Annotated in this window: 49 protein-coding genes and 1 tRNA gene (2 of these 50 cut by a window edge); 27 read left to right on the top strand and 23 right to left on the bottom strand. The window is 54.7% G+C overall.

What is annotated here, in order from left to right:
• Positions 1–933: the 3' portion of a CehA/McbA family metallohydrolase gene (locus OGM59_06840; GenBank protein ID UYI90418.1), read on the top strand. The gene continues 12 nt to the left of window position 1, outside the view; 933 of the gene's 945 nt are visible here — the last part of the coding sequence; its start codon lies off the left edge, out of view; it ends in the stop codon at positions 931–933.
• A gap of 41 nt (positions 934–974) precedes the next feature.
• On the opposite strand, the gene OGM59_06835 is transcribed toward OGM59_06840, so the two are convergent.
• The 3 genes from OGM59_06835 to OGM59_06825 all read right to left on the bottom strand — a co-directional run bounded on the left by OGM59_06835 (position 975) and on the right by OGM59_06825 (position 4,101).
• Positions 975–1,502, bottom strand: coding sequence for a M48 family metallopeptidase (locus tag OGM59_06835; protein UYI90417.1), 528 nt, complete (start codon positions 1,500–1,502; stop codon positions 975–977).
• Positions 1,490–2,473, bottom strand: coding sequence for a CehA/McbA family metallohydrolase (locus OGM59_06830; GenBank protein ID UYI90416.1), 984 nt, complete (start codon positions 2,471–2,473; stop codon positions 1,490–1,492). The genes OGM59_06835 and OGM59_06830 overlap by 13 nt, the downstream gene beginning before the upstream one ends.
• 62 nt (positions 2,474–2,535) lie before the next feature.
• A complete protein-coding gene (locus OGM59_06825) occupies positions 2,536–4,101 on the bottom strand; it encodes a ClC family H(+)/Cl(-) exchange transporter (GenBank protein ID UYI90415.1) in 1,566 nt (521 codons plus the stop codon).
• 180 nt (positions 4,102–4,281) lie between these two features.
• Here OGM59_06825 and OGM59_06820 point away from each other — a divergent pair, with 180 nt between their 5' ends.
• The 9 genes from OGM59_06820 to OGM59_06780 all read left to right on the top strand — a co-directional run bounded on the left by OGM59_06820 (position 4,282) and on the right by OGM59_06780 (position 13,599).
• On the top strand, positions 4,282–4,860 hold the full coding sequence (locus tag OGM59_06820) for a xanthine phosphoribosyltransferase (GenBank protein UYI90414.1): 579 nt from the start codon (positions 4,282–4,284) through the stop codon (positions 4,858–4,860).
• 56 nt (positions 4,861–4,916) lie between these two features.
• Positions 4,917–6,158: a BMP family ABC transporter substrate-binding protein gene (locus OGM59_06815; GenBank protein ID UYI90413.1), complete on the top strand. Its 1,242-nt coding sequence runs from the start codon at positions 4,917–4,919 to the stop codon at positions 6,156–6,158.
• Positions 6,159–6,251: 93 nt separating this feature from the next.
• Positions 6,252–7,793, top strand: coding sequence for an ABC transporter ATP-binding protein (locus tag OGM59_06810; protein ID UYI90412.1), 1,542 nt, complete (start codon positions 6,252–6,254; stop codon positions 7,791–7,793).
• Positions 7,786–8,889: an ABC transporter permease gene (locus tag OGM59_06805; protein ID UYI90411.1), complete on the top strand. Its 1,104-nt coding sequence runs from the start codon at positions 7,786–7,788 to the stop codon at positions 8,887–8,889. The genes OGM59_06810 and OGM59_06805 overlap by 8 nt, the downstream gene beginning before the upstream one ends.
• The gene (locus OGM59_06800; GenBank protein ID UYI90410.1) at positions 8,889–9,881 is read left to right on the top strand and encodes an ABC transporter permease; all 993 of its coding nucleotides are present in this window, start codon (positions 8,889–8,891) and stop codon (positions 9,879–9,881) included. The genes OGM59_06805 and OGM59_06800 overlap by 1 nt, the downstream gene beginning before the upstream one ends.
• A complete protein-coding gene (hpt, locus tag OGM59_06795; protein UYI90409.1) occupies positions 9,881–10,420 on the top strand; it encodes a hypoxanthine phosphoribosyltransferase in 540 nt (179 codons plus the stop codon). The genes OGM59_06800 and hpt overlap by 1 nt, the downstream gene beginning before the upstream one ends.
• Before the next feature lie 27 nt (positions 10,421–10,447).
• The gene (upp, locus tag OGM59_06790; GenBank protein UYI90408.1) at positions 10,448–11,080 is read left to right on the top strand and encodes a uracil phosphoribosyltransferase; all 633 of its coding nucleotides are present in this window, start codon (positions 10,448–10,450) and stop codon (positions 11,078–11,080) included.
• Positions 11,081–11,116: 36 nt separating this feature from the next.
• Positions 11,117–12,514, top strand: a complete 1,398-nt coding sequence (locus OGM59_06785) for a uracil-xanthine permease family protein (GenBank protein UYI90407.1) — start codon at positions 11,117–11,119, stop codon at positions 12,512–12,514.
• 188 nt (positions 12,515–12,702) lie between these two features.
• Positions 12,703–13,599 carry a carbohydrate kinase family protein gene (locus OGM59_06780; protein ID UYI90406.1) on the top strand — a complete coding sequence of 299 codons (897 nt, stop codon included), beginning with the start codon at positions 12,703–12,705 and terminating at the stop codon, positions 13,597–13,599.
• Positions 13,600–13,763: 164 nt separating this feature from the next.
• On the opposite strand, the gene OGM59_06775 is transcribed toward OGM59_06780, so the two are convergent.
• The 3 genes from OGM59_06775 to OGM59_06765 form a co-directional block, all read right to left on the bottom strand.
• Positions 13,764–14,129, bottom strand: a complete 366-nt coding sequence (locus OGM59_06775; GenBank protein ID UYI90405.1) for a hypothetical protein — start codon at positions 14,127–14,129, stop codon at positions 13,764–13,766.
• Positions 14,105–14,248, bottom strand: coding sequence for a hypothetical protein (locus OGM59_06770; GenBank protein UYI90404.1), 144 nt, complete (start codon positions 14,246–14,248; stop codon positions 14,105–14,107). The genes OGM59_06775 and OGM59_06770 overlap by 25 nt, the downstream gene beginning before the upstream one ends.
• 257 nt (positions 14,249–14,505) lie before the next feature.
• Positions 14,506–14,596, bottom strand: a tRNA-Ser gene (locus OGM59_06765).
• Positions 14,597–14,788: 192 nt separating this feature from the next.
• Between OGM59_06765 and hisH the strand changes: the two genes are divergently transcribed.
• The 5 genes from hisH (at position 14,789) to OGM59_06740 (ending at position 20,100) form a co-directional block, all read left to right on the top strand.
• Complete coding sequence (gene hisH / locus OGM59_06760; GenBank protein UYI90403.1) at positions 14,789–15,403, top strand: imidazole glycerol phosphate synthase subunit HisH; 615 nt, start codon at positions 14,789–14,791, stop codon at positions 15,401–15,403.
• A gap of 1 nt (position 15,404) precedes the next feature.
• The gene (hisF, locus tag OGM59_06755; GenBank protein UYI90402.1) at positions 15,405–16,160 is read left to right on the top strand and encodes an imidazole glycerol phosphate synthase subunit HisF; all 756 of its coding nucleotides are present in this window, start codon (positions 15,405–15,407) and stop codon (positions 16,158–16,160) included.
• Between the two features lie 124 nt (positions 16,161–16,284).
• Positions 16,285–17,046: a 23S rRNA (guanosine(2251)-2'-O)-methyltransferase RlmB gene (gene rlmB, locus OGM59_06750; GenBank protein ID UYI91766.1), complete on the top strand. Its 762-nt coding sequence runs from the start codon at positions 16,285–16,287 to the stop codon at positions 17,044–17,046.
• A gap of 4 nt (positions 17,047–17,050) precedes the next feature.
• Entirely contained in the window at positions 17,051–19,537 is a 2,487-nt protein-coding gene (locus OGM59_06745; protein ID UYI90401.1) for a hypothetical protein, read from the top strand.
• A gap of 23 nt (positions 19,538–19,560) precedes the next feature.
• Positions 19,561–20,100 (top strand): rubrerythrin family protein, encoded by a 540-nt coding sequence (locus OGM59_06740; protein ID UYI90400.1) that lies wholly within the window; start codon positions 19,561–19,563, stop codon positions 20,098–20,100.
• Positions 20,101–20,229: 129 nt separating this feature from the next.
• On the opposite strand, the gene nadC is transcribed toward OGM59_06740, so the two are convergent.
• Together nadC and OGM59_06730 are read right to left on the bottom strand one after the other, a co-directional pair.
• A complete protein-coding gene (nadC, locus tag OGM59_06735) occupies positions 20,230–21,087 on the bottom strand; it encodes a carboxylating nicotinate-nucleotide diphosphorylase (protein UYI90399.1) in 858 nt (285 codons plus the stop codon).
• Complete coding sequence (locus OGM59_06730; protein UYI90398.1) at positions 21,050–22,384, bottom strand: L-aspartate oxidase; 1,335 nt, start codon at positions 22,382–22,384, stop codon at positions 21,050–21,052. The genes nadC and OGM59_06730 overlap by 38 nt, the downstream gene beginning before the upstream one ends.
• A 236-nt stretch (positions 22,385–22,620) precedes the next feature.
• Here OGM59_06730 and OGM59_06725 point away from each other — a divergent pair, with 236 nt between their 5' ends.
• The 6 genes from OGM59_06725 to rlmH all read left to right on the top strand — a co-directional run bounded on the left by OGM59_06725 (position 22,621) and on the right by rlmH (position 29,155).
• Entirely contained in the window at positions 22,621–23,187 is a 567-nt protein-coding gene (locus OGM59_06725) for a haloacid dehalogenase-like hydrolase (protein ID UYI90397.1), read from the top strand.
• 60 nt (positions 23,188–23,247) lie between these two features.
• A complete protein-coding gene (locus OGM59_06720) occupies positions 23,248–24,765 on the top strand; it encodes an MFS transporter (GenBank protein ID UYI90396.1) in 1,518 nt (505 codons plus the stop codon).
• A 17-nt stretch (positions 24,766–24,782) separates the two neighbouring features.
• Positions 24,783–26,153 carry a metallophosphoesterase gene (locus tag OGM59_06715; protein UYI90395.1) on the top strand — a complete coding sequence of 457 codons (1,371 nt, stop codon included), beginning with the start codon at positions 24,783–24,785 and terminating at the stop codon, positions 26,151–26,153.
• A 368-nt stretch (positions 26,154–26,521) separates the two neighbouring features.
• On the top strand, positions 26,522–27,817 hold the full coding sequence (locus tag OGM59_06710) for a UDP-N-acetylglucosamine 1-carboxyvinyltransferase (GenBank protein UYI90394.1): 1,296 nt from the start codon (positions 26,522–26,524) through the stop codon (positions 27,815–27,817).
• Positions 27,818–27,890: 73 nt separating this feature from the next.
• The gene (locus OGM59_06705; protein ID UYI90393.1) at positions 27,891–28,679 is read left to right on the top strand and encodes an MBL fold metallo-hydrolase; all 789 of its coding nucleotides are present in this window, start codon (positions 27,891–27,893) and stop codon (positions 28,677–28,679) included.
• Positions 28,676–29,155: a 23S rRNA (pseudouridine(1915)-N(3))-methyltransferase RlmH gene (rlmH, locus tag OGM59_06700; GenBank protein ID UYI90392.1), complete on the top strand. Its 480-nt coding sequence runs from the start codon at positions 28,676–28,678 to the stop codon at positions 29,153–29,155. The genes OGM59_06705 and rlmH overlap by 4 nt, the downstream gene beginning before the upstream one ends.
• Before the next feature lie 187 nt (positions 29,156–29,342).
• Here rlmH and OGM59_06695 read toward each other — a convergent pair whose 3' ends face one another.
• From OGM59_06695 to OGM59_06680, 4 genes are all read right to left on the bottom strand, one after another.
• Positions 29,343–30,176 (bottom strand): DUF6198 family protein, encoded by an 834-nt coding sequence (locus OGM59_06695; protein UYI90391.1) that lies wholly within the window; start codon positions 30,174–30,176, stop codon positions 29,343–29,345.
• Between the two features lie 147 nt (positions 30,177–30,323).
• Positions 30,324–30,860 carry an AbrB/MazE/SpoVT family DNA-binding domain-containing protein gene (locus OGM59_06690; protein ID UYI90390.1) on the bottom strand — a complete coding sequence of 179 codons (537 nt, stop codon included), beginning with the start codon at positions 30,858–30,860 and terminating at the stop codon, positions 30,324–30,326.
• 145 nt (positions 30,861–31,005) lie between these two features.
• Positions 31,006–32,922 carry a CDP-glycerol glycerophosphotransferase family protein gene (locus tag OGM59_06685; protein UYI90389.1) on the bottom strand — a complete coding sequence of 639 codons (1,917 nt, stop codon included), beginning with the start codon at positions 32,920–32,922 and terminating at the stop codon, positions 31,006–31,008.
• A gap of 23 nt (positions 32,923–32,945) precedes the next feature.
• Complete coding sequence (locus OGM59_06680) at positions 32,946–34,460, bottom strand: CDP-glycerol glycerophosphotransferase family protein (protein ID UYI90388.1); 1,515 nt, start codon at positions 34,458–34,460, stop codon at positions 32,946–32,948.
• Positions 34,461–34,637: 177 nt separating this feature from the next.
• Between OGM59_06680 and OGM59_06675 the strand changes: the two genes are divergently transcribed.
• From OGM59_06675 to OGM59_06665, 3 genes are all read left to right on the top strand, one after another.
• Positions 34,638–35,981 carry a CDP-glycerol glycerophosphotransferase family protein gene (locus OGM59_06675; GenBank protein UYI90387.1) on the top strand — a complete coding sequence of 448 codons (1,344 nt, stop codon included), beginning with the start codon at positions 34,638–34,640 and terminating at the stop codon, positions 35,979–35,981.
• A gap of 42 nt (positions 35,982–36,023) precedes the next feature.
• A complete protein-coding gene (gene tagD, locus OGM59_06670; protein UYI90386.1) occupies positions 36,024–36,488 on the top strand; it encodes a glycerol-3-phosphate cytidylyltransferase in 465 nt (154 codons plus the stop codon).
• 76 nt (positions 36,489–36,564) lie between these two features.
• Positions 36,565–40,317: a CDP-glycerol glycerophosphotransferase family protein gene (locus OGM59_06665; GenBank protein ID UYI90385.1), complete on the top strand. Its 3,753-nt coding sequence runs from the start codon at positions 36,565–36,567 to the stop codon at positions 40,315–40,317.
• Between the two features lie 54 nt (positions 40,318–40,371).
• On the opposite strand, the gene OGM59_06660 is transcribed toward OGM59_06665, so the two are convergent.
• Positions 40,372–43,089, bottom strand: a complete 2,718-nt coding sequence (locus OGM59_06660; GenBank protein UYI90384.1) for a bifunctional glycosyltransferase family 2 protein/CDP-glycerol:glycerophosphate glycerophosphotransferase — start codon at positions 43,087–43,089, stop codon at positions 40,372–40,374.
• A 134-nt stretch (positions 43,090–43,223) separates the two neighbouring features.
• On the opposite strand from OGM59_06660, the gene OGM59_06655 reads away from it, so the two are divergent.
• The 3 genes from OGM59_06655 to gltA all read left to right on the top strand — a co-directional run bounded on the left by OGM59_06655 (position 43,224) and on the right by gltA (position 46,195).
• On the top strand, positions 43,224–43,892 hold the full coding sequence (locus tag OGM59_06655; protein UYI90383.1) for a PHP domain-containing protein: 669 nt from the start codon (positions 43,224–43,226) through the stop codon (positions 43,890–43,892).
• Between the two features lie 87 nt (positions 43,893–43,979).
• On the top strand, positions 43,980–44,816 hold the full coding sequence (locus tag OGM59_06650) for a sulfide/dihydroorotate dehydrogenase-like FAD/NAD-binding protein (protein ID UYI90382.1): 837 nt from the start codon (positions 43,980–43,982) through the stop codon (positions 44,814–44,816).
• The gene (gltA, locus tag OGM59_06645) at positions 44,816–46,195 is read left to right on the top strand and encodes an NADPH-dependent glutamate synthase (GenBank protein ID UYI90381.1); all 1,380 of its coding nucleotides are present in this window, start codon (positions 44,816–44,818) and stop codon (positions 46,193–46,195) included. The genes OGM59_06650 and gltA overlap by 1 nt, the downstream gene beginning before the upstream one ends.
• A 308-nt stretch (positions 46,196–46,503) precedes the next feature.
• Here the strand turns inward: gltA and OGM59_06640 are convergent, their stop codons facing one another.
• The 10 genes in view from OGM59_06640 to OGM59_06595 are tightly spaced (at most 5 nt apart) and all read right to left on the bottom strand, a layout consistent with a single transcriptional unit that may run on beyond the window.
• Positions 46,504–48,054 carry an MATE family efflux transporter gene (locus tag OGM59_06640; protein ID UYI90380.1) on the bottom strand — a complete coding sequence of 517 codons (1,551 nt, stop codon included), beginning with the start codon at positions 48,052–48,054 and terminating at the stop codon, positions 46,504–46,506.
• Positions 48,051–49,340, bottom strand: coding sequence for an O-antigen ligase family protein (locus OGM59_06635; protein UYI90379.1), 1,290 nt, complete (start codon positions 49,338–49,340; stop codon positions 48,051–48,053). The genes OGM59_06640 and OGM59_06635 overlap by 4 nt, the downstream gene beginning before the upstream one ends.
• Entirely contained in the window at positions 49,330–50,247 is a 918-nt protein-coding gene (locus OGM59_06630; protein ID UYI90378.1) for a glycosyltransferase family 2 protein, read from the bottom strand. The genes OGM59_06635 and OGM59_06630 overlap by 11 nt, the downstream gene beginning before the upstream one ends.
• The gene (locus OGM59_06625; GenBank protein ID UYI90377.1) at positions 50,244–51,422 is read right to left on the bottom strand and encodes a Coenzyme F420 hydrogenase/dehydrogenase, beta subunit C-terminal domain; all 1,179 of its coding nucleotides are present in this window, start codon (positions 51,420–51,422) and stop codon (positions 50,244–50,246) included. Before OGM59_06625 ends, OGM59_06630 begins: the two co-directional genes overlap by 4 nt.
• Positions 51,419–52,522 (bottom strand): polysaccharide pyruvyl transferase family protein, encoded by a 1,104-nt coding sequence (locus OGM59_06620; protein ID UYI90376.1) that lies wholly within the window; start codon positions 52,520–52,522, stop codon positions 51,419–51,421. The genes OGM59_06625 and OGM59_06620 overlap by 4 nt, the downstream gene beginning before the upstream one ends.
• A 4-nt stretch (positions 52,523–52,526) precedes the next feature.
• On the bottom strand, positions 52,527–53,624 hold the full coding sequence (locus OGM59_06615; GenBank protein ID UYI90375.1) for a glycosyltransferase family 4 protein: 1,098 nt from the start codon (positions 53,622–53,624) through the stop codon (positions 52,527–52,529).
• Positions 53,621–54,589, bottom strand: a complete 969-nt coding sequence (locus tag OGM59_06610; protein ID UYI90374.1) for a hypothetical protein — start codon at positions 54,587–54,589, stop codon at positions 53,621–53,623. The genes OGM59_06615 and OGM59_06610 overlap by 4 nt, the downstream gene beginning before the upstream one ends.
• Positions 54,586–55,428: a LicD family protein gene (locus tag OGM59_06605; GenBank protein UYI90373.1), complete on the bottom strand. Its 843-nt coding sequence runs from the start codon at positions 55,426–55,428 to the stop codon at positions 54,586–54,588. The genes OGM59_06610 and OGM59_06605 overlap by 4 nt, the downstream gene beginning before the upstream one ends.
• Positions 55,425–56,999, bottom strand: coding sequence for a 2-C-methyl-D-erythritol 4-phosphate cytidylyltransferase (locus OGM59_06600; protein ID UYI90372.1), 1,575 nt, complete (start codon positions 56,997–56,999; stop codon positions 55,425–55,427). The genes OGM59_06605 and OGM59_06600 overlap by 4 nt, the downstream gene beginning before the upstream one ends.
• A gap of 5 nt (positions 57,000–57,004) precedes the next feature.
• On the bottom strand, positions 57,005–57,671 hold the 3' portion of the coding sequence (locus OGM59_06595; GenBank protein ID UYI90371.1) for a radical SAM protein. 353 nt of this gene lie beyond the right edge of the window; only the last 667 of its 1,020 coding nucleotides appear in the window; its start codon lies off the right edge, out of view — the gene reads right to left on this strand; it ends in the stop codon at positions 57,005–57,007.

Here is a 57,671-nt window from a genome sequence, read left to right as displayed (position 1 = left end):
CCTTGCGAACTTCATTGCCACAGCGTCCATTCCGATGGGAGCTTTTCTGTGGCGGAACTGCTGCGCCGTGCGTATGATGACCACCTGGCGTTGATCGCTTTGACCGACCACAACACTGTCTCCGGCCACAGGGAGCTGGATGACAGCATTACCCCCGCTGTGCCGGGCATTGAGTGGACCACCTTTTTTGGCCACATGCTGGTGCTGGGCGCCAGGGACTTTGTGGACTGGCGGGACGCAGTGCCTGCCAATATAGACGATAAGATCGATCAGGTGCACGCAGCCGGCGGCCTGTGCGGCGTGGCTCATCCGTTTCAGTTGGGCTCGCCTATCTGTACCGGTGGGCGCTGGGCCTTTGATGTGCAGGACTGGAACCGGGTGGATTACCTGGAGGTATGGCACGATGCTTTTGGCCCGGACAACGGCGAAAACGTCCCGGCCACGGAGCTGTGGAAGTCCTTGCTGGACAAGGGCTATCATCTGCCCATCACCTACGGTCGGGACTGGCACCGCCAGTCGGATCGGCACTTTGGGGTTACCTATTTGAATATGGAAGAACCGACGGCAGCCTGTGCGTTGGAGGCCATCCGCGCCGGGCGCACGGTGGTTAGCTTCGGCGCCAAATTCTTCTTTCGGGTGCACCGTTGGGGCGAAACTTACGGCATTGGCGACACCCTCAAGCGGGGGCGGGTAATCTTCAGCTTTTTTACGGATCTGCACGCCCGGCGTAAGGACGAGAGTGACGAGCCGATAAGCTACGACACCATTCGCATTATTACCAATGGCAACAAGTGTGTGCTGGAGACGGCGGTCACCGAGCGCCACGCCCGGCTGACCCTGGAGCCGGGACACTGGTACATTTGCGAGTTGTGGGGGACCGTTGGGGGCGAAAAGCAGGCTCTGGCCATCACTTCTCCCATTTATACAGAATAAAAAGGCACCGTAACGGCTTTCGTTACGGTGCTTCTTTGCTTTTAGCGGCGCAGCAGGCGCTCCCGCTCTTTGTAGTCCGGCAGCACGCTTTCCACCAGCCGGTAAAAGGCAGGGGAGTGGTCGTGGTGGCGAATGTGACACAACTCGTGCACCACCACATAGTCTATGGCTGCCTGTGGGTACTGCATCAGGTAGAGGGAAAAGCAGATGCTGTTCTTCCCGTTGCAGGAGCCAAAGCGCTTTTTGGCACTTGTTATCTTGATCCCGGTGGGGGTTACGCCCAGAATTTGGCTGTAATAGGACACCCGAGGCGGCAGTTCCGCCTTGGCCCGGCGGCGCAGCGCTTCCACTTCTGCTTCCGTTAAGGGCGGATGTGCCTGTAAGTAGGCAGCCTTGGCGGCTTTTTGTCGGCTGATCCAGTCCGCCTTTTGGGCGATAAAGTGATCAATGGCTCGATCGGTGACCCACAGGGGCGCTTTGACGGCGATTTGCAGATCATCGTCAATGGACAGCTCTATGCTTTTGCGCCGGGAGCGGGTAATATGCACGCCCTCCATCAGCGAATCCAAATGGGGTTGGTGAACGCCCAGAAAAATGGCGGCAGATCGGCCACATCCGCGTGGAGATATTTTTCCTCCACCGTGTGGTACAGAGCCCGCATGACCGGGCGGAAGGTGTAGTCGATTTCTGCCCGAATAAAGCCCGGCTGCCGAATTTCAAAATCCAGTTCCATCCGGTCGCTGCTTTGTGCGGCGGTGTGTTCCAGGATCACATCGTTGTTGTTAAACACCTTGATGGTGTGGCCTTTTTTGAACTTTGTCACCGCCACCTTGCCGGTTAGGCCGGGCGCGTAGGATACCGTGTCGCCCACATTGGCGTCCCCTACGGTCAGGTAGATCATACTGGTGCCCGGTTTGTTGGTTACCACGGAGCGACCCTCTCGCAGTGCCTGCAAAACAGCTTCCTCTGTTTTGGCGGTGGTGTGCACAATGGTGGTGGGGTTGGCCAGCAGCTTCAGCGGGCCAATGTCCTTGTGAAAGTCAGAACCGCCCACCGCTGCAATGTGGTTGCCTTGCAGCAGCTGGTTGTGCCACCAGTTCATATTTTTAATATTATCCGAGTGCTGAATGGTGTTCCACACTTCCACGCAGTCAAAGTGGAAGTGCTCCAGATCCATGTGGAACCCGCACATAGAGCAAAACGGGTGATTGACGGAGATGGTGGCCCCTGCCTCCCGGCAAGGTGCCAGCACCGCGTCATAGTCCTCTGTGGTCTTTAAGATATACGGCGGATCCTGGGGCACCTTTTTGCCCCAAACATTGATGTGACCCAGGTCGTCGGTGATCTCCTGCCCCTGCATCACCAGCAAATTTTTGTCCGTATAGCTGGCCTTTACGGTGTTGTAGTTGTGGTCGGTGATAATGGCGTAGTCCAGCCTTGCCTGCTGGCATGCTTCTACCAGCTGACCGGGGGTCAGCTTGCCATCGCTGTTGCAGGTGTGCAGGTGGGTGTCGCCTTTGAGCCAAATGCGGTTTTCCATAATGTTCACTCCTGTATGCGTTCTTAGATGCAATTTATCTGTGTCGGCACCGGCCGATGGGGTTACGATTTGGGGTCGATCAGCGCTTCCAGCCGGTCATTGTCCCGGGCAAAGCGCCGCTGGCTCACCATCACCACCAGCGTGTCGCCGGCGTGGAGAGTGGTGTCGCCCTTAGGGGTCACGGCCGTGTCACCTCGCTCAATGCTGACGATCAGGCAGTGGCGGCCCCAGTCAATATCTTTAATGCACTTGCCGTCCAGGGCACTACCCAAAGGAAGTACATAGGTCTTGAGCACCTTTTCGCCGGGACGGTTGCGGCGCGCTGCCGCCTTGTCCTCCGGGCGCAACAGATTTTCCAGCAGCGCCGTGTAAATGGGCGTGCTGCCCAGCAGATCTGCCAGCGTGTAGCTGGTCAGGCTCACCACTGCCAGCGGCAGCAGACTGTCCAGGTTGCCGGTCATTTCAAATACCAGGATAATGCCGGTCATGGGCGCACGCACAATGGCGGCAAAGAACCCGGCCATAGACACCACCACCAGCTCCTGCCACAGTTCCGGCGCCAGCCCAAACCAGGCAATGGCCGCCTCGGCATAGATGGCGCCCAGGTAAGTCCCCAGAATCAGCAGCGGGAAGAAGATACCGCCCGGTGCGCCGGAGGCAAAGGACAGCAGGGAAAAAAGAAATTTGCCCAGCAGCAGTAAAATCAGAATTTTAATGGTAGGGTGCTCTTGCAGCAGCAGGGTCACCATGGTGTGGCCGCCGCCCAGCAGTTGGGGCACAAACAGCCCCAGCACGCCGCTGCAAACAAAAACCAGCATCATACGCACCGGTGCTTTGATCTTGCCGATCCATTTTTGGCCCAGCAACATGAGGGCATTGTAGCCCACGCCGGCCAGCCCCAGCACGATCCCTAATAGCAGCAGAATCCAGTAGCTCTTTAACGGAATGTCGGCGGTGGTGTAGTGGAACACCGTGTTTTGACCGAAAAACAGCTTGGAGATATAGTCTGCCGTAATGGTAGACACAATGCCCATGCACAGAATGTTGCCGTCCAGGGTTTTATGAATCTCCTCCAGGGTGAACATCATGCCCGCCAGCGGGGCGTTAAATGCCGCTGCCAGTCCGGCACCGCCGCCGCAGCTGATCATGCGCAGCTGCGTGGTTTTGTCCGCCTTGGTAACCTTGGCAATCCCTTTGGCCGCCATACCACCCAGCTGAATACTGGGGCCTTCGCGCCCCAGGCTCAGTCCGCTGAGAATGGACAGGGTGCCGCCGGCGATCTTCGCCAACAGCACTTGCCACCAGGGGGCGTCCAGGTGACCGCGAATTTCCCCGGTGATTTGGGGAATACCGCTGGAGGACGACAGAGGCTGCCATCGCACCAGCTGAGAGACCAGGTAGCCGATCCCCGCCAGTGCCGCTAAGAACAGTGCAATGTACAGCGGCTTGCCGGCAATGGCGGTGAGTACCGCATGGTTGGCGCTTTCCGCTTTGCTGAGCAGAAAGCGGTAGAGAGCGGACACCAAACCGGCAACCACGCCCACTTCCAGCCCGCGCACAATGAGGAAGAAGGTCTCTGTGCGGTGATGTTCGATTTTGCGAAAGGTAGATTTTTCTTTTTTTCTCATAAATTTGCAGGCAAACGCCTATTCCCTTGTTGAAATTTACTAAATAATTATAGCATAAATTCGCCGATTTGCAAAAAAAGTTAAAATTTGGTGTCAACATACAAATCGACCTTGCAAATCGGGGGCTTTCGTATTATCATAATTCTATCATTTTATTTCTGTTTCGACAAGGATTTTAGGATGGAAGCATTAAAAAAGAAAATTCTCGCCGAGGGCGAGGTCTATGAAGGTAATATTCTTAAGGTGGATTGCTTTTTGAACCACCAGATCGACTTTCCGTTTATGAAAGAGGTGGGGCGGGAGTTCCACCGTCTTTATAAGGCCGCCGGGGTGAACAAAATTCTCACCATTGAGGCCTCCGGCATTGCCGTGGGCAGCGTGGTAGCGCTGGAGTTCGCCTGCCCCTTGGTATTTGCCAAAAAGAGCAAGACCAAGAACATTGCCGGCGATGTGTATAAGACCCAGGTGGCGTCCTTTACCCACGGCACGACCTATGATGTGATGGTGTCCAAGCGGTTTTTGACCCCGGAGGATCGGGTGCTGATCGTAGACGACTTCCTGGCGGTGGGCAATGCCCTGCGGGGGCTCATCGACCTGGTGCACCAAAGCGGCGCCACCCTGGTGGGCTGCGGCACCGTGATCGAGAAGGGCTACCAGCACGGCGGCGATCAGCTGCGTGCCGAGGGCGTTCGGGTGGAGTCCCTGGCCATCGTGGAGTCCATGGACCACACCACCGGGCAGATCTGTTTTCGGGATTAAAGCGGTTATTTGAGCGTGCGCTCTGATAATAAATATTTTTTTCGGAGGAATCGAGAATGAAAATGGCAAAAAAAGTACTTGCAGTTCTTCTCAGTGTCCTGTTCGTTGTAGGCGTATTCACCGCCTGCTCTTCTAACAGCGGCGACACCAAGAAGAAAGAAGACACCACCAATTCTGCAACCAGCAAATTGAAGGTTGGCTTCATCTTCCTGCACGACAAGAACTCTACCTATGACCTGAACTTTATTAAGGCTGCGGACGCTGCCTGCGAGAAGCTGGGCATCACCGGCGCACAGAAGCTGTACAAGACCCAGATCCCGGAGGGTCAGGAAGCTTATGACGCAGCAGTAGACCTGGCGGAGCAGGGCTGCAACATTATCTTTGCAGACAGCTTCGGTCACGAGCCTTACATCATTGAGGCTGCCAAGAAGTACCCCAATGTGCAGTTCTGCCACTCCACCGGCACCAGAGCTCACACCGAGGGTCTGGCCAACTACCACAACGCTTTTGCCTCCATCTATGAGGGCCGTTACCTGGCAGGTATTGCCGCCGGTATGAAGCTCAACGAGATGATCGAGAATGGCGAGTTCAAAAAGGACGAGGCCAAGATGGGCTATGTAGGCGCCTTCACCTATGCCGAAGTGATCTCCGGCTACACCTCCTTCTTCCTGGGCGCACGCTCTGTATGCCCCTCCGTTACCATGGAAGTTACCTTTACCGGTTCTTGGTACGACGAGGCTGCCGAGAAGGAAGCTGCCAACAAGCTGATTAAGGACGGCTGCAAGCTGATCAGCCAGCACGCCGACTCTATGGGCGCACCCACTGCTTGTGAGTCCGCCGGTGTTCCCAATGTGTCTTACAACGGTAGCACCATCTCCGCTTGCCCCAACACCTTCATCGTATCTTCCCGCATCAACTGGGAGCCGTACTATGAGTATGCCATCAAGTGCGTGGCTGAGGGCAAGACCATTGACGCGGACTGGACCGGTACTCTGTCCACCGGCTCTGTGGAACTGACCGATGTAAACACCAAGGCTGCCGCTGCCGGCACCCAGGAGGCCATTGACGCCGCCAAGAAGAAGCTGGAAGACGGTTCTCTTCATGTGTTTGACACCTCCGCCTTCACCGTAAACGGCAAGAAGCTGGATTCCTATAAGGCGGATGTAGACACCGATGCCAAGTACACCCCGGACACCGAGGTTGTTAAGGACGGCTACTTCGCTGAGTCTACTGCTCGTTCTGCCCCCTACTTTGATGTGCAGATCGACGGTATCAAGCTGCTGGACAAGAAGCAGTAATCTAAAACAGCACAGTTTACAAACACCCGTGACCGCAATTTTTGCGGTCACGGTAGTGTTGTATATAGGAACTTTATTTTGCGGAGGTAGACCATGGGCGTACCTGCTGTTGAGCTGAAGGGGATTACCAAAACATTCGGCTCCATCGTTGCCAATTCCGACTGCTCTCTGACGGTAGAGAAGGGCGAGATCCTCTCTGTCCTGGGTGAGAACGGCAGCGGCAAGACCACCTTAATGAATATGCTGGCCGGTATTTATTTTCCGGATGCCGGGCAGATCTTTGTCAATGGGGAAGAAGTGGTGATCCGCTCTCCCAAAGACGCATTTAAGTACAATATTGGTATGATCCACCAGCATTTTAAGCTAGTGGATGTGTTTACGGCCACGGAAAATATCGTGCTGGGTATGCACGATGAAGAAAAATTTAACTTGGCTGAGGCTGAGAAAAAAGTGCGGCAGATCACCGAGCGTTACGGTTTTGCCGTGGATTTAAAAAAGAAAATATACGAGATGTCTGTTTCTGAGAAGCAGACGGTCGAGATTATAAAGGTGCTGTATCGCGGCGCCAATATTCTGATTTTGGACGAGCCCACCGCTGTATTGACCCCGCAGGAGACCCGGCGACTGTTTGATGTGTTGCGGCGTATGCGGGAGGACGGCAAGTCCATTATCATCATCACCCATAAACTTCACGAGGTATTGGAAATTTCCGACCGGGTGGTGATTTTGCGCAAGGGCAAGAATGTGGGCAATGTAGCCACCAAGGATGCAACGGAGCAGTCCCTGACCGAAATGATGGTGGGCGAAAAAATCGATTTGCACATTGAGCGCACCGCGCCCAAGGACCCACAGGAGCGGCTGCGAGTGGAGCACCTGACCGTGCGCAACAAAGAGGGTGCCCATGTGCTGGAGGATGTAAACTTTACCGCCAACGGCGGCGAGATCCTGGGCATAGCCGGTATCTCCGGCTGCGGCCAAAAGGAGCTGCTGGAGGCCATTGCCGGTTTACAAGCCAGCGAAAAAGGCTCCAGCATTGTGTATAAGCCGTCAGACGGCCAGGCGGTGAACCTGGTAGGCAAAAGCCCCAAGGCCATTCGCAGTTTGGGTATCGCTTTGTCCTTTGTGCCGGAGGACCGACTGGGTATGGGCCTGGTGGGCAATATGGATATTGTGGACAACATGATGCTGCGCAGCTACAAGCGCGGTCATACGGCTTTTCTGGAGCGCAAGCGTCCTAAGGACCTGGCGGAGAATATCATTAAAAGTCTGGAGATCGTCACCCCGGATGCCAACACCCCGGTGCGCCGACTGTCCGGCGGTAATGTGCAAAAGGTGTTGGTGGGCCGAGAGATCGCCCAGCACCCCACGGTGTTGATGGTGGCCTATCCCGTGCGCGGGTTGGACATCAACTCCTCTTATATGATCTATAATCTGCTGCAAAAGCAGAAGGAAAGCGGTGTGTCCGTGATCTTCGTGGGCGAGGATCTGGATGTGCTGGTGGAACTGTGTGACCGCATTATGGTACTGAACTCCGGCCGGATTACCGGCATTGTGGACGGTCCGTCCGCCACCAAGGAGGAGCTGGGTATCCTGATGACCAAGCGTGTGAAGGAGGAGGGCGAGACCCATGCATAAGAATAAGACCAAAGAGCCGCTCTTTCACATTGCCAAGCGGGCGGCACTGCCCTGGTATCTGTCCTGGGCCATTCGCATCGGTGCCATTGTACTGGCGCTGGTGGCATGTGCGGCGCTGACTGTGTTTTTGACCCATGAAAATCCGTTCCAGGTGTATGCCACCATGTTTCGTGGTGCCTTTAGCACCCCCCGCCGGATATGGAACCTGCTGCAAAGTTTGGCTATGCTGCTGTGCGTGTCCCTGGCGTTGACCCCTGCGTTCAAAATGCGGTTTTGGAACATCGGCGGCGAGGGTCAGGTGCTGATCGGCGGTCTGGCAACGGCGGCGTGTATGATCTGCCTGGGTGGCAAGATCCCCAATGCGCTGCTGATATTGACGATGATCGTAGCCAGTATGCTGGCCGGTGCCATTTGGGCGCTGATCCCCGCATTTTTTAAGGCGCAGTATAATACCAACGAGACCTTATTCACCCTGATGATGAACTATGTAGCCATTCAGCTGGTGGCGTATTTCGTCATTCGCTGGGAGGTGCCTAAGGGCTCCGGCAAGATCGGTATTATCAACCAGACCACCCGCGCCGGTTGGTTGCCGGTGCTCGGCGAGCACGACTATTTGCTGAATATTCTCATTGTGCTGGCGCTGACCGTCTTTATGTCCATTTATTTAAAGTACAGCAAGCACGGTTATGAGATCTCCGTGGTGGGCGAGAGTGTAAACACCGCCCGCTATATCGGTATCAATGTTAAGAAAGTGATTCTGCGCACCATGGCCCTGTCCGGCGCCGTTTGCGGCATTGCCGGCCTGCTGCTGGTGGGCGGCACGGATCACACCATTACCACCACCACCGCAGACAACCGGGGCTTTACTGCCATTATGGTGTCTTGGCTGGCCAAGTTCAGCCCGGCGTATATGATCCTCACCTCGTTCCTGCTGGTGTTCCTGCAAAAGGGCGCAGACGAGATCTCTACCGTTTTTATGCTGGACCAATCGTTCTCAGAAATTATTACGGGTATTATCCTGTTCTTTATTATCGGCAGCGAGTTCTTTATCAATTATGAGCTGAAGTTCCGCCGCAATCGGAAGGAGGCCGCCTGATGTTTAGTTTAGCGACTTGGGTCACGCTGTTCCAGCGTGCCGTGATGCAGGGCGTGCCGATTCTGTTCGGCGCCACCGGTGAGATCTTGACGGAGAAATCTGGCAACCTGAACCTGGGTATTCCCGGTATTATGTATGTGGGCGGTATCAGCGGCGTGATCGGCTCGTTTCTGTATGAGCAGCATGTAACGGAGCTTAATCCGTTTTTGGCTGTGCTGATCCCGTTGATCTGTACGCTCTTCGGCTCCCTGCTGATGGGGCTGCTGTATTGTTTCTTGACCGTGACCCTGCGGGCCAACCAGAATGTAACCGGTTTGGCCATCACCACCTTTGGCGTTGGATTCGGTAACTTTTTCGGTGCCTCTATGGTGCAGCTCACCGGCAGTGACATCCCGTCTGTTGCCCTGACCCGCACCAGCACCTACTTCCGCGCCCATCTGCCTATTGCAGAGAAAATGGGCGCCTTTGGCGAGATGTTCTTGAGCTACGGTTTTCTCGCCTATGTTTCCATTGTGATCGCCATTGTGTGCGCCGTGTTCTTAAAGCGCACTCGGGGCGGCCTGCACCTGCGTGCCGTGGGCGAAAACCCGGCCACCGCAGACGCTGCGGGTATCAATGTGGAGCGCTCCAAGTATATGGCTACCTGCATCGGCAGTATGATCGCCGGGCTGGGCGGTCTGTATTATGTAATGGACTACGCCTGCGGCGTGTGGTCCAACGACGGCTTCGGTGACCGTGGCTGGCTGGCCATCGCTTTGGTGATTTTCGCCATTTGGCGACCCAACCTGGCTATCTTCGGCTCTATCCTGTTCGGGTTCCTGTATATTGTGTATCTGTTTATCCCCGGCCTGGATCTGAGCAAGCAGGAGCTGTTTAAGATGCTGCCCTATGTGGTGACGATCCTGGTATTGATCGTTACCTCTATGCGCAAGAAGAAAGAAAATCAGGGACCGGCCGCCCTTGGTCTGTCCTATTTCCGGGAGGAACGCTGATGCACGAGAATATTGAACGGGTGCTGGTGTCTGAAGAAGAGCTGCACCAAATCAATGCCCGTCTGGGCGCCCAGATTACTACGGACTACGCCGGCAAAAATCTGTTGGTGGTGGGTATTTTAAAAGGCTCCGTGCTGTTTATGGCGGACCTGATCCGTGAGATACAGCTGCCCTGTAAGCTGGACTTTTTAGCCGTGTCCAGCTACGGCGGTGACACCCGCTCCAGCGGCGTGGTAAAGATTGTGAAGGACATTGATATTGAATTGGAGAACTACGATGTGCTGCTGGTGGAGGATATTCTGGACAGCGGGCGCACCCTCTCCTATGTTTGCGATATGCTGCGTACCCGCCACCCGGCCAGCATTCGCGTGGCTACTTTGCTGGATAAACCGGAGCGCCGCGTGGTAGACTTAAAGGCGGATTATGTGGGCACCAGTGTGCCGGACGAGTTTGTGGTGGGCTACGGCCTGGATTTTGACCAGCGCTACCGCAACTTGCCGTATATCGGTCAGTTGAAACGCTCTGTTTACGAAAAATAATTTATTATATTTTTAGGAGGAACCGCAATGGACAGAAAAGTAGTCATTATGGATCACCCGCTGATCCAGCACAAGTTGAGCATTCTGCGTGATGTGGACACCAGCACCATGGAGTTCCGTGAGCTGGTCAACGAGATCGCCATGCTGATGATGTATGACGCCACCCGTGATCTGCCTCTGGAGGACAAGCAGGTGACCACCCCCTGCGGCGTGGCCGACTGTAAGGTGCTTGCCGGCCGTAAGCTGGCGTTTGTGCCCATTCTCCGTGCCGGTCTGGGTATGGTAGACGGTGCTTTGCGCCTGGTGCCCGCCGCTCGTGTGGGTCACATCGGTCTGTATCGTAACGAGGAGACTTTGGAGCCGGTAGAGTATTATTGCAAGCTGCCGGGCGACATCGGTCAGCGAGATGTGTTTGTACTGGATCCCATGCTGGCAACCGGCGGCAGCGCCATTGATGCCATCGGCCAGATCAAAAAGCGTCACCCCCGCAGTGTAAAGTTCCTGTGCATTATCGCTGCGCCGGAGGGTCTGGAGGCCCTGAAGAAGGCGCATCCGGATGTGGATATTTTCTGCGCAGGTATGGACGATCATCTGAACGAGAACGGCTACATTGTTCCCGGTTTGGGCGATGCCGGCGACCGTATCTTCGGCACCAAATAAGAAGTGATCTGTTGAAAAGAAGGGAATTTAATTTCTATGTCAAAAAACAAAGTCGATTTTTCTAAGGGCATTTACGATGCGCGCCAGCTGGGTACGCCGCGGATGCTGCTGCTGGGCTTCCAGCACATGTTTGCTATGTTCGGCGCCACCGTGCTGGTGCCGTTGATTACCGGGTTGGATATTGCCACCACCTTGCTGATGGCCGGTCTGGGTACCCTGCTGTTCCATGTGTTCACCAAATTTAAGGTGCCTGCTTTCCTGGGCAGCTCCTTTGCGTTCCTTGGCGGTTATGCCACGGTAGCACCCAAACTGCCGGACGCCAACGGCGAGCTGACCATTGCCAACACGGAAATGCTGCCCTATGCCTGCGTGGGCGTGGCTTGCGCCGGTTTGCTGTATCTGGTGTTGGCCACCATCATCAAGATTATCGGCATCAATAAGGTGATGCGTTTCTTCCCGCCGGTTGTAACCGGCCCCATCATTGTGGCTATCGGTTTGGGCCTGGCACCCACCGCTATTTCCAACTGCAAAAATAACTGGTGGCTGGCACTGATTGCTTTGGGTATTGTGATCGTGGTGAATGTGTTCGGTAAGGGCATGGCCAAGATTATTCCCATTCTCATTGGTATTCTCGGCGCCTATGCAGTGGCCGGTATCGTCGGTAACGGCTTTGGCGTAGAAAGCTTTGCTATTGACTTTTCTTCTGTTAAGGAAGCGGCCTGGGTGGGTCTGCCCATTCACTGGAGCTCTACCGTGTTCGGCGGTGTGCATGATACCGGTAAGGCCGTAACTGCCATCATTGCCATTATGCCTATCGCACTGGCAACCATGATGGAGCACATCGGTGATATTTCCGCCATCGGCGCCACCTGCGGCAAGAATTATATTGCCGATCCCGGTCTGCACCGTTCTTTGGCCGGTGACGGCTTGGCCACCACCATGTCTGCGTTGTTCGGCGGCCCCGCCAATACCACTTACGGTGAGAACACCGGCGTGCTGGCGCTGTCTAAAGTGTATGACCCCAGAGTCATTCGTATCGCTGCGTACTTCGCCATTCTGTTCTCCTTCTCTCCCAAGTTTGCTGCGCTGATTGACTCTATGCCCGCAGCCATTGTTGGCGGTATCTCCTTTGTGCTGTACGGCATGATCTCCGCCATTGGTATCCGTAATGTGGTAGAGAATAAGGTAGACTTCTCCAAGCCGAGAAACACCATCATCGCCGCTGTCATCCTGGTGTGCGCACTGGGCTTGGGTGACGGTGTAAGCTTCCATATCGGGCAGTTCGACATTAACCTGTCTGCGCTGGCTGTGGCTGCGCTGGCCGGTATTATCCTGAACGCCATCTTCCCCGGTAAGGACTATGACTTCTCCAAGCAGTCCGCTGCGGATGTAAAGTCCACTAAGGACAATAAGGCAGAGGCCAAGGCTGAGTAAGCCAAATCAAAATTGCAAAGGCACACGCTGATCGGCGTGTGCCTTTTTGTATGCTTAGAGGGGGCAAGGCGCCCATTCTGTGCCTTTTGGTGCCACTGCATTGGATTTTGTGCCGCCGGGTGGGCGGCGCTTGCAATCCGGCCGGGGGTTCGGTATAATAGAGAAAAGTGCGTAAAGGAGTGTTTGGAATGAACGGTGTGGCTGTCATTGACCGGGTGACTATTGACTGTATTTTCTCCGGCATGGCCGGGTTTCCGGGAGCGGGGGAGGAGCTTTATACGGATCGGTTCTCCATGACCCTGGGCGGGGGTGCCTGCGTGACCCCGGTGCGGCTGGGGAATATGGGCGTTCCGGTGCGGTACGGCACCTTTTTGGGTCAGGGCTTGCTCAGCAAAACGGCGGAGACCCTGTTGCAAAAGTACAAGGTGCAGAACCTGCACAATTTTTATGACGGCGACGGGGAGCCGGTGATCTTCAGTTCCGTGTTCTCTTTTCCCTCCGATCGGTCCATTATGACCTTTGACGCTGGGCTGGGCGAGAATTTGCTTACGGACGCCCAGGTGTATGACTTTCTCCACGGAGCGGATGTGTGCTTTGCGCCTCGCCGGCCGGATGTAGTGAAGAAATTGGCCCGGGAGGGCACCAAGATTGTGTACGATACCCACTGGGAGGAGGGGCAGACCCTGGAGGACCACCTGCCCATTTTGCGGTTGGCGGATTTCTTCACCCCCAACGATAAAGAGGCCATGCTCCTAACCGGCACGGACAGCCCCCAGGCGGCGCTGGACGCCTTGTGCAACTACACCGCCCAGCCCATTGTTAAGGTGGGTAAGGACGGCTGTATTACCCGCATTCACGGCAAGACGGAGCACTTCCCGGCAGGGGAGGCCACGCCGGTGGATAAGACCGGGGCAGGGGATAATTTCCTGGCCGGGCTGGTGTTTGGCGTGTATCACGGCTGCTCTGTGGCAGAGTGCATTCAGCTGGCCAATATTGCCGGTGGCAAGTCTACGGAGACCTTTGGCTGCTATGACGCGCCTTACGATCTGCGCACGGAGCTGAAAGCGCTGCGCCGAGAGGGGTAAAAGCCAATTCAACAATATAGAAATAAAAAAGAGCAAGTCTGTTTGACTTGCTCTTTTTGCGGCCAAATCAACGCTTTTGGCACAAGCGGTCATTCCGATCTTCTTTATTTGAAATAACGAACAAAACCCCCGCCTTGCACCGGGCAAAGCAGGGGCTAAACAGATCAAAATCCGGTCAAACTGCCTTGAAATATAAACAGCAGAATGGCAAGCATAATGAGAATAAGGCCGATGGTGATTCCGCCGTACAGTATGATTTGAGAGAGATGGGATGACCCAGCGGGGCGGCTTTTCCGTTTAGACGGCGTGCCGCCTTGCGCCGAGCTTACAGCCTTGCGTGCGCCGGTTCGTTCTCTATACACGGCCAGCGGATCCTTTCGGCGTAAGATCCGGTCATAAAAAACATCCAGCCACTGGGTATCAGCCGGCGTGCATAATTCTTCTTCCGTGCAGTCCGGTTCGTGTACGATCTGATTTCTGACCCAGCGATAATGTTTTAGCTGCTTTAAGTCATGCGCCCAGTCGGGCACATGCGTGCCCCGCAGGGACAGTTGACCATATCGTCAATATAGGCGGAAATGCCGTGCGCTGTGCCATACATATCGCTGCACAGTTTTTCCAGCCGTTTGTATGCGTTCATAAATTCCATAACTTCACCGTATGATTTGCCATTATGCGTTACCAAGCAATAGATCAAGTTGAGTAAGTGCTTAAATATTTTTTCGTTTCTTATCCGAATGTTTCCATCTGCGATTATACCGATTTGCATTATACAATGCCTGAAAGTGTTTTTCAAATCCTCTTTCATAAAAGACCGTGTGCGTCAGGAATGTGCATTTTGTTGATTTGAACGAGACTTTCCGCAGCAAAAAGAAAGCCCGGAAAGCTTGGGGGCTGCCGGGCTTTTGGCGGAGTGGGTGGGATTTGAACCCACGGGCGAACGAATCGCACAATGGATTTCGAGTCCATGCCGTTATGACCTCTTCGGTACCACTCCGTATTTTGTTTTGCTGTACAATAGTAGCATTCCGGGGCGGATTTGTCAATTCTCTTTTGTGCAAAATAGGCGCATTTTTGCGAATTTGGCGGCGGAATTTTGGCGGCAATCGGGTCGGCGGCGCCGGGGAGCGGTTGCGCCGGGGGCGCGGGTATGGTAAAATAAAAGTAGTTTTAGATGGGAGCGCAAGGTATGATTGCAATTATTGACTACGGCGCCGGGAATTTGTCCAGCGTGCAAAAGGCGCTGAACTTTCTGGGCGCAGACAATCGCATTACTGCCGATCCGGCAGAGATTCTGGCGGCAGATCGGGTGATCCTGCCCGGGGTAGGCGCCTTTGGCGACGCTATGGCTGCCATGCGCAGTCGCGGGTTGGTAGACACGGTGCGGGCGGCGGCAGATGGCAGCCGACCGTTTTTGGGTATTTGCCTGGGGTTGCAACTGCTGTTTGCCGAGAGCGAAGAAAGCCCCGGCGTTGCGGGTCTGGGTATCTTTGACGGGCGCATTCGCCGCATTCCCGGTGGGCCGGGACTGAAGGTGCCCCACATTGGCTGGAACGATGTGCAGCTGACGCAAACAAACGGCATTTTTCGCGGTGTTGCCCAGAATAGCTACTTCTACTTTGTCCATTCCTTTTATTTGGACGGTGCTAAGCCGGAAGAAGTGGCCGGTGTGACCCGGTATGGCGTACCCATTCAGTGCGCGGTGCAGCGGGGTAAGGTGGCTGCCACGCAGTTTCACCCGGAAAAGAGCGGTGCAGCGGGCTTGCAGCTGCTGAAGAATTTTATCAGCGGGGAGGAAAAATAAGGTGTATGCAAAGCGAATTATTCCCTGCCTGGATGTAAAGAACGGCCGAGTGGTCAAGGGTGTTTCTTTTGTAGATCTGGTAGATGCCGGGGATCCGGTGGCCTGCGCTGCGGCTTATGACGCCCAGGGGGCGGACGAGCTGGTGTTGCTGGATATTACCGCCACCCACGAGGGGCGGGGCACCATGACAGAGATCGTGCGCCGGGTGGCGGAAACCGTGTTCATTCCCTTCACCGTTGGCGGCGGCATTGCCAGCGTGGAGGATTTTACCCGGCTGCTGCGTGCCGGGGCGGACAAAATTTCTGTCAATTCCGCGGCGGTGCGGGATCCGGAGCTGATCAGTAAGGCCTCGGCAAAGTTCGGCGCCCAGTGTGTGGTATGCGCTATTGACGCCAAGCGCCGGGATCAGGGATGGGAAGTGTATTTAAACGGCGGGCGTATCCCCACCGGGCTGGATGCTGTGGCTTGGGCCAAAGAAGCGGAGCGCCGCGGTGCGGGCGAAATTCTCCTGACCTCTATGGACTGCGACGGTCAAAAGAACGGCTACGACTTGGAGCTGACTCGGGCGGTCAGCGAGGCCGTGGGCGTGCCGGTGATCGCCAGCGGCGGTGCAGGCAAGGCGGAGCACTTTTTAGACGCCTTTACCGACGGTAAGGCAGACGCGGTGCTGGCCGCCAGCCTGTTCCACTTTAACGAACTGCCGATCCCGGAGCTGAAAGCGTATTTGAACGCCAGGGGTGTGCCGGTGCGGCTATAAAGAAGATACAGTCCGGGCGTGCGCTTTTGCAAAGTGCACGCCCGCTTTTTGCCTGTTGCGCCCCAGGCGCAAAAATGGTACAATGTTTGTAGAAAAACAGCGAGAACGGAGAGACAAAATGGCAATGGAGACAGAACAAACAACAGACGGCCTGGTGATCGGGCGCAACGCAGTGGCAGAGCTGCTGGCCGGTGGCCGCGAGATTGAGCATGTGCTGGTGGCAAACGGCGAGCGCACCGGCTCCATTGTGCCACTGGTCGCTAAGTGCAAAAAGCAGGGCGTGGTGGTTAAGTATGTGGACCGGCGAAAGCTGGACGCCATGTGTGACCACGCCAATCATCAGGGCATTGTGGCAGTGGCGTCTGCCCACGATTATGTACCGCTGGAGACCATTCTGGACCGGGCGAAAGAAAAGGGCGAGGCGCCTTTTTTGGTGCTGTGCGATGGAATTGAGGACGGTCATAATCTGGGAGCCATTATCCGCTCCGCAGAGGCCGGCGGCGCGCACGGGGTGGTGATCCCTAAGCGGCGCAGCGTGGGGCTGAACTACACGGTGGCTAAGACCGCCTGCGGTGCACTGGAGTACCTGCCGGTGGCTCGGGTCAGTAACCTGAATCAAACCATTGAACTGCTGAAAAAGCGGGGTATTTGGGTGTATGCGGCGGATATGGACGGCACGCCCTGGTGCCAAACGAATTTTGACGGCGGTGTGGCGCTGGTGATCGGCAGCGAAGGCAGCGGCGTCAGCGCTTTGGTGAAGAAGAATTGCGACGCAGTGGTCAGTCTGCCCATGCAGGGCAAGGTCAACTCTCTGAACGCCTCTGTGGCGGCAGGCATTTTGATATATGAAGTGACCCGGCAGCGCCTGGGGCTGATTGGAAAGTGAGCGTATGAGCGAGAATTTAACCATAGATGAGATCCTGCGCCAGGCGGAAGAGATACGCAAAAAAACCGCGCGCAAGGCGGAGGCGGCCATCGACAAGATCCACGCTACCCAAACGCCGTTGGAGCTGCAGCCGAAAGAACCGACGGTTACGGCGGCACCCGGTGTAGACGATAAGACCCGGGTGACAGCGCCGGTGACGGACAAAACGCAAGTGCGCCCGGCTGTGGACGACAAGACCCGGGTAGGCACCCCGGTGATCCCGGCAGCACCTTCGGCTACCGCCAAAACCACGGCGGTGCCCCCGGTGGGAGACAAGACCCGCCCGGTACGCCTGACGGAAAAGACCGGCGTGGTGCCTAACCTGGGCAGCAAGCGCAGCTTCTTCGGCACCACCGGCAGCGAGCGGGTGTATTCCAAGGAGCCGCCGGAGATCATAGAAAAACCGGCCACCATCAAAAGCCGATCCAAGTTTGACAAAACCTCCGATCTGCAGGAGATCCCCACCATTTTGGCGGTGGAGGAACTGGAGCACACCCGTATTTTGGGCCAAAATCCGCCTACGCCCCGGCAAGAGGAGCCGGAGACGGAAGCGGTGGAGGAGAGTGCCCAAATTCGCCTGGAGGGCTTTGACGACCAGATCGAGAATGTGCCCAATATTGATGAGAATGTGGCGGAGCGGATCTTAGAGGAGCGCCGCCGGGACAAGGTCAACAAATTCCGCCTGTTTGCCCCGGAGGAGGGACAGGCCCAGGAGGGGCCGCGGCGCATTGTCAAGAGCGATTTTCGCAACGCGGACGAGCGCACCGCCATTTTGGAGCGCCTGTTTGCCCAAAAGACTGCTGTGCAGACCGGTATTGTATTTACCGTGCTGTCCGGGGGGCTGTTGCTTTTAGTGACCCTGCTGCGGGATACGGCGTACCTGCCGTCCTTTTTGGCGTCCAATACCGCGTACTTTATTGCGGTGCTGGTGTTGTACGGCGTGGTGCTGGCGGCCAATATTCCCAATCTGATACAGGGCTTTTCCTTTAAGAACGGCGTGCGCTACGACTTTCCCATTGTCGTGGCGGCCATTCTTGTTGCCGCCCATACGGTACTGCTGTATTTGAACCCGGATCTGCTGGTAGACGGCGGTGCGATCCTGCCCAGTGCGGTGACCTTGTCGTTGTTTCTCAGCGGTATGGGTCGCCGGGCGCTGCTGATCCGGTTGATCGAGAATTTTGAGTTTATCACGGACGGGCAGGAGAAGTACACGGTAGAGACCATTCGCAATGTGGTGGACGCCACCATTATCAGCCGCGGACTGCTTCAGGGCGACCCGGTGCTCAAGAGCAGCGTGCGCACGGACTTTCCCACGGATTATTTAGAGATCGGGTGCAGCAAGGACCCGGCGGATCGGATCGCCGCTACGACCGGCTGCATTATGCTGGGGCTTAGCGGCGCGTTGCTGGTGGCGGTGTCCCTGCTGACCAAGAATTGGGGCATGGGCGTGAACGCCGGTGCCTGCGCCCTTTGTATTTCCTTGCCGGCGGTGTCGTTGCTGGCCAGTAATACAACGGTGCAGGGCGTATCCCGGGCGCTGGCTAAGCGCAAGGCCATGGTCAACGGCTTCGCCGGTGCCGGTACGGTGAATGACGCCGGGGCGTTGGTGATGGAGGCCAACGATCTGTTTGGTCCCAAAAGCTGCTCCCTTCATGGAGTAAAGCTGTTTAACGGTGCCAAGATCGACGATGTGATTTTGCAGACCGCCGCGGTGATCATTAAGACGAAAAGCCCGCTGGCGTATGTGTTTGACGATGCGATCGTAGGCAAGCAGTCCATTTTGCCGGAGGTGGACAGGGTGCTGTATGAGGACAAAATGGGCACCTCTGCCTGGATTTATAAAAAGAAAATTTTGGTAGGCAATCGAGATTTGCTGATCAATCACGATATTGCGGTGCCCAAGCAGGCGTACGAGGAGAAATACACCCGCAAAGGGCGCAAGGCGCTGTATTTGGCAGTGGCCGGCAAAATCATGGCCATGTTTATCGTCAGCTATTCCGGCAATACTAAAATGGAGCACGCACTGAAGAAACTTGAAAAAAGCGGCATGACCATTTTACTCCACAGCTGCGATCCGTATATCAATGAGGACAGCGTGGCAGAGCTGTTCCACTTGCCGGCCGGGTATGTGCGGGTGATGAATTCCGCCAGCGGTCGGGTGTTTGAGAAGTACAGCGACCTGCATGTGGAGAAGTCGCCGGCAGACGCGGTGCACGACGGCTCGGCCCTTGGCTTTATCAGCGTGATGCGCGGAGCGGAGACTTTAGAGGATATGCAGACCGTCCTGGCAGTGCTGATCTCCTTTGGCTGCGTCATCGGCTTTGCCGTGGTAGCGCTTCTGGCGGTGATTGGCGGCTACAGTCAGCTGACCACACTGAATATTTTGATTTTCCAAGGGGTATGGAGCCTGTTTGTGCTGCTGATCACGCGACTCAAACGGCTGGATATTTAAACATTTTTAGGAGGAATACAGTTATGAATTTAGAAGGCACCAAGACACAGGCCAACCTGATGGCGGCATTTGCCGGCGAGAGCGAGGCCCGCAACAAGTACACGTATTATGCTTCTAAGGCCAAGAAGGACGGCTTTGTGCAGATCTCGCAGTTGTTTACCGAGACGGCCAACAACGAGAAGGAACACGCCAAGATCTGGTTTAAGCTGCTGCATAACGGTTCTGTGCCGGACACAGCCACCAATTTGCAGGACGCTGCCACCGGAGAGAACTACGAGTGGACGGAGATGTATCCCCAGTTTGCCCGTGAGGCACGGGAGGAGGGCTTTGAGGAGATTGCCCGCCTGTTTGAGGCCGTGGCTAAGATCGAGCAGGAGCACGAGCAGCGGTATTTGAAGTTGCTGGAGAATGTGGAGCAGGGCTTGGTATTCAGCCGGGATGGCGACCGGATTTGGAAGTGTTCCAATTGCGGCCACATCGTGGTGGGTAAGTCCGCACCGGAGGTGTGCCCGGTTTGCGCCCATCCCAAGGCCTATTTTGAACTGAAGGCGGAGAATTATTGATCCCTGCCCATATCAAAAGGCGTGACCCATTTCGGGCCACGCCTTTTTTGTATGTACCGGGGCGGCAGATTGCCACAAGGTATAAAAAATTCCACCCCAAAGCCGGGGCTTGGGGTGGAAGGTGTTGGCTTATTCGATTGGGGCCAGGTTTTTCAGACTCAGGTCCAGAATAGGAGCGGAGTGGGTGAGAGCACCGCAGGAGACAAAGTCTACGCCGGTTTCGGCGATCTCCCTCAGCCGGGCCTTGGTCACATTGCCGCTGCACTCGGTCTGGGCACGGCCGTCAATGATTTGGAGCGCCTGTTTCATAGTGGCGGTGTCCATATTGTCCAGCATAATAATATCCGCGCCGGCGTCTACTGCCTCTTGCACTTGATCTAATGTCTCCGTTTCAATCTCGATCTTGCGCACAAAGGGGGCGTAGGCCTTAGCCATTTGAATGGCTTTGGTGACGCTGCCGGCGGCGCCAATGTGGTTGTCCTTGAGCAGTACCCCGTCGGACAAATTGTAACGGTGGTTGGTAGCGCCACCTACCTTAACGGCGTACTTCTCAAAGGGGCGCATATTGGGCGTAGTCTTGCGGGTGTCCAGCAGCACGGTATCGTAGCCCGCCAGCTGGTCCATATATTCTCTGGTGATGGTGGCAATGCCGCTCATGCGCTGGAGGTAGTTCAGCGCCGTGCGCTCGCCGGAGAGAATGGCCTTAATGTCGCCGTACAGGGTGCCAAGCAGCTGGCCCTTTTGCACCCGGTCGCCGTCCTGCACCGCGCAGTCAAAGCGGGCGGTATCGTCCAACAGACGGAAGGTGCGGAAGAACACATCCAGCCCGCAGATCACGCCGTCGTCCTTACAGATCAGCTGCGCGCTGCCCTGCTTATTCACCGGCATCACCGCGTTGGTGGACACATCCTCATCGTTAATATCCTCTTTTAAGGTGCGCAGAATGTAATCATCCACGCATATTTTCATCGTTACACCATTTATCATAGAAAGTCTTGTCCTTTCGCTTAATTTCACCTAAAATCAGGTCTTTGAATTCCTTTTGCCGTCCGGCCTTGTCCGGATAAGACGCCAGGTCGATCTGGGGATCAAAGGCGGGCTTCTCCTCCTTGTCCTTTGCGATCAAATCCGCTGCTCGCTTGGCAAAGACCATGCTCTCCAGCAGGCTGTTGCTGGCCAGTCGGTTCTTGCCGTGCACTCCGTTGCAGGCGGTTTCGCCGGCGGCGTACAAGTGGCGCATGGAGGTGCAGCCGTTAATATCCGTCTGAATCCCGCCCATCATGTAGTGCTGGGCCGGGGTCACAGGGACCTTGTCTTTGGTCATATCGTAGCCCTCGTCCATGCAGGCCTCAAAAATGTTGGGAAAGCGCTTGTGGGCCTCCTCGCTGGTCATATTGGGCAGGGTCAGGTACACGTGGTCGGTGCCGAATTTCTTTTCTTCTTTGACAATGGCCTCAGTCACCACGTCCCGGGGCTGTAGCTCGTCGGTAAAGCGCTCGCCGTTCTCGTTAAGCAGAATAGCGCCCTCGCCCCGCACGGATTCGCTGATGAGAAAGCGGCGCCCGCTCTTTTTACTGTACAGGGTGGTGGGGTGGATCTGAATATAGCTCATATCCTGCAAGGTGATACCGTGCTTGATAGCCAGTGCAAAGCTGTCGCCGGTAATGTGGGGATAGTTGGTAGAGCTCTTAAACAGCCCGCCGATGCCGCCGGTTGCCAGGATAATGTCCTGGGCCAAAATGCAGCCCCGCTCGCCAAACTCATCCTCGCACACAATGCCGTAGCAAGTGTTGTCCCTCTCGATCAGGTCGATCATAGTGGTTTGAGGAATAAAAGTTATGTTGCGTCGGTTCTTGGCGATGGACAGCAGGGTGGTGGTGATCTCCTTGCCGGTCTCGTCCTTGTGATGGAGAATGCGGTTGTTACGGTGGGCGCCCTCACGGGTGTAGTCAAAGTCGCCGTCTTTTTTGGTGTCAAAGTCCGCACCCAGCTTAATCAGCGTGCCGATCACATCCGGCGAACTTTCGATCATGACCCGCACAGACTCCGGGTTGTTCTCATAATGACCAGCCTTCATGGTGTCTTCATAAAAGCACTTAAAGTCGTCCAGGCTCTTCAGCACGCATACGCCGCCCTGGGCCAGGTAAGAGTCGCACTCTTTCAGATCCTCTTTGGTGATCATTAAAATCTTCTTGCTTTCCGGCAGGCAGAGGGCTGCAAACAGGCCCGCCACGCCGCTGCCGACGATCACAATGTCTGTGTGAATGTAACTTCTGTGTTTCATAGTGATTTTTGCCGCCTTTTCGTTGCCAGCGGCTCCTTCTTTCCGGAATTTGTATAACCGTTTTCTTTTTTTAGCTATACTTATTCCAATATATAACGAACAGCGCCATTTGTCAAGATTGAACTTGCTTTTCATCTGTGATAAAATACAGATGTAACCCATGTTGACACCTGTCACCTATTTTACACGGGTTTAACAAAAACGGTATCTGTTCTTTACCAAAAGGGTATATGCTTATGAATGTGTACGATTTTGATAATACCATCTACGACGGCGAGACGCTGGTAGACTTTATCCTCTACTATGTGCGCACAGACCCGCGGATTTGGCGCTATGTGCCAAAACTGCTGGTGATCGCCTTTAAGGATGCCTTTCACCTGTTTACCGTGGCCCAAGCGCTGGAGGCGTATGCTTCCTTCCTGGAAGGATATTATGTTAAGGTAGAGCACATTGAGGAAGATGTGGTGCAGTTTTGGGACAGCCACATGCACAAGATTAAGCCCTGGTACGCCAAGGTGCAGCGGGAGGACGATATTATTGTCAGCGGCACCACGGACTTTTTGCTGGACGAGGTGATGCGCCGGCTGGGGGTCAAGCACTATGTGGGCTCCTCTATTGATAAAAACACCGGCAAGTTCATTCGCCTGTGTTTTTTGGACAACAAGGTGAAAATCTTTCGTGAGTTGTACCCGAATGCGCATATTGACAATTTCTATACCGACTCCATGAATGATAAACCGATGATGGACCTTGCCGATCATGTATTCTTTGTGCGAGGCGACAAAATCGAACAAATTAAATAATCCTCGGTATTTGCCGGGAACGGAGGTGATGGGGCGGCGCCGTGGCGTCTGCCTGTAAAAATGAACAAGATCAAATCATTCCTCGATCGAAAGATCGTGACCAAAGATGTGGGGGAGGAGACCTACATTACCTGGCGAGAGGCGCTGTCCTATGCCATGGGTCGTGGCGCCCAGGGTATGAGCACCTCCATGACCGCCTCAAAGTATGTAAACTTCTTTATTACCGATGTGTTGCATATTAAGGCGCGCCATGCCTCCAATATTCGCCTGTACTGCGGTATTTTTGATGCCATCAATGACCCGATCATGGGCGTGATTGTAGATAAGACCCGCACCAAGTACGGCAAAATGCGGCCGTATATCAAGTTTGCGCCGTACTTCGTGTCGCTGTTTATGCTGCTGTTTTTTATTGGCAACGACAGCCTGTCTTATGGGGCAAAGATTGCCCTGACGGTGTTTGCCTTTGTAGGGCTGGATGTGACCTACACCGCCTTTGATGTGCCTATGGGGGCGTTGGCGTTCAGTATGACGCCAAACGGCACGGAACGCACAAAGCTTTACGGTGTTGCCTCCATCGGGCGTATGATCCTGGGGGCTATTCCTGCCGGACTGGTGGCCTTTGCCGCCTGGCTGCCGTACTTTAACCAGAATTTGGACAAGGCGTATCTGGCAGCCGCTGTCTTTTCCGCGTTCTTTATTATTCTTTTTACCCGTTTTACCTTTAAGAACACCACAGAGCGGTTGGAGCACCACGAGGAGGCTCCCAGCTTAAAAGAATGCTTGCACCTGCTGGTAACCAACCGGCCGCTGCTGATGCTCTTTCTGGGCAATATTTTCTTTGTGATCATCAAGGTGTCCGAGCAGGCGTCCTTCTACTTTGCCTATGACGCGTTGTTTAACGCCAAGTATAACGGCTTTTTGGACATTGCCAAGGCACCCGGCTCGTTTTTGGCAGGTATCTTTGTACCCATTATTATTGAGCGGCTGGGCCGCAAGGCGGACTCTAAGAAGTTTTACCAGGTGTGCTGCGTGATGGGTATTGTGCTCAACGGTCTGTTTGCCCTGTGCACCTATAACGGCATTATGAACAAGGGTGCCGGTCAGTCCGTGTCCCTGCTTACCGGATTGATGGTTATTGTCTTTTCTGCCGTGGTTACTTTCCCGCTGGAGTTTAAGAACCTGATGCAAAAAGAAATGGAAGCGGAGACGGTGGACTATGTGGAGTGGAAAACCGGCAAGCGGGTAGAGGGCACTATGCTGTCCATTATGAGCTTTACCGGCAAGCTGGAGGGTACGCTGTCCTCCTTTATCTGCTTGCAGGTACTGGCCCGCACCGGCTATGTGGAGCACACCACCGATGTGTCTACCTTACAGAATCATTCCACTCTGCTGGGACTGTTCCTGATGACCACCGTGTTCCCCATGGTGGGCTATGCGCTGATGCTCATTCCCATGCACTTTTATAACATTACCGGCGACAGCCACCGCCGGATGATTAAGGACATTATGGCTCGTCGCGCCCAGGCAGGCGAGGCAGCAGCCCAGGAGGCTGTGGCGGCAGAGGCCAAAGAGGGCTAAACAGACGGGGAAGTCAGATGTACAAATTCACCTTTCTTGCAGATTTACATTATTATTCCAAGACTTTGGGCACTTCCGGCCGGGCGTATGAACTGCGCAGCGGCTCGGACCAAAAGTGCCTGGCAGAGAGCGGCGCCATAATTGACGCCGCTTTTGACCATTTGGCCCGGTCGGACACCCGGGCGGTGCTGCTGGCGGGAGATTTGACCAATGACGGCGAAATGGTGTGCCACCGGGAGCTGCGGGAGAAGCTGTATGCCTTGGCAGAGAAAAAACCGGTGTACCTGATCACCAACACCCACGACTGGTGCTGCGACGGCAACCCGCGGCGCTTTACCGGTGCCCGGGTCACCCATGATGTGCCCACCATGCCCCACACGGGGATTCACGATTTTTATTACGATTTCGGCGGGCGGCAGGCCATTGCCGAGTACCGCACCCATTTGGGAATCAGCTCTTATGTGATTCCGCTGGCAGAGAAAATTTGGCTGCTGGCGCTGTGTGACGACCAAAATGGTCGGGGCAAGGCCGGTTATACGGAACCGCATTTTCAGTGGATTGAGGATCAGCTGCGCCGCGCCAAGGAACAAGGCTGTTTGGTGCTGGGTATGCAGCACCATTTGCTGCTGCCCCATGTGCACCCGCTGCTTACCGGCGGCTGCTGCGTAGGGGACCGGGAGGCGGTGACCGCCCGGCTGGCAGACGCAGGGCTGCGCTATATGTTTGTGGGTCACAGCCATTTGCAGCGTACGGATCGCTACCGCTCTCCGGCTGGAAACGAATTGACCGAGGTGAATGTCGGCGCCCTGTCCGGCTACCCGGTGCCTATGGTACAGGTGACGGTGACGGATGATTTGCAGGTGCAAATGCAGGTGGAGCACCTGGCGACTTTTGACTGGTACGGCCGCCCGGTGGACGCGGTGGCTTACACCCGGGACCATGCTTGCAATTTGCTGCGGCGGTTGCTGTCTGCCGGGTCCCCGGCAGATTTTGCCCAGAAGCTGGACGCCTTGCAGCTGCCCGGGCACAAGCTGCTGCCTCTGTATCCATTGGTAAAGCCGTTGTTTCGTTTGTTGCGCACCGGCACGGTGAGAGACTTACAACGAACGCTGCGGCGCTTGGGGCTGGGTCGGTATGTGGACGCCCGGGCGGCGGCAGAACTGGCGGATCGGCCGATTCTGCCCTATCTGGAGTGGATCTTGCTGCAATTTATGGACGGCTCTGCCCATCCGGTGGGCAGGGATAGCGCCGTTTACCGGCTGGTGCTGTCTGTCATAGAGATTCCCGCCCATTTGCTGCCGGGCAATATGGATATGAAAAAGCTGATCTTTGCCTGCGATGCTATTTTAACCGGCGGCGTCGGCGATCACCAGCAGTCGGTTTTATAAGTGCCTTTTGCGCTCTGCCGTTTTTTATCGCGGCAGGGCGCTTTTTTTGTCTTGCTGAAGCGGAAAATGACCGGTTGCCCCCTTGACAAGCGGCGGCCTTTATGTTACCCTTTTGTTACCTAATGAGGGCGCAAGATTTTGCGCTGTTTCAACGAATTTTGCCGTTTTAACAAGATGTGGTAGATGATTTCTACAGGCGTTACAGATATGGCCTTTTTGTAAAAGTTACATTTTGGATAAAATACGGTGCTTTTTGTTTCTATTCTTTACGGATTTTGTTATAATATCTGCAATGAATTGGAACTTATAAAGATTTTAGTTTTTGCAAACATTACTTTTGGATAGAGATATAAAGAGGTGGACACCTTTTGGATAATTTTATAATTGAAGGCGGTCACGAGCTGTTTGGCGAGGTGAATATCAGCGGCGCCAAGAACGCAGCTGTGGCCATTATTCCCGCGGCCATTTTAGCGGACGACGTGGTGCGGATTGAGAACATTCCCGCCATTAGCGATGTTAGCCTGATCATTAAGATTTTGGACAGTATGGGCGCCGGGATCAAAATGATCAATAAAAACACCATTGAGGTGGACTCCCGCTCCTTAAAATGCCAGAGCGTGCCCTATGAGTTGACCTCCTGTTTTCGCGCCAGTTATTACCTGATCGGCGCCATGTTGGGTCGGTTTAAGCAGGCGCAGGTGGCTATGCCCGGCGGCTGCAACTTCGGCGTGCGGCCCATTGACCTGCATATTAAGGGCTTTGAACTGCTGGGTGCCCAGGTGAATACCGTTGAGGGTATGGTTTGCGCCCGGGCGGACAAGTTGATCGGCGCTTCTATTTATATGGATCAGGTGTCCGTTGGCGCTACCATCAATGTGATGCTGGCAGCTGTGCTGGCTCGCGGTTTGACGGTGATCGAAAATGCAGCCAAGGAGCCGCATATCGTAGATCTGGCCAACTTCTTAAACTCTATGGGTGCCGATGTGCGCGGTGCCGGCACAGATGTAATTAAAATTCGCGGGGTGGAGAAGATGCACGGCTGCACCTACTCCATTATCCCGGACCAGATCGAGGCGGGCACCTATATGGTGGCGGCTGCTGCCTGCGGCGGCGATGTGCTGGTGAAGAATGTGATTCCCAAGCATTTGGAGTCTATCAGCGCTAAGCTGGAGGAGGCCGGTGCGGAGATCATTGAGTATGACGACGCGGTGCGGATCACCCGCTTTAAGCCCTTGACCCGCTGCAATGTAAAGACCATGCCCCACCCGGGATTCCCCACGGATATGCAGCCCCAGATGGCGGTGCTTCTGTCTGTGGCAGAGGGTACCAGTATTCTCACCGAGGGTGTGTGGGACAATCGCTTCCAGTATGTAGGCGAGTTGAGCCGTATGGGCGCCAATATCCAGGTGGACGGCAAGGTGGCTGTCATCGAGGGTGTGCCGGCGCTGACCGGCGTTACCGTAAAGGCTACGGACCTGCGCGCCGGTGCGGCCATGATCATTGCCGGTATGGTGGCGCGAGGCGAGACCCGGGTGACCAATATCCAGTATGTGGACCGTGGGTACGAGGATGTGGTAGAGAAGTTCTCTGCCCTGGGTGCCGATATTCGGCGGGTGCCCTGTGACGATGGCGACGACGGTGCTGCCACGGCAAACGCAGGATAAAAAAACAAAGTACGGGTGGACCGGGTTCCACCCTTTCTTTTTTGGATAAAATAAAAGCAGATTAGGAGACAAAATGAGCAAGGCGTGTTCTCTTTTTTCCGGCAGCAGCGGCAACAGTATTTATGTGGGCTGCGGCGACAATCAAATTTTAGTGGACATCGGTGTGTCTGCCAGGCGGTGCGAGCAAAAGCTGCGCCAGGTGGGCGCGGATCCGGCGGAGATCAAGGGCATTTTTGTTACCCATGAGCATGCAGACCATGCGGCCGGTGTGCGGGTGCTTGCCGCACGGTATCATATTCCGGTGTTTGCCCATCCGGCGGTGCTGGAGCAGATGGCGCGCCAGGGCAATTTGAATGAGAAGGTGGACGCCCGCCCCTTTGCAGAGGTTGGGGATTTTATGGATCTGCAAGTGTTGCCTTTTGCCTTGAGCCATGACAGCGTGGCGTGCCAGGGATATAAGTTTACGATGCCGGACGGGCGGCGCATTGCCGTGTGCACAGATACCGGCTACATAACCTCGGCGGCGAAAGCGGCTTTGCCGGGCACAGATTTGGTATTTCTGGAGAGCAATCACGAGCCGTCTATGGTGCGCGCCGGGTCGTATCCCTATCCGCTGCAACAGCGCATTTTGTCCGATACCGGCCATTTGTCCAATACGGACTGCGCCGCCTTTGCCGGGGAGTTGCTGCGCAGCGGCACCACCCGCTTTGTGTTGTCTCACCTGAGCCGGGAGAACAATATGCCTTCTTTGGCATACCAGACCACTGTGGCGGCTCTGACGGCGTTGGGTGCCCGGCCGGAGGTAGACTATCGCTTGCAGGTGGCTGCACCGGAGCAGGAAGGCGGGTGCCTGGTGTTATGATCCGCATAACCGTTTTGACGGTGGGCAAGCTAAAAGAAAAATATCTTCGCGAGGGCTGCGACGAGTACTTAAAGCGGCTGTCCGCCTTTTCCAAGGTGCAGGTGGTGGAATTGCCGGAGAGCCGCTGCCCGGCAGATCCGTCTCCGGCAGAGATCCAACGAGTGCTGGAGCAGGAGGGCGACAGCATATTGGCAAAAATTCCCAAAGGCGCTCGGGTGATCCCCCTTTGTATCGAGGGGCGAGAACTGTCCAGCGCGCAGTTGGCGGCCCGGGTGGCGGACTTTAGCCAGCAAAGCTCCCACCTGGTATTTGTCATCGGCGGTTCGTATGGCCTGTCGCCTCGTGTAAAGGCCACAGGCGACTTGCAGCTGTCCTTTGGCAAAATGACCTTGCCCCACCAGTTGGCCCGCCTGGTGCTTCTGGAGCAGATTTACCGGGCCTGCGCCATCAACAACCATTCTAAATATCATAAATAAAAACACGGCAGTCCGCTCTGTTTCCAGCAGGCTGCCGCTTTTGTTTTTGCAGATAAAAGAAGCGACGCCGAACATAGCATTCGGTGTCGCTTCTTTTAAGGGGGGTAAAAATTTATGCAAAAGCCATAAATTATATATGTCAAAAGGCTGCCCGGAAAGGGGGAGAGAAGGCAACCTTCTTGGCATCTTACTTATCAGTCAGACTGTAAGCCTGACTGTATAACTGGGTGTTGTTGCCGGGAACGGCACCCAGAGAATTTTTCCGCATTGCGCCTTTGATCATAAAGAACGCCACATCCTTGCTGATCTGGGCATAGTCTACATTGAAGATTTTTGCGGAAAGGGTTTTGTTAAAGAAGTTGATCAGCGGGCCCATACAAAAGGCCGTAATGACGGTGCCGATTCCGATATTTTGAATACTGGCAAAGTCGCCGTGGGCAATGGCGGTAAAGCCGCCGCTGACCAGCAGTCCGATGGACACCACGGTCACATCCGTCAGCACCCGCACCCATTTGTACGGCAGCTTGGCGAAGCGGCTGAGCATAAAGCCCAGGGCGTCATAAGGACCAACGCCGATGTTGGCCGTGAAGAACAGGCTACAGGCAAAGCAGAGAACGAGGATACCGGCAAGGAGAAGGGGGATTCTAATTGACAGAGTGTCGTTCTGCTTTACCATCGGCATCAGCAGGCTGCTGAATAACTCACAGCTGTAACCGACGCCGGCCATGTTGAACACGGTGCCTACACCGACCAGTCCCCGGTGCGCAACGATAACTACATACAGCAGGATCACTGCGTTGATGATCAGCTGGTAGGTACCAAAGCTGATCCCCAAAACGGCGGCCACGCTCATATTCATAGAGGTGAACGGGTCTACGCCGAAACCGGAAACATTGAAAAGAGCCGTACCAAACCCCATAATCACAATGCTCAGAAAAGACAGCACGGTGCGCTTCACCATATGGTGCTGTGCAAACATATCCAGGATATAACCGCGTGCGTTGTTTCTAAGTTTCTTCATTGCTTGTACCTCGGGTCCGTTTTTCTCTTTTCGTGACACATTATAGACCCGATTTTCAAAAATGCAAGGCTTTTTTTGCCATTTCTGCGTATTGGCTACTATGCACTAAAAACGCATTGACTTTTTGTGCAAATTGCACAATTCCATTTATTCCATTTGGCGCCCCAAAAAGGCGGCGCCTACCTGGATCAGCCGGATTTGTGCTTCGTCCGGCAGGTTGCCGTCCTCACCTTGCAGCAGCAGTACCGTGCCGGATACATCGCCGCCGTACACAATGGGATAGGCTACCTCTGCAGGGCGGTCGTAGCCCTCAATGGCTTGCAGGCATTCGCCGGGTGCCTTGGCGATCCGTGGGGTGCGGGCGTCCATCACATCCTCCAGCGCCTTGGTTACCCGGCGCTCCATCACTTCTCGCTTGCTGACCCCGGCAGCGGCCACCACATGGTCGTTGTCCGTGATCACCACCGGGGAGCAGCCGTTCTTGTGGAGCACCTCAGCGTATTGCCCGGCAAATTGGGACAGTTCTCCAATGGGCGAGTATTTTTTAAAGATCACCTCGCCGTCGGCGTTGGTAAAGATCTCCAGTGGATCGCCCTCCTTAATGCGGAACGAGCGGCGGATCTCCTTGGGGATCACAATGCGCCCCAAGTCGTCAATGCGGCGTACAATACCGGTAGCTTTCATAGAGCATATCTCCTTAAATGTTAATATATCCCTATTATTTTGCACCTGTTTTGCCCGGCGATACGAAAATTTTAAGCGCCTGTTTTTCCAATTTACGGCAAAAAAATCCCCGGCTGTACAGCCGGGGGTAAAGGCGTATGCTTTTTTATTTTTTCTCACCGATGAAGCGCAGGATCAGGTCTGCCACTCGGCGGCTGGAGCGGCCGTCCAGGTGGTCAAAGAACTTGGTCTTAAAGGGCGGTACTTTCTCACTCTCAAAGTCACCGGCGACGATGGCCTCTGTCAATTCCCGCTGAGAAAAGACGATTTTGCCGGGCACAAAGCTCTCAAAATCATAATAGAAATCCCGCTTGCTGATGTAGTCAAACAGATCGAAGGCATAAAACAGCATGGGAATATCCAGCAGCGACGCCTCAAACACCACGCTGGAGTAGTCGGTGATGAGCAGGTCGGTGACGAACAGCAGGTCGTTGAGCTCGTCCTCGTCGGACAGATCCAGCACCCGATCCTTGTAGCCTTCCGGGATCACCGGGCGCTCCGGGCAGAAGGGGTGGTACTTGATCAGCAGTGCCGTATCTGCCGGCAAAGCTTCCATAAACTCGTCCACATGGAAGGCGTCTGCCGGGTAGTAGGCGCTCATTTGGCCGTTGCCTCGAAAGGTGGGGGCAAAGAGGATGATGCGCTTGTCCCGCAGCTGGGGATACTTGGCATAGAATCCATCCTGCACCGTTTGGGCATATTGTGGGTCCATAAATATATCTGTTCTGGGAATGCCGGTGGCCAGCACCTTGTCATCGGACAGGCCGAAGCCCTCGGCGTAATGCTTGGCGATCTCCGCAGAGGAGACAATGGCCACATCGTACATGCGGTGGTTGGGGTCCGTTTGCTTGGGGCCGCCTGCCTTGCCCAGGCGGGTAAAGCCAAAGGTCTTAAAGGCGCCGCAGGCGTGCCACAGCTGCATCAGCTTCACTTCCGGGCGCTTGTCCACCATATTCAGCAGGCGGAAGTAATCGTCCACGATCACCACCTTGGAGGAGGCGTACAGCTTGACAAAGCGGAACATATTTTTAGCTTTATAGTGGCCGTTGGGGTCGGAGAACAGCAAAAACTGAAAATCAATATTCGGGTTGTCTTTGATTTGGTTATAGACGAACTCCGGGTTGCCGCCCAGGGTGTCCCGTCGGCCGGACATAAAGGTGACCCGGTTGGGCACGACTTCCTTTTTGCACAGCAGTTTGTAGTAGGCGTTGTAGATGGCATACACCGGGCGGCGAATGTTCTCTACAAAATTGGCACGCTTAAAGCTGGTTTTAATAAAGGAAGACACATTGATTTTAAACTGCACAAAAATGTTTTTGCCCACACCCTCAATGGGTGCGGTTTTGCGCCGGGGCACAATATCCAGCCCGGCTAAAATGCCGTCAAACAGAAACAGCGGCAGCAAAAGCAGGGCAAGCAGGCACCGCAGGGCAAAGTCAATAAACCGCAACAGGGGCACCAGCACACGGCTGCGCTGCACAAAGGGTCGATCTCCGTTTTTCTTTTTTTTCGAGAAAAGGAGAATGGCGCTGTTTTCGCAGTCAAAGTCGAAGGTGTAGGTGCGGTTTCCGGTTTGCGCCGGGGGAACATACTCATTGTCCGGTGCGTCAAATACCGTTGCGCCGTCAAAGCACTCGTACTCCATGTATTCCTCCGGCAGTTCCAAACCCGGGTTCTCGTGGAGCACATTGGTAGACACGGTAAAGGGCAGCGCTTGCACCGTGTGGCGGCCGTACTCAAAGTCAATGGTGACGGTCACCGGGCTTTCCGGCTGGAAGCGGTAAAAGATCTGGTCCAGCAGATAGGTATAGTTGCATACCACAATGCAGCTCCCCTCCTGCTTTTGGCGAAAGTAGTTGACCACCCGCAGGGGCAGGCGGCGGGTCTGTCCGTCACATTCAAACAGGATTCGCGCTTTGGGAGAGGAAACATCCACATCAAAGGGGCAGTTGATGGCCACCCCGATCTCCATACGAGCGTCCTCAATATGCAGGCGGTTGATAATCATTTTGCAGTTAAACATGAACAGTCTCCGTTACTGGGAATTTATAGGGGTAGGTGATCCGTGGGAATATGCAGCAGCTCTTTGGCAAAGTGCACCACATTCTGGGTGGCTTTTCCGGCGGTATCATCAAAATTGCGAGTATAGAAGGGCGCCACTTTCTCTTGCTGGTAATCCTCCGTTTGCAGGGCGTGGGTCAGTTCCTCCATGGTGCGCACAATGCGCCCGGGCACAAAGGAGGCGTAGTCGCAGTAAAAGTCCCGCTCCTTGCAATAGCTTTCTAAATCGAAGGCATAGAACAGCATGGGCAGGTTCAAAATAGACGCCTCGTACACCACGCTGGAATAGTCGGTGATGAGTACGCTGCTGACAAACAGCAGGTCGTTCACATCGTACCGATCTGTCAGATCAATAAACCGGTTGGCGTGCTCTGCCCTTTGGCAGGTGGGGCGTTCGGTTAGATAAGGGTGCATTTTCGTTGCCAGCACCGTGTTCTCCGGCAGGGCATCCAGCAGATCGTCCGGGCGGAATTTCTCCAGCGGATAGTAGCAGTTGCCTTGACCGCCGCCTCGAAAGGTGGGCGCGAACAACACGATCTTTTTGTCTGCTAATTGGGGGTTTTCCGCATAAAAGCGCTTGGTAAAGGCCGCCTTGTATCGGTCATCGGCAAAGCGGTCGCACCGAGGTGAGCCCAGGGGTAATACCTTTTGCAAATCAATGCCAAAGCCTTCTGCATAGCAGGGGCACACCTGTTGAGAGCTGACAATCGCGTAGTCGTACTGCCGGTGATTGGGCGAGCCTTGGGGCAGTGCCTGCTCACCCTGGCGGGAGTAGCCAAAGGTCTTAAAGGCACCGCAGGCGTGCCACAATTGCACCAGCTGCACCTCCGGCTTTTTCTTTACATAAGACAGCAGGTGATAATAGTCGTCTACAAACACCACCTGCGACGTGGCATACAGGCGCAGAAATTGGCGCAGCACCGGCAGGCTGTGAAGCAGGTTGCCCTTGTGGCACAGGACGGTGATCTCCACGCCCGGTACCTTGGTCATCTCCAAAAAGACGGATTTAATATTGCCGGACAATCGATCGGAACGGTTGGAAAGGAACGTCACTTGCTTAGGTTCCACCTTGCAGTGTCGATAGGGCAGAGCCAGCAGCGAGAAGCAAGCCCCTGCCAACTGCTTCAACTTCTCTTTTTTGCTGCTGTGGATAAAGTGGCGCAGCGCCCGGCGGGGCGGACAGGTCACTTGGTACGGTTGGTCCGGTTCCACCGGCTGATAGCCGTGAACGCCGTCGGTATAAAGAAAAGTGATGCCCATGGGCTGCCCCACCGGCGGCTCGTAAAACACATAGGCCAGCTCCACGGTTTTTTGGGCGCGCAGCGTGGTGCCGTCTCTGTCGGCAAATGTCATGGGAATGATCCGGGTGCGTTCGCCGCAGGTAAAGACAACGCTGAGTTTGGGGTACACCGGGGGCACCGGACAGGTGAGGGTCACTTGCAGATTCAGCTGATGGCCGATCTGTTGGCAGCGTTCAATTGTAACAGTGAGTTTGGTCATATTTTTCTCCGCCTATGTGGAAGTTGCAAAAAATCTCTGTTCTTTATAGTAGCATAAACTGCATAATTTGTCTATATTCGCCGGCGCAGGATTTGCCTTTTTCAGAAAGAATATTGACATTATCCGCTATCTATTTATAATATTGTATATAGACTCTGTGAAAGTGAAGAGGAAGCCATGGCTTGGTATAACACGGACAATTTAGAACTGCTGTATGCGCCTCATAAGCGTGATTGGCGTGCAGAAGCGTTCAAAAAAATCAAAAAAGTGGCCATTGACGTGGCCAAGCGCAGCGCTGTTTTTCGCAAGGCCAGCCGTCGAATTTTGCTGGATGAGCGTATGGGCGGTTACCAAAAGCGCACGGCACATATTGCAACGGATCCTAAGGTGGTGCTTTTTTCTACCTTTGACGGCAGGGGGTACAGCGACAGTCCCAAGGCCATTTATGAATATATGTGCAGCGATCCTCGCTTTGCGGATTACACTTTTGTGTGGGCTTTTCGGGAACCAAAGAAATTCACATATGTGCTGGATCACCCCAATACCTATATGGTTACCGTAAACACCCCGGCTTATGAGGAAGCTTGCGCCCGGGCAAAGTATTGGTTCTTTAACTATCGGATTGCAGACCATATTTATCCCAAGGACGACCAGGTGTATGTGCAGCTTTGGCACGGTACGCCCCTAAAGCGCTTAGGATACGATATTTCCATTTCTGACAATGCCATGAATTCCAAAGAGGAAATTCGCCAAAAATACAAGGTGGATGCAGAGAAGTTTAAGTATATTTTGGCACCCTCCGCCTTTGCGGCGGAGAAGTTCATTTCCGCCTGGAATTTGCAGGCGGTGGGCAAGGCGGACACGGTGCTGGAGGCGGGCTATCCTCGTAATGACTTTTTGATTAATCATACGCCGGAGGATGAGGCGCAAATCAAAAGGGAATTGGGACTGCCGATGGATAAAAAAGTCATTCTCTATGCGCCCACATGGCGGGACAATCAGCATGACGCCAAATTGGGCTATGTGTACCGCACCCACATGGATTTTGACGCCCTGCGCCGGGAATTCGGTGACGATTATGTGATCTTGTTCCGTGCCCACTATTTGGTGGCCAATTCTTTTGATTTTAAGAAGTACAAGGGCTTCGTATACGACGCCTGCGGCGTGACGGATATTAACCGGCTGTATGTGGTGGCAGATGTGCTCATTACCGATTACAGCTCTGTGTTTTTTGACTATGCGAATCTGCACCGGCCTATGCTATTTTATATGTACGATCTGGCCAGTTATGCAGGTGAAATTCGTGGATTTTATATTGATTTGGATTGTTTGCCAGGCCCGATTGTGGAAACGCAGGCGGATCTGCATCGGGCGCTGCACGCCGTAGAGGCGGACAAGTCCCGGTATGCGGAGAAGTATGCCGCTTTCAACGCCCGCTTTAATTATTTGGACGACGGCCATGCCGCACAGCGTGTGGTGGAGCGTGTGGTGCTTGACAGAGACGGTGCAAATGTGGTTTAATAACAAAAAAAGATTATTTTTTAGAAAAGACGGGAGAATCAGATGAAACGGATTTTAACATACGGCACCTTTGATCTGCTCCATTACGGTCATATTCGGCTGTTGCAGCGGGCAAAGGCTATGGGCGATTACCTGGTGGTGGCGCTTTCTACAGATGAATTTAACGCCGAAAAGGGCAAAAAGGCTTACCACACCTATGAGACCCGCAAGAAGATGCTGGAGGCCATTCGCTATGTGGATCTGGTGATCCCGGAGAACAGCTGGGAGCAAAAGATCCACGATGTGCAGGAATACCATATTGATACGGTGGTCATGGGCGGCGACTGGAAAGGCAGCGACAAGTTCGATTATTTGAAGGACTACTGTGAGCTGGTGTTTTTGGATCGCACACCGGGTATTTCCACTTCTCAGATCAAAGAGGATCTGGGCCTGCAAGAGGCGATGGGTGGCGTAGACCAGCTGCCGGATGAGCCGGATGGCGCCCCCGGTCGGGATCAAAAAAAATAACAGACTTGATTATATACCCTGCCGATTTTCGGCGGGGTTTTGTGGCTTTTATAAGTGGTAGAAAACAGGAGAAATTATGGCTGGAATTCGAAAAAAATTAAAAGCGATCAAGAAGCGGCTGTGCCGTTTGGTCAGCAAGACCCCCAAGCGCAAGTTTTATTACGGCTTTTTTTCAAAATACTGCCGTCTGCGTCCCAAATGGGTGCTCATCGAGTCCTTCCATGGCCAAACGGTGTCCGACTCCGGGCTGGTGCTGGCGCAAGAAATTGCCCGTTTGTATCCGGGGCAATACCGGGTATTCTATGCCACAGAGGATAAAAAGAAGCACCAAGCTTTTGTGGACGCGGCGGGACTGCAAGTGGAGCTGGTGGATGTGACCACCTTCCGCTACACCCGCATTTTGGCTTGCGCCCAGCATATTTTTTCCAATGCGTCGCTGCCCATTTACTTCATTAAGCGACCCGGGCAGGTGTATATGCAGACCTGGCATGGCACCCCGCTGAAAACCCTGGGCAAGCAAATGCGCATGGGCATTGAGTCCATGTACAATGTGCAGCACAATTTTCTGCAAGCGGACTACCTGACCCAGCCCAACGCCTTTACTCGGGATGTGATCCTACGGGATTACAATTTGGAGCCGTTGTATACCGGCAAGGTGGTGATGGCCGGTTACCCCCGCAACAAGGTGTTTATGGAGCCGGAGAAAGGCGTTGCCCTGCGCCGGCAGCTGGGCTTGGAGGACAAGACCATTTATGCCTATATGCCCACCTGGCGGGGCACCAGCAACCGTGATGTGGACACTAGCGAGTACGCCGCTCAGGTGCACGCCATGCTCTCTGTGCTGGACAAGAGCATGACCGATGCGCAGCTGCTGTTTGTCAACTTTCACCCCATTTTGCACGATGCGATCAAGCTGGGCAAGTACCGGCATATCCGCCCCTTCCCTCGGCAGGTGAGTAACTACGAGTTCTTGAATTGTGCCGACGCACTGATTACAGATTATTCCAGCGTGTTCTTTGACTTTTCCTTAACCAAGAAGCCCATTATCCTGTTTATCTACGACTACAAGGAATACACCGCGGACAGGGGAATGTACCTGGATGTGCAGGACCTGCCTTTCCGCAAGATCACCTCGGCCAAGGAACTGGGCCGCTGTCTGCGGGACGGCGAATGCCTGGCGGACGATTACAGCGACACGGACTACTCCCGCACTTTCTTAAAGTACGACAGCCCGGATATTAGCGAAAAGCTGTTGAAATTGGCCTTTACCGGCGACTCCGGCGATCTGGAAGTGATCGACTACGGCAAGAACAAAGAGAAAGCCTGGCAGGTGCTGTATCCCCGGGCGCTGAACGGTCGTCCGGATCTGGAGACCCTGGCGCGCCTGGCGGACGACCACACGGTGGCGCTGCTGGAGCGCAAGTGGTTCAAGCGGGACATCAGCCCCTTGCTTCACGACGAATTTAACGACAAATTTACTTATGTGATTACCACCATGACTACCCCGCGCACTTATGCGGAGGATCTGCTCTGCCACCTGGGCGTGGGCGCGGTGCGGCGGCGGGTGCGGCGGCGGGATATGCAGCGCACCTTTCCCAATTTGCAGTTGGACGGGGACTATCGGCGGGATTACGGCTGTTTTGCCGTAGGTTGTGCTGCAGACCCGGCGACTTTGCGCCCGGCGGGGATGACTGCCTGCGGCGGCAAGGACGGCTGCTACCGGGTGGATTACACCTGCCCGGCGGACTTTGTGCCCCGGCAGGCGGCGCTGCTCAGTGACAAGCTGGCAATACTGTCTCTTGCGGACTTGCCTGCAAACAGTGGCTCTACCGTGCAGTACGATGTGCGATCGGTGATCGAGGGCTTGGATCTGTATAACCGGGGGCGCTGTCTGTTTGGCTTGGTAGGTGAGAACACCGGCGACGGTCGCACCCAAATGTTGGTGTTTACCGACGCGGATAAGTACGCTGCCGCCAAGCGGGAAAGCAATCAATTTGACAGCGAGGGATACTATTATAATCCCTATGTGGATACATTCGGTCTGCCTGCCGGGTACGGAGAAGTGCAGCTGCAAAGAATGCGCGACAGTGTGGATTCGGTGCTGCGGGACCAGTTTGCTCAGTGGGATTTGACCCCGCAGCCCACCCCCATGGCGCTGCTGCCGTATTTGGATCCCAATACCGGCTATCTCAGTGCGCTGCTGTGTACGCCGGATGTGATCTTGGAGAGTATGCCGGTGTCAGCGCCCATTACCGGGTTGTCCTGCAAGGGCCATGTGTGCCATATCCGGCTACATTTGCGCCATACTGCCGGCGAGCAGGTGCAAGGCGCCAAGCTGATTTATCGCTCTTTAACGGAGAAGATTGAAATCACCCTGGACTGCCGCACCACACCGGCGGGAGATGGCTGCCGGGTGCAGTTGACCCTACCCTTAAATGCACAGTTGCCCTTAAAGGAAGTGTACTGGGATATTCGCCTGGAGGTGGAGCAGTACGGCTGTACCCACCGGATCAAGTTGCGGTGCGCTGACCCGGGGCTGAAGTGGAAGCTCTTTTTTACCAACTGCCAGGCAAACGCCGGCAGCGGGCATATTTTGTTCCCGTATTTTGGCAAAAAGGGTGTGCTGTGCTACTGCTATCGCCCTTTGTGCGAGTACGACACGGCGGCGGTGCGCCTGCGGGAGATTACTGCCTATACACTGTATATGTTGTTCCGTCCTCTTTGGCAGCGGCAAAAGAACTGGGTGGTGTATGAGAAGTTCTGCAAGACCGCCCAGGACAACAGCTACTATTTCTTCAAATACTGTATGGAGCACCTGCCGGAGAAGGAGCGGCGGCATATCTATTATATTATGGACCCTCGGGAGCCGGACTACAAGAATGTGGCCGGTTACGGCCGCCAGGTGGTGCCCTTTATGAGTCTCAAGCACATGCTGCTGACTCTGTCCATGCGCATTTGCATTTCCTCGGACTCTACCTCCCATTTGTATGTGTGGCGATCCAAACCCAGTATTGTGCGGCGTGCAATTAAGAAAAAGAAAGAGCTGTTTTTGCAGCATGGCGTAACGGCAATGAAGCGGGTGGACCAGCTGTTTGGCAAAAAGGGCAGCAGCCCCATGACCTACTTTGTCACCTGCTCCCGCCCGGAGCACGACATTGTGGTGCGGGAGTTTGGCTATGCGCCGGCGAATGTGCCCATTACCGGCTTTGCTCGCTGGGATGTGCTGGAGGACAAGTCCACACCGGACGATCCGTTTATTCTGATGATGCCCACTTGGCGCTCCTGGCTGGAGGAGGTGGATAATGATACCTTCCTGCAAAGCGATTACTACAAAAATTATTCCGCTTTGTTGACGGACCCGGCGCTGGACGAGATGCTCCGGCGCAATCATACCCGTCTGGTGTTTTATCTGCACCCCAAATTTGCCGGGTATATGAATAATTTTAAGGACAAGATCAGTCCCCGGGTCACCTGTATTCCTTTTGGACAGCAGCCACTGAATGAACTGATGATGCGCTGCAAGCTGCTGGTGACAGACTATTCCAGCGTGTGCTGGGATGTGCTGTACCAAAATAAGCCGGTGGTGTATTACCAGTTTGACTATGACCTGTATAACCAGGTGCACGGCTCGTATTTGGATATGACCACCCAACTGCCCGGCGACCGGTTTACACAGGTTGAGGACCTGGTGCCCTGCCTGGACAGCTACGCGGCAGCGGGCTTTGAGATGAAGCCCAAGTACCGCAAAATGGCCAAGCAGTATTTCCGTTACCGGGATAACCACAACAGCCGCCGAATTTATCAGTTCTTAAAATCCAACGGCTATTGATACACAAAAAAGACCTGAAAAGGCGTATGCCCTTTCAGGTCTTTTCTTTTTGCTTTATTTTTTGGCTTGGTAGCTGCGCACTGCGTCATAAACACGCCGGGCGTTTTGGTCGTCGTGGTAGGCATAGAAGTGCGCCACCCGATCGGTGTAGGGCGCTTGCAACGCACAGTCTGCGTCCAGTGCGGCGCAAATGGCGGCCACGGTGCTGTCCAGGTCCGTACATACCGGGCCAAAGCCGTCTCGCCGGTAATCAAAGTACCCACGGTCGTACATTTGACCGGCAAAGAAAGTCTCTTCATCAAATTGGGTGTAAATCACCGGCTTTTGCAGGTAGCAAAAGTCAAAGAAGGTGCTGGAATAGTCGGTGACCAGCAGCGCACCTTCTGTAAACAGCTGATGGTAATCGGTGGGCGCGGCAATTTGGAACACATCGTTGCCGGTAAAGCAGCCGGTGTAGTCCTGCATCATTGGGTGCAGCAGGAACTTGCCGCTGTATCCCAGCTGCCGCATTTTTTGCAGCAGGGCAGGGTGGTGGATCAGACTGTTATAGAATCGGTAAAAGTCGGTCTGTGCCAGTAGCTCCTCTGCCTGCTCCGGGTTCCTTTGCAGTATATCCCGCACGGTCTTGCGCCAGGTGGGCATCAGCAGCACCTGCTTTTGCCGCCGGTCCTTGGCACTGACCAGTCGGTCAAAGCGAGGCAGACCGGTAAGGATCACTTGTGACGGCTCCAGTCCGTAATTGCTCTCTACGATGGATTTTTGCTCCGCCGGAGCAGAGGTGACAAACAGGTCGATTTTTTTATTGCGCTTTTGCAGCCAGTTGGATAGGTCGTTCATAGTGATCCCGTGCTGCAAAAAGACAAAGTCAAAGTGCATCAGATCCCGCAGATAGCGATTATCCCAAATGGTAAAGGCATTGAGGATAAAGTCGTTGGCCTGGGAGGACAGAATCACATCTGCCAGTAAAAAGGCCAGTTTATACCGCAGGGTGCCAAAATGCAGCACCCGCCCGTACCGGCCCATGCGCTTGTCGTCCGGACTGCCTTTATTGATCACAAAGGCATAGTCAATGTCCGCCGGCTGTTCGTTTGCCAAAAAACGGAAGAACGCTTCGCCGTTATCACCGGCTACTTCCTCCCGGTCGCTGACGATCCACAGGGACTTTTTTCGTCGGGACGCCAAAAACCAGTACAGCAGCCGCAGCCATACAATGTGCTTTTGCTTGTTGTGCCACAGCCACTTCAGATAGCGGCGTTCCAGTGCACGGTGGGTGGCTTTTTCATCCTTGGGCTTTTGAATCTTTAGCCCCTGGGGGGTTGCCAGCACCACATAGCCGTCAATCATACGGTAGGCGCTGTCGCATTGCTTGGTGGCTAGGAACCGCCGCCCGCCGTAGCCGGTGCCCACATCGCACTTGCTGTCTCCAAAGTACAGCCGGGGGCGCACCCAGCGGGTCTGCCCGGGGGTAAAGGCGCTGTCAAAGGGAATGTGCACAGAGAATTCATAGTGCCGGTAGCGCTCACCGAACATGGTCTCCTCACAGTCGTGGGGATAAATGCGCAGCTCCACCGGGTACTCTTTGCCGGCAAAGGCCAACACGAATTTAGTGGTGCAGCGGGCGTCTACGATCCATTTGCGGATCCGTCCCTCCACCAGCAGTTGATCGCCCCTGTGCTCCACATTGTAGATCTCGCAGTTGTTGGTATTCTTTTGAATATGGACTACCTTTTCACCCTTTAAGAACAGCTTTTTGTTCTTGGGGTTATAGGTTAGGTCGGTCAAAACGTCCTCTTGTCCATGCTTGAGTCGTAGCATGGCCTCTTTGCGGAAGATGCTGCGGTGTACCGGGTTGCGGAGAATACAGGCGTCCTCCACCGGTTGCAGTGCTTGGCGCAGCTGGTCCAAATAGGTTTGCCACTGGGCGTCGGTCAAGATCTCCGGCTGGCCGTAGCGCACCCGCCAGCCAATGTCGTACACCAGCAGGGACTGAATGTAGGGCACCACCTTGCCGTATAATTTTGTGGACAGGTCGATCAGCGGAAAGTAGAATTTCTCCACCGTCTCGCTGTAAAAGCGCTGGCTTTGTTCCTTGTTTTGAATGGCAGAGGAACCGGCCAGTCGGCGGCGGTAGTTCAACCGCGCCTCTCGCACGGCGGCATACCCGCCTGCACGGAGAATCTGGCTGTTTAGGTACAGGGCGTCCTCGCCAAGCGTCATGCCCTCCACAAATTGCAGTGCTTTGGCAAAGTCCGTGCGCAGCACCGAGGAGGTGATGTGCAGGTGCAGGGCATAGGTCTCCTCCGGGTCATTCAGGTCGATATAGCGGCTCTCTGCAAATTTGTAGTCCAGTGGGTGGAATGCGGTGGTGGCTTCAAAATAGCGCATACGGCCGCAGAATACCCGGGCTTTCGGACAGCTCTCGGCAAAGTGCAGAATCTGTTCAAACGCATCCGGTTCCCACTTGTCGTCCGAGTCTAAAAAGTTGATGTATTTCCCGGTGGCATATTGCAATCCGTTGTTGCGCGCGGCACTGACGCCCCGGTTCTCCTGCTCAATATACAGGATGTTTTCCGGATACAGATCCCGGTATTTTTCGCACACGGCACCGCTGTTGTCCGGCGAGCCGTCGTTGACTAAGATCATTTGAATATGCTTTTCAAACCCGATGGTCTGTTGCAAAACGGACTGAATGGTCTCCTCTACATAGTCCTCCACCTTGTAGACTGGTATCACCACGGAGAACAGAAAGTCGTTTTTCTTCTCTTTATTCATTTTTACCCCTTTTTCTTACCAAAATAGTTAAAAAAAGTATAACATATTCCTTGATTTTTGTAAAGACGGCACGATTGACGGCAGAGGCAAAAGGGCATATAATATTTTTTAGATATGAAGGGGGAGGCACGGTTATGGAATATAAGTATGAGCTACATTGCCACACCGGCGCCGTTAGTCGCTGTGGGCGGGTGGAGCCGGAAAAGATTGTGGAGATGTATGTGGAGGCCGGGTACACCGGCATTGTGGTTACGGACCATTACAGCCCCATGACCTTTCCTATTCACCGGCTGGCGTGCCCCCAAAAGGCGGCGGATTTTTACCTGTCCGGTTATCGGCGGATGCAAGCGGCGGCCCCGGAGGGCTTTACTGTGCTGCTGGGTATGGAGCTGCGCCACTACTGGACCGCTAACGACTACTTGATCTACGGCGTGACGGAGGCGTTTATCAAGAACGCCGGCAATTTGATGAATGTGTGGGAGCCGAGGATCAAAGCCCTGTGCGAGCAAAACGGCTTTCTCATTTACCAGGCGCACCCTTTCCGTGTGGGTATTCGCCGTACGGATCCGAAGAATATTGACGGGGTAGAGGTGTATAACGGCAAGACGGACGATCGGCGCAACGCCCAGGCGCTGGCGTGGGCCAAAGAGAACGGCAAGCTGATGGTCTCCGGCTCCGATTTTCACACCCCGGAGCATTTGGCAAGGGGCGGAATTATCACCAAAAAACCCATCCAAAATAATGCAGATTTATTAACAATTCTTAAAAATTCCGATTTCCGGCTGATAAATGTTGACTTATAAGCGGGAATTGGTATAATATCAAAAACGCTGCATACAGGTTATGCGGCGTTTTTTCTAAAAAACGTCTAATTTCAAGTAGGTGATTCTATGTATAAAATCGTTGCCAAGCAGGTGCTGAACCCGACTGTTGTGCGTATGGAAATTCAGGCGCCTTATGTGGCAAAGAAAGCCCAGGCCGGTCAGTTTGTGATCCTGCGGGTGGACGATCGGGGCGAGCGGATCCCCCTGACGGTGGCGGACTATAACCGCACAGCCGGTACGGTGACCATTATCTTCCAGCTGGTGGGCGCTACCACCAAGCAGCTGGCACGGCTGGAGGTGGGCGACAGCTTGCAGGACTTTGTAGGCCCTCTGGGCAATCCCACCAAGGTTACCGGCTACCGCAAGGTGGCTGTGGTTGGCGGCGGCGTGGGCTGCGCCATTGCGTACCCGGTGGCCAAGGCGCTGCACGAGAACGGCGCCCAGGTGCACAGCATTGTGGGCTTCCGTACCAAGGATCTGGTGATCTTGCAGCAGGAATTTGAGAAAGTCAGCGATCGGTATGTGCTCATGAGCGACGACGGCTCCGTAGGTGAAAAGGGGCTGGTGACCAATGCCCTGGAAAGCCTGATCCAAAGCGGTGAGCAATATGATTTGGTGATTGCCATCGGCCCGCTGGTGATGATGAAGTTTGTGTGCAAGACCACGGAGAAGTACGGGATCCACACCGTTGTGTCTATGAACCCCATTATGATCGACGGCACCGGTATGTGCGGCGGCTGCCGTCTGCTGGTGGGCGGTGAGACCAAGTTCGCCTGTGTGGACGGGCCGGAGTTTGACGGCCATTTGGTGGATTTTGACGCGGCTATGGAACGGGCTGCGCTGTATAAAGACTTTGAGCGGGAAGCGGACTGCAACCTGCTGCGACAGGAGGTGCAGGACTGATGAATCCCTTAAAGGCCAATGAAATGCCGCACCAGGAGCCACTGGTGCGCAACAAGAACTTTTTAGAGGTAGCCACCGGCTATGATGCGCAGACAGCCATGGACGAGGCGCTGCGCTGCCTGCACTGCAAGCACAAGCCCTGCATTTCCGGCTGCCCGGTGCAGATCCACATTCCGGATTTTATCGCCAAGGTGGCAGAGGGCGACTTTGAGGCCGCCTATCAGATCATCAGCGAAAGCAGCTCCCTGCCAGCAGTCTGCGGCCGGGTGTGTCCCCAGGAGCGCCAGTGCGAGAGTAAGTGCGTGCGGGGCATTAAGGGCGACGCGGTGAGCATCGGTCGTCTGGAGCGCTTTGTGGCAGACTGGCACAACAGCCACTGCAAAGTATGGCCCGCCGTACCGGAACAAAACGGGCACAAAGTAGCCGTGATCGGCAGTGGCCCCAGCGGATTGACCTGCGCCGGCGATCTGGCCCGGTTGGGTTATGATGTAACGGTGTTTGAAGCGCTGCATATTGCCGGCGGTGTGCTGGTGTACGGCATTCCGGAGTTCCGACTGCCCAAGAAGATTGTGGAGCTGGAAGTAAACGGCTTAAAGGCGCTGGGTGTGAAGATTGTTACCAATGTGGTGATCGGTCGCTCCATGAGCATTGACGATCTGTTTGATGATGGCTTTGAGGCGGTGTATATCGGCTCCGGTGCCGGTTTGCCCCGGTTTATGGGTATTCCCGGCGAGAGCCTGAAAGAAGTGTACTCTGCCAATGAGTACCTGACTCGGGTAAACCTGATGAAAGCGTATCAGCCCGGCAGCACCACCCCCATTTACCACGCCCGCAAGGTGGCCGTGGTAGGCGGCGGCAATGTGGCCATGGATGCGGCTCGCTCCGCCATTCGGCTGGGTGCGGAGGAAGTGTCTGTGCTCTACCGTCGCTCCTTTGAGGAGATCCCGGCCCGGCAGGAGGAGGTGCAGCACGCCCAGGAGGAGCAAATCCGGTTCCAAACCCTGACCAACCCGGTAGAGATTTTGGGCAGCGACGACGGCAATGTAACCGGCGTGCGGTGCATCCGGATGGAGCTGGGCGAGCCGGACGCCACCGGCAGACGCCGCCCGGTGCCGGTGCCGGACTCAGATTTTGTGATCGACGCGGACTGCGTGATTATGGCCATTGGTACTTCCCCCAACCCGCTGATCAAGTCCACCACCGGTGGGCTGGAGGTAAATGCCCGGGGCGGAATTGTGGCAGATGAAAACGGCTGCACCTCTCGGGACGGCGTATTCGCCGGGGGCGATACGGTTACCGGTGCCGCCACCGTGATTAAGGCCATGGGCGCCGGCAAAATCGCCGCCAAGTCCATTGACGCCTACATTCAAAACAGATAAACGCTCAGTGTGTAGAGAAGTCTAGTTATCAACACGCTGACAGACCGAGAGAAAGCGAGATAAATTTCGTTTTTTGCGAGCGGGTGCCGTACAGCGGTACTGCTCCCGAGTAAAAGACGAAAAGCGCCAAAAGCGGCTTGAACACCCAGTTCAAGCCGCTTTTTCAAATCAATAGCGATACCAAATACTCGCGGCAGGAGCAAGCCCCTGCCCTACGAAACATTTATTATATTCTTTATAACTGGCGCAGTTTAGCCGCTTTATCGACAGTCTGAGTGCCTGAGCTTTGGCTCAGGCACTGTTTGCATTTATGCGGCTTTTTTCTTCATTTTTGATAGAAACATGTGGACGATCTCTTTGTACTCTCTGGGGTTGAACAACAGGAAGAAAGCCAGCACATATCCCACTGCTCCGCATAGGGCAATGGCGATGAAGAAGTGACCCCAGCTGCCGTAGGTGAAAAGCCCCTTGGCAGCATACAGCACCACGCCGATGACGGCGGTGGCCAGCACATTGCGCAGCAGCGTGCCGTAGAAGAACAGACGCTTGCGGGCCAGTATTTTGGCCGCATAGTAGGGCTGGAATACGCCGTAGCGCAGAATGGTAAAGGCGGCGGTGCAGCAGGCCAGCACATTCAGGGTCAGGGCGTCGGCTTTGCCCAGGGGGAACACCACTAAGATATTGGCAATACCGGCGGCCAGCGCCACCAGAACCGGGGTACGCACCTTGTTGCAGGCGGTGTTGATCTGAATCAGCGGGAACGCCACGCAGCTAAACAGATACGGTATGGTGGTAATCACGGACACCGTCTGTACGATCTGCAATTCCGCCGGGGAATAGTTTTTCAGCCACAGGGCATAGAACTGGTAGCCAAAGACGATAAACCCGGCCACCGGGGTGGAGATAATAAAGCCCACCAGTCGCATGGAGCGCTTGGCCTCCTTGACCAGTCGATCATAGTCGCCCTGGGCGTACAGAATGGTGAATTTCGGCGAGAACACTTGGGCCAGTTGCTGCCCCAGTTGTAATATGTAATTGGGAATGGTCTTGGAGGATTGCAGATACCCGCCGGCAGCGGTGCCGATAAATCGGTTGGTCAGCAGGGAATTCAGCCCGGAGATCATCAGATCAGACAGGCTCTGCACGGAATTCCATACCCCGGAGCGCAGCACTTCGGACAGGGTTTTCCACTTGAATTTGCGCAGATTTAGTTTTAAGTCTGGCAGCAGCTTGCGCATTAAAATATAAGTGGCCACATTCATATAAGCGTTGCAAATGAGGGTGGTCAGCGCAATGAAGAAGATGCGCACATCAAACAAGGTGAAGATCAGAATGGTCAGCACCAGCTTGAGCACATAGGAGAACAGGTTGCGCAGGTAGTACAGATCCATCCGGTTCTTTACAAAGGTGCCGCTGTTAAAAACAGAGAAACAGATGCCAAAAATGTAGTTGATAAAGACGATGGCAAAGGTCAGCTTTACATCGAACATCAGCTCTTTGGGAATGGTGAGTATGTACTCCAGCTTCCAAACCATAAACACGGCGCAAAGCGTGATGGCACCGGCCAGGATCAGATTGGCACCCAAAATGGAATTTACATAAATATCTGCCTTTTCTTTATTGCCCCGGTGGTACTCGTAGCTGACGAACCGGCAGGACATACTGTTCAGTGCCAGAGTAAGGATGCCGGCATAATTGACAAAGTCGTAGGCAAGACCGATAAAGCCGTAAGCTTCGTTGCCCAGCTTCTCCAGTATATACGGAGTCAGTACAAAGCTGATCCCGGCATTGATCACAAAGGCTGCCAGGCTGGTAATCAGATTGATGGTGGTTTGTTTATTGTCGGACAGGGCTTTCACCGCGTATCGCCCCCCGTCTCTGTCGCCGCTTTGCGGGGTGGGTAGCAGTAAAGGTGGGCGTCGTACTCCGCCATGGACCAGGTGAAGATCAGCCCCAGCAGGCGCACCGTATCAAAAGGACACAGGGATACGCACAGACAGCCAAAAAACGCCGTCAGTCCCAGCATCAGCGCCTTGCGAGGATAATTTCGGCAGGTGAGCAGTCGCAGCACCAGGTATACCATACGCCCCAGAGACAGCGCCACCAGACCGATGCCCAGTACCCCGTAGTGGTAGAACATATTGCGAATACCCAGATCGTCCAGATAGGCGGTGCCGGAGGGCCCAAAGTAGATCCAGAAGTTTTCATACCGCTTGGGTGAGAGAAAGCCTAGACCAAAGATGGGCTGGTTCTTTGCCAAGCCGGAGAAGTATTTGGATGAGTACTGCCGTGCCAGAGTGGAGCCGCCATATTCTCTGGAAGTCTCTGTAAATGTGGCCAGGAACCGAGGAATCAAACCGGAGAAGTACAGCACTGCCAGCAAGATGATCGCCACGCAGACCATCACGATCTGCTTGTTTTTCGGTCGCTTTTTGCACAGGAAGATCACCAGTGCCGCCAGAAAAAAGGCAATCACATACATACGGGTCATACAGATATAGTAAAGGTAAAAAGCGGTAAAAAGCAACAGCCCTGTATAGATCATCTTGTGTTTCATCAGGGTGTCTTTTTGCAGCAGTTTGTAAAAATAATAGAGAAATAGCACACCGCACAGGGCAGGAATGCCGTAACGCAGGCGTCCGGAGCGCGTGATGTGACCCAGGTAGGGCATCAGATCCCGACCGGTAAAGTTATAGATCGCCGCACGCAGGGTGATAACCAGCATATAGGGGTAGGTGATCCAGCTCAGGGATTTTATCAGCCGATCATATCCGCCGTCCATTTGGAACACATAGAGGAACAGATAGATCAGCAGGAACATACCCAGGTAGTTGGACACATTGATAATGGATGTGATCTGTTGGGTATAATGCACCATACCGTAGATAAAATGGGCAAAATAAAATACTACCAAATAAAGGATAAAGACATTTAGGTAGTTGTAGTAGGGTTGTAGGGTACGGTAGATGTTTTTGTTGATATAGCAGTTCATGGCCAGCAGCGTAGCGATGAGCAAAAAGCCGATACGCATATAGCCGGTGTCTCGCAGGCCGGGAATATTCAGTAACACAAAGTAGCCGGTGTCCATGATGGTCATCAGCAACAGAAAGTAAGTATAAGGACTGGTGGAGACTTTAAGTTTCATTCGTTCGTTCCTTTTTCAGCAGGATTTTGCTTTTGCGCAGGTAGGTGCGGGCATCCGCCCATTTGTGCGCCTTGCCAAAGGTAAACAGCACTTCCAGACAGCGCACCCGGCGTACGGTGGCCAGTCGGTGTCGGCTCCAGTGCCGGTAGCGGTGGAGGAAGTATAACTCGGAGCGCAGGTTCTCCAATCGGGTAAATAGGTTTGCAGCACCACCGGCAGAGGCGCCGTGGCAGTGGAGCGCCGTGACCGTAGGATCAAACCACAGGGCAATGTTCTGTGCCTTGCACCGGGTAGAGAGTATGTACTCCTCATAATATAAAAAGGTATAAGGGTCAAAATCACCCAGCCGGTGAAAGACCGCTGTGTCTACGGCAAAGACCGCACCGGAGAGCCAGTAGACCTCTCCCGGGGCAGCGGGCTGGCGGCGCAGCGCCTGCAATTTGGCCTTGGGCACAAGATTGCGCAAATAAGTTTCCGTCCACAGGTATTCCCGGTAGGTGTAGGGGCGCAGCTTGACGCTGTTTTGCCGCTGTCCGTTGGGGTATTGCAGCCGAGGACCTACAATGGGGTGCCCTTCGGCGATGTCCGCGGCCAGCTGCTGCAAGGTGCCGGGCAAAAAGACAATATCGCTGTTGGTGATCACCGCAGCGGTGCAGCCGTCTTTGCGGGCGCGGGAAAGCATTTGGTTGTTGCCCCGGGCGTAGCCGGTGTTCTCCGCGCTTTCCATCCAGGTGATGCGGGGATGGTTTGGAAATTGGGCTTGTAGGCAGGCAATAGAGTCATTGCCGGAGCCGTTATCCAGCACATAGATATGGTAGTCCAGACCGTCTCCGGTATCCAGCACAGAGCGAATACAGTCGGCGGTAACCTGATATTTTTTGTAATTGAGAATGAGAATACCAATCATAGCTTATCTCGCAGTTTGGAAATTTTGCGGCACAGGGCCAGCAGTGGCGGACAATGCCGGATGGCACGCCGCAGACGCAGGGTGCGCCGCTTTTTCTCATTGCAGTGGGCAATGGCATAGGCTGCGCCCTTTTTGCCGTACAAGTTGTGGAATCGTCGGGCCGCGGGACTGCCTGGGGTGGGGTGGCGCAACTGATGATTTTTTTTGACTGCTTCCGCTGGGGTGCGCACGGTCGTTACCAGCGCCGGGGCGCAGGCGTTCAGCAGTGCTTGTCCTTTATCTGTATGGACTAAGATCAGGGACAGACCCTTTTTCAGCTCTGCGGCGGCATTTGGATAGGGCGTTTCCTCCCCAATGCCCCAAAAGTCGCCCAGAGTCAGGTCGGCCACCCGCTTTTCCGTGGCGTAGGGGCAGGTGTAGCAGCCGCTGCGGTACAGATAGCCCTCCATAAAGCCGTTATAGTACAGGCTGTTTTTCAAATTCATGCGGCGCAGCACGCCGCCGTCCCGGCCATAGGCTTTCATTACCCATCCGTCACCGTCACGGAAAGTCAGGCGGGCGATCGCTGCCGGGTTCAGTTCTGTTTGCAGGTAGGCATTTAAGGTATCTGTCTCCGGTACGCCGTGGCACACCAGATCACAGGTGGTCAGCCCCGGTGGGTCGCCGCCCAGGTAGGCGTACAGCCCTGCCACCTGGCAGGGGGTGCCGGTAAAGAGCACTTGCCGCCCGGCTTTCAGGTCCGATTGCACCTTGCGGTAGGCGCTGCCGGTGGCAGCGTGCACATATTTGCTGCCTTGTAGTCGGGACAGCTGTGCCGGTGCATCTACCCGCACCAGTTTTACCGTGGTGGGGGCGGTAAAGGCCGCACCGTAGGCACAGCCGCCGCTTTCCACCACTTGCCGCGCCAGCACAGCTGCCGCACCGCCGGAGGCGGAGCTTTGGCGCACCTGCGCTTCTACTGCGTAGGCAGCCAGCGCCGTGCGGCTTTCGCGCAGCACAGGCGGGTGAAGCACCGGGCAAATGCGGCTGCACTTGCCGCAGCGGGTGCAGCGGCTCTCGTCGATCACCGCCACCCGGTCACCGGCACGGTTCAGCGCCAGGGCAATACAGTCTGCCGGGCAGGCGCTTTGGCAGGCGCCGCAGCCGGTGCAGCGCTCTTCCGGGCAGATGGTCATCGGGCAGTCAGTCCTTCCTGTAAGAATGCGCGGCTCTCTGCCACGGCACGGTCCAGGAGGGCCGGATCCCGGTGCAGGGGCGCGGTGTGAATCTCTCCCGCCCGATCACAGGGCAGGTAACGCTCTGCCACACCTGCCGTTTGCAGTAAGGTGGCAATGCGGGGGTCTGTGTAGTAGGCGGCGCCTCGCTTGGCCTTCAGGGCATAAAAGGGGGTGCCAAAGCGCAGGGCAAATACGGTGCCGTGGAAAGAGGTGCTTAGCACCAGCTTGGCCCCTTTGACCAGCGCCAAAAAGTCGCCGGGAGTTTGGTGCCGCGCCAGGCGAAAGCCATAGGGCAGGGCACGGTAGGTTTTGTTGCCGGTAAAGAGAATGTACACCGGCAGGTGCAACCGTCGGGCGGTCTTCTGCACGGTGCGGCACACCTCCGGCGGATAATCAATGGAATAGAAAAACAGGTAATCACCCTGGGGCGCCGTGCCCAGAATGGGGGCAAAGTCCTGTGCCGCAGGCAGCAGGGTAGGGTCCAGCACCACCTTTGGGGTGCGGCCGGTCAACTGTTCAATCACTGTCACGCTTTCCTGCTCCCGCACAGACACAGCGGCAAAGTCCGCCAGCAGACCTTTTAAGTCTATATCGGCAAATGCGGCAGCAGTGGCGCTGCGCAGGCTGGGGGCGTAGCTGATTTTTTGTGCCGCAAAGTCCGGGGCAAAAAAGTGGGTGGAAAAATCCAGAGATCCGGGGTTCCAAATCTGGTCGGAGCCGCAGACCACCGCCCGGTAGTCCGCCCGATGGGCGGCAAAATCCGCCTCGGTTTGTATGGGCGCGCTCTTGGGCAGAGCACCGATAAAGTCCCGAAAGGCCGCCTTGCGCCGTAGCAGATAGGGCAGCAGCAAACAGGCCCGCAGGTTTTTGGCGATATTTTTAACGGATTTAGGCGGCAGAAACAGGGCGTACAGGTCCTGCTGCGCGCGGTTGGAATAGTCGATCAGTTCCGCTTGGCGGCCGGGCAGGGTATTGATCTGTTGACATAGTGCCCAGGCTTGGAGCACGGAGCCGTAATTTTCACTTCGATGAAAGGTTAAAATTCCGATTTTGTCCATAATTTTACTGCTCTTGGTACAGCGCTTCCAGTTGCGCTACCGTTCGTTCGATGGAAAAAAGTTCCGCCTTTTGCCGGGCGTTTTTGCACAGGGTGTGCCAGTGGTGCGGCGCTTTGGTAAAGAGTTCCAGCGCCCGATTGATCCCCGCAGTCAGGGCGGCGGCACTGACTTCTTCGGTCAAAAAGCCGTCGATCTCCGGTCCGATGATTTCCGGTATGGCACCCTTGGGGAAGGCCAGGCAGGGCACACCGCTGGCCATAGCCTCGATCAGTGTAATGCCAAATCCCTCCTGGCAGGTGGCCGGGTGCACAAACAGATCGGCCGCTTGCAGCAGCTGCGGCACATCGGTGCGGCTGCCCAGGAACTGCACTTTATCTTCCAGGTGCAGCCGGGCGGTCAGGGCTTGCATTTGCTCTGTATAGCCGCCGTGATCGGAGCCTACCAGCGTAAGGGTGATGGGTGTGTCTGCCGGACAGGCAGCCAGCGCCTTCAGCAGCAGGTCAATGCCTTTGTCCCTAAATATGCGCCCCACATAAATCAGCCGCAGGGGTGTGTCTGTATGTGCCGGATGGGGGATAAAGCGGTGCAAGTCCGTGCCGTTATAGACCACCTGCATTTTGTCTTTCGGCAGGTGGTACCGACGCAGATAGCTTTCCGCTACCGAGTGAGAGATGGCTACGATCTTTGCAGAATGCCGGGCGGCGCTGCGCAGCAGCCGGGCATAGACCCATTCTTTGATCCCTTTGTCTGCGCTGTAATAGGCGTTGGCGTGAAGATATAGCAAAAAACGCACTTTTTTCAGCCGCCGCGCGGCGTAAATATGCACAAAGCGGGTGTAGGGCGAGCCGGAATGATCCACGATCACATCCATTTGCTGTTCTTTGCAGTAGCGCACCAGGTCGGTCGCCGCCTTCAGCGGGTGGTTCTTGGCGCCGGTGGCCACTTGCACTGTGCCCCCCTGGGCGGCAATTTCATCGGCAATAGAACCGCCTTCAAAAAGAAAGTAAAAGAAATTGTGATGGGCAGAGTGTTTGTTTATATCCCGGCACAGGCTCACAATGCCGCCCGGACCGCCGCTGAGTTGCAGGTGTAAGATGTTCATTTGCAAATGCGTTCCTTTATACGGATAAAACCTTTTTTGATTTTGCGGCGCAGATCCAGCCGCTGCCGATGGCGGCGCTGCTTTTTGTCCGCCGCCGGGTCCAAAGCGTTGTAGCGGGCAATGTCTGCCCGGGTGGTGACCCCGGTTTTCGGTTCATAGCCGGTTTTGCCGATAAAATAGGTGTCTGCCGCCGGGTCAATATGCAGCGGCAGACGGCGGGAGCTGATATGAATATAAACAAATTCGTCCGTCAGCCACTGGCCGTTGCAGCAAGCGTCTCGAAAGACCCGACCGCGGTCGCAGTAAAAAATCTGCTCCGTATAGTTGGGGTGCAGCTGATTATCTGCCGTAATCCCCACATCGGTGATTGCCAGTCGGTCGCTGGCCTTGGTGATGTCCGCATAGTCCTGTCGGTCGTAAAAGGGCAGCCCCAGTGCCTTATACTTGGCGCTGATGCCGTTGATTTCGTCAAAAACGGCAATTTCTCTTGTGGTGAATGTCTTGCGGTAATCCATACCTACCGGTTGGCGGTAAACGGCATTATTCTCCGGTGTGTTGCGGTAGAGGGACAGGTGGCCAAAGGCGTAGAACTTGTCATACTTTCGCAGCTTATCCTCTGTAAAATACGCGCGCAGATCGCCGAATACCAGATCCATATCCCCGTAGCCCCAAAAGTCGTAGCCGGAAAGCTCCGGCGCAAAAATTTCGCCGTAGGCGGGCTTGTAGTCACACAGCTTATAGGGGGTGTGCAGGGTAATGGCAAAGTCAAAGCACCCGGCCACGCGGCGTTGCAGCGCCGCAAAGGTGGTGGGGTGCAGGTGCATATTCTCCGGCAGGTGGGTCGGTGTGTCGTCCGTAAACAGCAAAAAATCTATGGTAGCATTGCGCCGACAGCTTTCCGCAAACAGGGAAAAGTTCTCCGGCAGCTTGCCAAAATAGCAAAGGATAACAGCAATTTTGGTCATTCGGTTTCTCCTGTTTCATCCAGATACCAGCCGGTAAAGCCATGCATGACCCGCTGATCCTCCGGCGGCAGCTGCATATAGTCGCCGTAGAGTTTTTGTAAATAAGAGTGGTAGCCGATCGGGTTTTGAATGGTGCGCCCCTCAAAGGTGCCGGGCACGCCGGCGGCAAAATGTTCTGCCGGGTAAAAGTCGCGTCCGCCGTTGCACCAGACCAGGTCGCCTACCAGGTGGCAGTCCGCTTTAGCAGTGTGCCGCCCCAGGGCGTCAATGCGGCGGGTCAGTCTGGAAATGCCAATGGCTTTTGCAAGGGGCTTTTGTAGCGTACGCAGCGTATCTTTTGCCAGGCGGCGTAAGCTGCCCTTACGGCTTAAATTGACTTGGTCAGAGGCGGAGGCCAGCAGACTGTTCAGCCACTTGCTATGCAAGATCAGCAGATTGCGGCGCACCGGATCGTCATAGAATTTGTCCAGCGGAAACAGATCAATAAATATGCCGATGTCCTGCTCTCTGTGGCGCACATTTTGCTCGTTTAAGCGCGTATTGATATTGCACGCCTTGGCAAATGGATAAATATAGTTTTTGTCTCCCGGCTTGTAGATACGGATGTTTTTACCGATGGTGCGATTGGTTGCCAGTTGCAGCATTCTGTTGTAATCCGCTCTGGGAATATACAGGTCAATATCATCATCCCAGGGGATAAACCCCTCGTGGCGCACTGCGCCCAGGGTAGTGCCGCCGCTGGTAAAGTAAGTAATGTGGTATTGTTCAAAAAAGTCCAGTACCTGAAAGAGAATGTCACGCTCTAAGGACTGTATATCTTCTTTTGGAATGGGCTTCATTTTGTTCCTGCCTTTGCAATTTGCAACAGTGCCAGCTGTGTTTCTGCGGCAGCCGGCTCTGTGCTCTCATAAGTGGCGTTTACGGCGGTTAGACTCAAATCAATTTGCAGGGCTGCCTGTATCCGTTCCGGTTCCGCCCAGCGAGAGAAGTACCGCAGCAAAAGCTGTAGTCTTTCCCTTGGATCAAATCCCGGGTGTTGTAAAATATCGTTGCGTATGAAGCGGGTGAATTCAAATTCAATAGGCGCTAGGCAGCCGATGGGGTCAATGGCACGATAGCCTTCCGCGGTGCGCAGCAAATTATAATGGTGCAGATCACCATGGAGCAAATAAGTTTTGCTGTTTTTGAACTGCGTGTCATAAAGTGCCAGGGCACTTCGCACCTCCTGTTCCAGTGATCCGGTCAAAAACGGCGCAGTCTGGCTGCGTTGCAGTGCTGCTTCCAAGTCTACGCGGTAAGCGGGAAACACCGAATGGCGTACCGTTTCTTTGGCCGTGCATACCACGCGATTGAAAAAGTCGGTCAGGCAGATATTGTCGTCAAAGTCTGCGTATTTGCCCGGTGCAATGCGGCGCAGCAACAGAGCACAACAATCATCATCGGTGGCTAATAACGGGCACATATAGTCCCCGGCCAGTTGTTGATAGGCTGCTTTTTCGCGCGGGTAGCGCGCAGTGTAAGGCGGTACCATTTTCAGCACCACATCACCATAGATTGTGCTTTGCGTCTCCAGCACCAGCCCATAGGTGCTGATGTGATAGACATCAAAGGACTGCAGCCCCCATTGTTTGGCTAACTTGTCATACAGGTGAGGCAGTTGTTGCAGCCAGTCCGCGTTCGGTGCAGCACTATTATCCACAATATGGGCTTGCACCGCCTGTAGTACCCGTTCACCCGGTGGCAATTGGTCATCGGAGTTGCGTTGCTTTTGGTAATGGGGCAGCATACGAGCAGCGTATTCCAAATCAAAGTCGTATGTGATTTTTGTGTTTTGTGGAAAGTTGAAGTTTAAATATTTTTTGCTGTCCTTTGGTAGTTGCCAGGCCAGTTCCGTTGAGGGAAAATGGGGGTCAAAATGCGCTAGCAGCAGCGGAAAGCGAAAGGCCTCCGGAGATTGCGTAATATAGTAGTCCTCCCGATCCAGCGGATCAAAGGTATAATTCCCCAAGGAGCCGGTGATTTTTTGGCAGGTGATCACGGCGTCTGCTGCATCCAGTCGTTCAAAATAATCGTCAATCAGTTCCGGGTATACAAAGGGCGCTACTGCGTCCAAAATACACAGCTTTTGGCAGTCGTAGTGCCGTTCAATGTAGTTCAGCCCATTTTGCAGAGAATCGTATCGCTCGGCGCCGCCGGGTACGATCTCTACTTGTCCTTGGTTCATATATCGAGAATGGTTACTGTATTGTGGATCACAGACCACCACGATTCGATCCGTTTGGCGGGCTTGCAGGGCTGCCTCGATCACATAGTCTATCACCGGCTTGCCGTCGATAAGATTATATTGTTTGGGCAGGACGGTGCCAAAGCGCTTGCCAATACCGCCGCCGAGAATGAGTACCACTTGCATGACGGTCACTCCTTTTGCGCTTCCGGGATAAAGGCGTTTTCGCTGAGGGCGTACTTGCCGCCTTTTAGGAACTTATGCTTGACCACCCACCAGGCGGGCACCCAAATATACTTGTGCATGGCGGGAGAGACGGAGCCGATCATCCAGCAGTTGCGGTCGCACTGCTTGGTGGCGGCTCGCACGGCCTTGGCTTGGTCGCTGTTCCACAAGGTGTCCCAGTCGCCAATATCATGCAGATTGCCCATGACGGCCTTCTTTGCCATGCCGTTGCAGGGGATCACATCGCAGAATGGATCGATAAAGAATGCGTCCTTGCTCATATCGCAGGGCAGCAGTCGTTTGTTGCCGTATATGTAGTTGATCAGCCCGTGATTAAAGTAGGCACGAAACCACTTTTTTGGGCTGTGGCTGCGCAGCAGCTCGTTAATGAGCGCTTCAAAATTTTGGGCCACTTTGTATTTGTCGTCAATTTTATTGTCCGTCTTGCGGAAGTAGAAAGAATTGTGCAGGGTGGCGGTGGCAAATTCCATGCCCAGTTCATCGGAGATCTTGTAAAGCGGCACCAGGTCCTCACAGTTCAGGTCCTGCACCGTCATGCCGAACCCTACATCCGGGTGCCCCATTTCCACCAGTTTCTTTAAGGTGGAGTAGCCCCGATTGAAGCCGTCCGGA

The organism is Oscillospiraceae bacterium (assembly GCA_025757685.1).
In the GTDB taxonomy this organism is placed as follows: domain Bacteria; phylum Bacillota; class Clostridia; order Oscillospirales; family Acutalibacteraceae; genus CAG-217.
The sequence above is the reverse complement of the archived record's forward strand: the minus strand, read 5'-3'. Positions and strand labels throughout refer to the sequence as shown.

Coding starts and splice junctions, on each gene's coding strand:
- OGM59_06730 (UYI90398.1), bottom strand. CDS start 22,384: ATGAAACACAGAAGTTACATTCACACAGACATTGTGATCGTCGGCAGC.
- OGM59_06805 (UYI90411.1), top strand. CDS start 7,786: ATGCATAAGAATAAGACCAAAGAGCCGCTCTTTCACATTGCCAAGCGG.
- OGM59_06605 (UYI90373.1), bottom strand. CDS start 55,428: ATGAAGCCCATTCCAAAAGAAGATATACAGTCCTTAGAGCGTGACATT.
- OGM59_06615 (UYI90375.1), bottom strand. CDS start 53,624: ATGAACATCTTACACCTGCAACTCAGCGGCGGTCCGGGCGGCATTGTG.
- OGM59_06810 (UYI90412.1), top strand. CDS start 6,252: ATGGGCGTACCTGCTGTTGAGCTGAAGGGGATTACCAAAACATTCGGC.
- OGM59_06630 (UYI90378.1), bottom strand. CDS start 50,247: ATGATTGGTATTCTCATTCTCAATTACAAAAAATATCAGGTTACCGCC.
- OGM59_06785 (UYI90407.1), top strand. CDS start 11,117: ATGTCAAAAAACAAAGTCGATTTTTCTAAGGGCATTTACGATGCGCGC.
- OGM59_06780 (UYI90406.1), top strand. CDS start 12,703: ATGAACGGTGTGGCTGTCATTGACCGGGTGACTATTGACTGTATTTTC.
- OGM59_06600 (UYI90372.1), bottom strand. CDS start 56,999: ATGCAAGTGGTACTCATTCTCGGCGGCGGTATTGGCAAGCGCTTTGGC.
- OGM59_06665 (UYI90385.1), top strand. CDS start 36,565: ATGGCTGGAATTCGAAAAAAATTAAAAGCGATCAAGAAGCGGCTGTGC.
- OGM59_06680 (UYI90388.1), bottom strand. CDS start 34,460: ATGACCAAACTCACTGTTACAATTGAACGCTGCCAACAGATCGGCCAT.
- OGM59_06635 (UYI90379.1), bottom strand. CDS start 49,340: ATGAAACTTAAAGTCTCCACCAGTCCTTATACTTACTTTCTGTTGCTG.
- OGM59_06655 (UYI90383.1), top strand. CDS start 43,224: ATGGAATATAAGTATGAGCTACATTGCCACACCGGCGCCGTTAGTCGC.
- OGM59_06800 (UYI90410.1), top strand. CDS start 8,889: ATGTTTAGTTTAGCGACTTGGGTCACGCTGTTCCAGCGTGCCGTGATG.
- hpt (UYI90409.1), top strand. CDS start 9,881: ATGCACGAGAATATTGAACGGGTGCTGGTGTCTGAAGAAGAGCTGCAC.
- OGM59_06740 (UYI90400.1), top strand. CDS start 19,561: ATGAATTTAGAAGGCACCAAGACACAGGCCAACCTGATGGCGGCATTT.
- OGM59_06675 (UYI90387.1), top strand. CDS start 34,638: ATGGCTTGGTATAACACGGACAATTTAGAACTGCTGTATGCGCCTCAT.
- OGM59_06720 (UYI90396.1), top strand. CDS start 23,248: ATGAACAAGATCAAATCATTCCTCGATCGAAAGATCGTGACCAAAGAT.
- OGM59_06625 (UYI90377.1), bottom strand. CDS start 51,422: ATGACCATCTGCCCGGAAGAGCGCTGCACCGGCTGCGGCGCCTGCCAA.
- OGM59_06745 (UYI90401.1), top strand. CDS start 17,051: ATGAGCGAGAATTTAACCATAGATGAGATCCTGCGCCAGGCGGAAGAG.
- OGM59_06770 (UYI90404.1), bottom strand. CDS start 14,248: ATGGAATTTATGAACGCATACAAACGGCTGGAAAAACTGTGCAGCGAT.
- nadC (UYI90399.1), bottom strand. CDS start 21,087: ATGATAAATGGTGTAACGATGAAAATATGCGTGGATGATTACATTCTG.
- OGM59_06725 (UYI90397.1), top strand. CDS start 22,621: ATGAATGTGTACGATTTTGATAATACCATCTACGACGGCGAGACGCTG.
- OGM59_06705 (UYI90393.1), top strand. CDS start 27,891: ATGAGCAAGGCGTGTTCTCTTTTTTCCGGCAGCAGCGGCAACAGTATT.
- OGM59_06685 (UYI90389.1), bottom strand. CDS start 32,922: ATGTTTAACTGCAAAATGATTATCAACCGCCTGCATATTGAGGACGCT.
- OGM59_06715 (UYI90395.1), top strand. CDS start 24,783: ATGTACAAATTCACCTTTCTTGCAGATTTACATTATTATTCCAAGACT.
- upp (UYI90408.1), top strand. CDS start 10,448: ATGGACAGAAAAGTAGTCATTATGGATCACCCGCTGATCCAGCACAAG.
- rlmH (UYI90392.1), top strand. CDS start 28,676: ATGATCCGCATAACCGTTTTGACGGTGGGCAAGCTAAAAGAAAAATAT.
- OGM59_06650 (UYI90382.1), top strand. CDS start 43,980: ATGTATAAAATCGTTGCCAAGCAGGTGCTGAACCCGACTGTTGTGCGT.
- OGM59_06695 (UYI90391.1), bottom strand. CDS start 30,176: ATGAAGAAACTTAGAAACAACGCACGCGGTTATATCCTGGATATGTTT.
- OGM59_06690 (UYI90390.1), bottom strand. CDS start 30,860: ATGAAAGCTACCGGTATTGTACGCCGCATTGACGACTTGGGGCGCATT.
- OGM59_06825 (UYI90415.1), bottom strand. CDS start 4,101: ATGAGAAAAAAAGAAAAATCTACCTTTCGCAAAATCGAACATCACCGC.
- OGM59_06830 (UYI90416.1), bottom strand. CDS start 2,473: ATGGAAAACCGCATTTGGCTCAAAGGCGACACCCACCTGCACACCTGC.
- OGM59_06815 (UYI90413.1), top strand. CDS start 4,917: ATGAAAATGGCAAAAAAAGTACTTGCAGTTCTTCTCAGTGTCCTGTTC.
- rlmB (UYI91766.1), top strand. CDS start 16,285: ATGGAGACAGAACAAACAACAGACGGCCTGGTGATCGGGCGCAACGCA.
- OGM59_06620 (UYI90376.1), bottom strand. CDS start 52,522: ATGGACAAAATCGGAATTTTAACCTTTCATCGAAGTGAAAATTACGGC.
- gltA (UYI90381.1), top strand. CDS start 44,816: ATGAATCCCTTAAAGGCCAATGAAATGCCGCACCAGGAGCCACTGGTG.
- OGM59_06660 (UYI90384.1), bottom strand. CDS start 43,089: ATGAATAAAGAGAAGAAAAACGACTTTCTGTTCTCCGTGGTGATACCA.
- tagD (UYI90386.1), top strand. CDS start 36,024: ATGAAACGGATTTTAACATACGGCACCTTTGATCTGCTCCATTACGGT.
- hisH (UYI90403.1), top strand. CDS start 14,789: ATGATTGCAATTATTGACTACGGCGCCGGGAATTTGTCCAGCGTGCAA.
- OGM59_06820 (UYI90414.1), top strand. CDS start 4,282: ATGGAAGCATTAAAAAAGAAAATTCTCGCCGAGGGCGAGGTCTATGAA.
- OGM59_06610 (UYI90374.1), bottom strand. CDS start 54,589: ATGACCAAAATTGCTGTTATCCTTTGCTATTTTGGCAAGCTGCCGGAG.